General features: G+C 76.3%; 50 protein-coding genes, 2 tRNA genes and 1 other RNA gene (1 of these 53 running past the window's edge). 34 read left to right on the plus strand and 19 right to left on the minus strand.

Annotated features, from left to right (window positions below):
• Positions 1-640: 640 nt before the first annotated feature.
• Both ACI780_RS07565 and ACI780_RS07570 read left to right on the plus strand, forming a co-directional pair.
• Entirely contained in the window at positions 641-1,966 is a 1,326-nt protein-coding gene (locus ACI780_RS07565; RefSeq protein WP_457001939.1) for an MFS transporter, read from the plus strand.
• Positions 1,967-2,070: 104 nt separating this feature from the next.
• Positions 2,071-2,469 carry a DUF6958 family protein gene (locus tag ACI780_RS07570; protein ID WP_457001941.1) on the plus strand — a complete coding sequence of 133 codons (399 nt, stop codon included), beginning with the start codon at positions 2,071-2,073 and terminating at the stop codon, positions 2,467-2,469.
• A gap of 4 nt (positions 2,470-2,473) precedes the next feature.
• On the opposite strand, the gene ACI780_RS07575 is transcribed toward ACI780_RS07570, so the two are convergent.
• On the minus strand, positions 2,474-3,982 hold the full coding sequence (locus ACI780_RS07575; RefSeq protein WP_457001943.1) for an aldehyde dehydrogenase family protein: 1,509 nt from the start codon (positions 3,980-3,982) through the stop codon (positions 2,474-2,476).
• Between the two features lie 75 nt (positions 3,983-4,057).
• Here ACI780_RS07575 and ACI780_RS07580 point away from each other — a divergent pair, with 75 nt between their 5' ends.
• Complete coding sequence (locus ACI780_RS07580; RefSeq protein WP_457001945.1) at positions 4,058-7,102, plus strand: sacsin N-terminal ATP-binding-like domain-containing protein; 3,045 nt, start codon at positions 4,058-4,060, stop codon at positions 7,100-7,102.
• Positions 7,103-7,174: 72 nt separating this feature from the next.
• Here ACI780_RS07580 and ACI780_RS07585 read toward each other — a convergent pair whose 3' ends face one another.
• Both ACI780_RS07585 and ACI780_RS07590 read right to left on the minus strand, forming a co-directional pair.
• Complete coding sequence (locus ACI780_RS07585; RefSeq protein WP_457001947.1) at positions 7,175-7,549, minus strand: hypothetical protein; 375 nt, start codon at positions 7,547-7,549, stop codon at positions 7,175-7,177.
• A 208-nt stretch (positions 7,550-7,757) separates the two neighbouring features.
• The gene (locus tag ACI780_RS07590; RefSeq protein ID WP_457001949.1) at positions 7,758-8,048 is read right to left on the minus strand and encodes a hypothetical protein; all 291 of its coding nucleotides are present in this window, start codon (positions 8,046-8,048) and stop codon (positions 7,758-7,760) included.
• Positions 8,049-8,296: 248 nt separating this feature from the next.
• Here ACI780_RS07590 and ACI780_RS07595 point away from each other — a divergent pair, with 248 nt between their 5' ends.
• From ACI780_RS07595 to ACI780_RS07605, 3 genes are all read left to right on the plus strand, one after another.
• Entirely contained in the window at positions 8,297-8,662 is a 366-nt protein-coding gene (locus ACI780_RS07595; protein WP_456871702.1) for an STAS domain-containing protein, read from the plus strand.
• Positions 8,663-8,814: 152 nt separating this feature from the next.
• Positions 8,815-10,029 (plus strand): acetyl-CoA C-acetyltransferase, encoded by a 1,215-nt coding sequence (locus ACI780_RS07600; protein WP_457001951.1) that lies wholly within the window; start codon positions 8,815-8,817, stop codon positions 10,027-10,029.
• Between the two features lie 128 nt (positions 10,030-10,157).
• Positions 10,158-10,919: an SDR family oxidoreductase gene (locus tag ACI780_RS07605; RefSeq protein ID WP_457001953.1), complete on the plus strand. Its 762-nt coding sequence runs from the start codon at positions 10,158-10,160 to the stop codon at positions 10,917-10,919.
• A gap of 71 nt (positions 10,920-10,990) precedes the next feature.
• On the opposite strand, the gene ACI780_RS07610 is transcribed toward ACI780_RS07605, so the two are convergent.
• Positions 10,991-11,857, minus strand: coding sequence for a DUF1206 domain-containing protein (locus tag ACI780_RS07610; RefSeq protein WP_457001955.1), 867 nt, complete (start codon positions 11,855-11,857; stop codon positions 10,991-10,993).
• A gap of 2 nt (positions 11,858-11,859) precedes the next feature.
• Positions 11,860-12,702 (minus strand): DUF1206 domain-containing protein, encoded by an 843-nt coding sequence (locus ACI780_RS07615; RefSeq protein WP_457001957.1) that lies wholly within the window; start codon positions 12,700-12,702, stop codon positions 11,860-11,862.
• A gap of 135 nt (positions 12,703-12,837) precedes the next feature.
• On the opposite strand from ACI780_RS07615, the gene ACI780_RS07620 reads away from it, so the two are divergent.
• Positions 12,838-13,506: a hypothetical protein gene (locus tag ACI780_RS07620; RefSeq protein WP_457001959.1), complete on the plus strand. Its 669-nt coding sequence runs from the start codon at positions 12,838-12,840 to the stop codon at positions 13,504-13,506.
• 20 nt (positions 13,507-13,526) lie between these two features.
• Here ACI780_RS07620 and ACI780_RS07625 read toward each other — a convergent pair whose 3' ends face one another.
• Positions 13,527-14,777, minus strand: coding sequence for a hypothetical protein (locus tag ACI780_RS07625; protein WP_457001961.1), 1,251 nt, complete (start codon positions 14,775-14,777; stop codon positions 13,527-13,529).
• 97 nt (positions 14,778-14,874) lie between these two features.
• On the opposite strand from ACI780_RS07625, the gene ACI780_RS07630 reads away from it, so the two are divergent.
• The 4 genes from ACI780_RS07630 (at position 14,875) to ACI780_RS07645 (ending at position 18,478) form a co-directional block, all read left to right on the plus strand.
• Complete coding sequence (locus tag ACI780_RS07630) at positions 14,875-16,494, plus strand: SIR2 family NAD-dependent protein deacylase (protein WP_457001963.1); 1,620 nt, start codon at positions 14,875-14,877, stop codon at positions 16,492-16,494.
• Between the two features lie 38 nt (positions 16,495-16,532).
• A complete protein-coding gene (locus ACI780_RS07635; RefSeq protein WP_457001965.1) occupies positions 16,533-17,765 on the plus strand; it encodes a cytochrome P450 in 1,233 nt (410 codons plus the stop codon).
• A gap of 144 nt (positions 17,766-17,909) precedes the next feature.
• The gene (locus ACI780_RS07640) at positions 17,910-18,380 is read left to right on the plus strand and encodes a nucleoside deaminase (protein ID WP_457001967.1); all 471 of its coding nucleotides are present in this window, start codon (positions 17,910-17,912) and stop codon (positions 18,378-18,380) included.
• A 10-nt stretch (positions 18,381-18,390) separates the two neighbouring features.
• Positions 18,391-18,478 (plus strand) — tRNA-Ser (locus tag ACI780_RS07645).
• A gap of 72 nt (positions 18,479-18,550) precedes the next feature.
• Here ACI780_RS07645 and ACI780_RS07650 read toward each other — a convergent pair.
• Together ACI780_RS07650 and ACI780_RS07655 are read right to left on the minus strand one after the other, a co-directional pair.
• Positions 18,551-20,251 (minus strand): protein kinase domain-containing protein, encoded by a 1,701-nt coding sequence (locus tag ACI780_RS07650; RefSeq protein ID WP_457001969.1) that lies wholly within the window; start codon positions 20,249-20,251, stop codon positions 18,551-18,553.
• 42 nt (positions 20,252-20,293) lie between these two features.
• Positions 20,294-20,641: a hypothetical protein gene (locus ACI780_RS07655; RefSeq protein ID WP_089406046.1), complete on the minus strand. Its 348-nt coding sequence runs from the start codon at positions 20,639-20,641 to the stop codon at positions 20,294-20,296.
• 143 nt (positions 20,642-20,784) lie between these two features.
• Between ACI780_RS07655 and ACI780_RS07660 the strand changes: the two genes are divergently transcribed.
• Positions 20,785-20,869 (plus strand) — tRNA-Ser (locus ACI780_RS07660).
• A gap of 45 nt (positions 20,870-20,914) precedes the next feature.
• Here ACI780_RS07660 and ACI780_RS07665 read toward each other — a convergent pair.
• A complete protein-coding gene (locus tag ACI780_RS07665; RefSeq protein WP_456869050.1) occupies positions 20,915-21,871 on the minus strand; it encodes a DMT family transporter in 957 nt (318 codons plus the stop codon).
• A 187-nt stretch (positions 21,872-22,058) separates the two neighbouring features.
• On the opposite strand from ACI780_RS07665, the gene ffs reads away from it, so the two are divergent.
• The 10 genes from ffs (at position 22,059) to ACI780_RS07715 (ending at position 32,531) form a co-directional block, all read left to right on the plus strand.
• Positions 22,059-22,154, plus strand: an RNA gene (ffs, locus tag ACI780_RS07670) — signal recognition particle sRNA small type.
• Positions 22,155-22,224: 70 nt separating this feature from the next.
• Positions 22,225-22,902 (plus strand): YceI family protein, encoded by a 678-nt coding sequence (locus tag ACI780_RS07675; RefSeq protein ID WP_457001972.1) that lies wholly within the window; start codon positions 22,225-22,227, stop codon positions 22,900-22,902.
• Between the two features lie 80 nt (positions 22,903-22,982).
• On the plus strand, positions 22,983-25,268 hold the full coding sequence (locus tag ACI780_RS07680; protein WP_457001974.1) for a DNA polymerase III subunit gamma and tau: 2,286 nt from the start codon (positions 22,983-22,985) through the stop codon (positions 25,266-25,268).
• Between the two features lie 80 nt (positions 25,269-25,348).
• Positions 25,349-25,690, plus strand: a complete 342-nt coding sequence (locus tag ACI780_RS07685) for a YbaB/EbfC family nucleoid-associated protein (protein ID WP_456869047.1) — start codon at positions 25,349-25,351, stop codon at positions 25,688-25,690.
• A 34-nt stretch (positions 25,691-25,724) separates the two neighbouring features.
• Entirely contained in the window at positions 25,725-26,324 is a 600-nt protein-coding gene (gene recR, locus ACI780_RS07690) for a recombination mediator RecR (RefSeq protein ID WP_456869046.1), read from the plus strand.
• A gap of 228 nt (positions 26,325-26,552) precedes the next feature.
• A complete protein-coding gene (locus tag ACI780_RS07695) occupies positions 26,553-28,265 on the plus strand; it encodes an ABC transporter substrate-binding protein (RefSeq protein ID WP_456869045.1) in 1,713 nt (570 codons plus the stop codon).
• A gap of 97 nt (positions 28,266-28,362) precedes the next feature.
• Positions 28,363-29,367 (plus strand): ABC transporter permease, encoded by a 1,005-nt coding sequence (locus ACI780_RS07700; protein ID WP_456869044.1) that lies wholly within the window; start codon positions 28,363-28,365, stop codon positions 29,365-29,367.
• On the plus strand, positions 29,364-30,305 hold the full coding sequence (locus ACI780_RS07705) for an ABC transporter permease (protein ID WP_457001978.1): 942 nt from the start codon (positions 29,364-29,366) through the stop codon (positions 30,303-30,305). Before ACI780_RS07700 ends, ACI780_RS07705 begins: the two co-directional genes overlap by 4 nt.
• 4 nt (positions 30,306-30,309) lie before the next feature.
• Complete coding sequence (locus ACI780_RS07710) at positions 30,310-31,380, plus strand: ABC transporter ATP-binding protein (RefSeq protein WP_457001980.1); 1,071 nt, start codon at positions 30,310-30,312, stop codon at positions 31,378-31,380.
• Positions 31,377-32,531 (plus strand): ABC transporter ATP-binding protein, encoded by a 1,155-nt coding sequence (locus tag ACI780_RS07715; RefSeq protein WP_456869041.1) that lies wholly within the window; start codon positions 31,377-31,379, stop codon positions 32,529-32,531. Before ACI780_RS07710 ends, ACI780_RS07715 begins: the two co-directional genes overlap by 4 nt.
• 60 nt (positions 32,532-32,591) lie before the next feature.
• On the opposite strand, the gene ACI780_RS07720 is transcribed toward ACI780_RS07715, so the two are convergent.
• A complete protein-coding gene (locus ACI780_RS07720) occupies positions 32,592-32,948 on the minus strand; it encodes a Rieske (2Fe-2S) protein (RefSeq protein WP_457001982.1) in 357 nt (118 codons plus the stop codon).
• Between the two features lie 123 nt (positions 32,949-33,071).
• Here ACI780_RS07720 and ACI780_RS07725 point away from each other — a divergent pair, with 123 nt between their 5' ends.
• Both ACI780_RS07725 and ACI780_RS07730 read left to right on the plus strand, forming a co-directional pair.
• Positions 33,072-35,159 (plus strand): TPM domain-containing protein, encoded by a 2,088-nt coding sequence (locus ACI780_RS07725; RefSeq protein WP_457002158.1) that lies wholly within the window; start codon positions 33,072-33,074, stop codon positions 35,157-35,159.
• Positions 35,160-35,260: 101 nt separating this feature from the next.
• The gene (locus ACI780_RS07730; protein ID WP_457001984.1) at positions 35,261-36,019 is read left to right on the plus strand and encodes a VOC family protein; all 759 of its coding nucleotides are present in this window, start codon (positions 35,261-35,263) and stop codon (positions 36,017-36,019) included.
• Positions 36,020-36,058: 39 nt separating this feature from the next.
• On the opposite strand, the gene ACI780_RS07735 is transcribed toward ACI780_RS07730, so the two are convergent.
• From ACI780_RS07735 to ACI780_RS07755, 5 genes are all read right to left on the minus strand, one after another.
• A complete protein-coding gene (locus ACI780_RS07735) occupies positions 36,059-36,487 on the minus strand; it encodes a PPOX class F420-dependent oxidoreductase (RefSeq protein WP_457001986.1) in 429 nt (142 codons plus the stop codon).
• The gene (locus ACI780_RS07740; protein ID WP_457001988.1) at positions 36,484-37,455 is read right to left on the minus strand and encodes a pirin family protein; all 972 of its coding nucleotides are present in this window, start codon (positions 37,453-37,455) and stop codon (positions 36,484-36,486) included. Before ACI780_RS07740 ends, ACI780_RS07735 begins: the two co-directional genes overlap by 4 nt.
• A gap of 10 nt (positions 37,456-37,465) precedes the next feature.
• Complete coding sequence (locus tag ACI780_RS07745; RefSeq protein ID WP_457001990.1) at positions 37,466-38,470, minus strand: pirin family protein; 1,005 nt, start codon at positions 38,468-38,470, stop codon at positions 37,466-37,468.
• A 77-nt stretch (positions 38,471-38,547) separates the two neighbouring features.
• A complete protein-coding gene (locus ACI780_RS07750) occupies positions 38,548-40,080 on the minus strand; it encodes a Mur ligase family protein (RefSeq protein ID WP_457001993.1) in 1,533 nt (510 codons plus the stop codon).
• A 59-nt stretch (positions 40,081-40,139) separates the two neighbouring features.
• Positions 40,140-40,901 (minus strand): hypothetical protein, encoded by a 762-nt coding sequence (locus tag ACI780_RS07755; RefSeq protein WP_457001995.1) that lies wholly within the window; start codon positions 40,899-40,901, stop codon positions 40,140-40,142.
• Positions 40,902-41,055: 154 nt separating this feature from the next.
• On the opposite strand from ACI780_RS07755, the gene ACI780_RS07760 reads away from it, so the two are divergent.
• Positions 41,056-42,864: an ABC-F family ATP-binding cassette domain-containing protein gene (locus ACI780_RS07760; protein ID WP_457001997.1), complete on the plus strand. Its 1,809-nt coding sequence runs from the start codon at positions 41,056-41,058 to the stop codon at positions 42,862-42,864.
• Positions 42,865-42,971: 107 nt separating this feature from the next.
• On the opposite strand, the gene ACI780_RS07765 is transcribed toward ACI780_RS07760, so the two are convergent.
• Complete coding sequence (locus tag ACI780_RS07765) at positions 42,972-43,682, minus strand: hypothetical protein (protein ID WP_456869032.1); 711 nt, start codon at positions 43,680-43,682, stop codon at positions 42,972-42,974.
• A 185-nt stretch (positions 43,683-43,867) separates the two neighbouring features.
• Here ACI780_RS07765 and ACI780_RS07770 point away from each other — a divergent pair, with 185 nt between their 5' ends.
• The 8 genes from ACI780_RS07770 to mnhG all read left to right on the plus strand — a co-directional run bounded on the left by ACI780_RS07770 (position 43,868) and on the right by mnhG (position 52,167).
• A complete protein-coding gene (locus ACI780_RS07770) occupies positions 43,868-45,043 on the plus strand; it encodes a sensor histidine kinase (RefSeq protein WP_457001999.1) in 1,176 nt (391 codons plus the stop codon).
• On the plus strand, positions 45,040-45,699 hold the full coding sequence (locus tag ACI780_RS07775) for a response regulator (protein WP_457002001.1): 660 nt from the start codon (positions 45,040-45,042) through the stop codon (positions 45,697-45,699). Before ACI780_RS07770 ends, ACI780_RS07775 begins: the two co-directional genes overlap by 4 nt.
• Before the next feature lie 74 nt (positions 45,700-45,773).
• Positions 45,774-48,647: a Na+/H+ antiporter subunit A gene (locus tag ACI780_RS07780; RefSeq protein WP_457002003.1), complete on the plus strand. Its 2,874-nt coding sequence runs from the start codon at positions 45,774-45,776 to the stop codon at positions 48,645-48,647.
• Positions 48,644-49,135 (plus strand): Na(+)/H(+) antiporter subunit C, encoded by a 492-nt coding sequence (locus ACI780_RS07785; protein ID WP_456869028.1) that lies wholly within the window; start codon positions 48,644-48,646, stop codon positions 49,133-49,135. Before ACI780_RS07780 ends, ACI780_RS07785 begins: the two co-directional genes overlap by 4 nt.
• On the plus strand, positions 49,132-50,874 hold the full coding sequence (locus ACI780_RS07790; RefSeq protein WP_457002006.1) for a Na+/H+ antiporter subunit D: 1,743 nt from the start codon (positions 49,132-49,134) through the stop codon (positions 50,872-50,874). The genes ACI780_RS07785 and ACI780_RS07790 overlap by 4 nt, the downstream gene beginning before the upstream one ends.
• Positions 50,871-51,434 carry a Na+/H+ antiporter subunit E gene (locus ACI780_RS07795; protein ID WP_457002008.1) on the plus strand — a complete coding sequence of 188 codons (564 nt, stop codon included), beginning with the start codon at positions 50,871-50,873 and terminating at the stop codon, positions 51,432-51,434. The genes ACI780_RS07790 and ACI780_RS07795 overlap by 4 nt, the downstream gene beginning before the upstream one ends.
• On the plus strand, positions 51,431-51,757 hold the full coding sequence (locus ACI780_RS07800) for a monovalent cation/H+ antiporter complex subunit F (protein WP_456869025.1): 327 nt from the start codon (positions 51,431-51,433) through the stop codon (positions 51,755-51,757). Before ACI780_RS07795 ends, ACI780_RS07800 begins: the two co-directional genes overlap by 4 nt.
• Positions 51,754-52,167, plus strand: a complete 414-nt coding sequence (mnhG, locus tag ACI780_RS07805; RefSeq protein WP_456869024.1) for a monovalent cation/H(+) antiporter subunit G — start codon at positions 51,754-51,756, stop codon at positions 52,165-52,167. Before ACI780_RS07800 ends, mnhG begins: the two co-directional genes overlap by 4 nt.
• Positions 52,168-52,192: 25 nt before the next feature.
• Here mnhG and leuA read toward each other — a convergent pair whose 3' ends face one another.
• The 3 genes from leuA to ACI780_RS07820 all read right to left on the minus strand — a co-directional run bounded on the left by leuA (position 52,193) and on the right by ACI780_RS07820 (position 56,587).
• Positions 52,193-53,929, minus strand: coding sequence for a 2-isopropylmalate synthase (gene leuA, locus ACI780_RS07810; protein WP_457002011.1), 1,737 nt, complete (start codon positions 53,927-53,929; stop codon positions 52,193-52,195).
• Positions 53,930-54,108: 179 nt separating this feature from the next.
• On the minus strand, positions 54,109-54,759 hold the full coding sequence (locus ACI780_RS07815; protein ID WP_457002013.1) for a helix-turn-helix domain-containing protein: 651 nt from the start codon (positions 54,757-54,759) through the stop codon (positions 54,109-54,111).
• Between the two features lie 235 nt (positions 54,760-54,994).
• Positions 54,995-56,587, minus strand: coding sequence for a phospholipase D family protein (locus ACI780_RS07820; RefSeq protein WP_456869021.1), 1,593 nt, complete (start codon positions 56,585-56,587; stop codon positions 54,995-54,997).
• A gap of 92 nt (positions 56,588-56,679) precedes the next feature.
• Here ACI780_RS07820 and ACI780_RS07825 point away from each other — a divergent pair, with 92 nt between their 5' ends.
• A protein-coding gene (locus ACI780_RS07825; RefSeq protein WP_456869020.1) for an aspartate kinase crosses the window boundary here: on the plus strand, positions 56,680-57,671 show its 5' portion. It continues 277 nt past the right edge of the window; the window shows 992 of its 1,269 coding nt (coding positions 1-992); its start codon is at positions 56,680-56,682; its stop codon lies off the right edge, out of view.

Below are 57,671 nucleotides of genomic sequence, written 5' to 3' on the forward strand. Positions count from 1 at the left end.
GTCGTCGCCCCAGATGGTGCGCAGCATCGACGGCCACGGCGCGGTCAGCACCAGCAGCCCCGTGGAGGGGGGGCCGCGCGGGGGTGCCGCCCGGGGGGGGGGCGGCGGGGGGGGGGGGGGGGGGGGGGGGGGGGGGGGGGGGGCGGGGGGGGCGCGGGCGCCCCCACCCCCCCCCCCCCCCCCCCCCCCCCGCGCCCCCCCCCCCCCCCCCCCCCCCCCCCCCCCCCCACGCGCGCCCCCCCCCGCGCCGGCCCCCCCCCCCCCCCCCCCCGCCGCGGCGAGATCCTCGGGGACCCGTCCCTCCCGGACGACGGGGCCGCCCATGATCCCGGGCACCACGACCGTGCCGGCCTCGGCCAGCACCGACCCGTCGTGCTCGGGCAGCACCGAGAACCCGTCGGCGGTGCGCACCGGGCGCCCGTGGAGGGTGGCCACGCGCACGCGGTAGAGCGGCCGGCCGGCGTCGTCCTCGGCCAGACCGAGCAGCCGGTAGGGCAGGCCGAGCTCGAAGCCGACGACGCGGTCGACCGCGAGCACGACCACCTCGTGCGGGACGGGAGCGGGCATGGCCGGATCCTTGCACCTGTTGTCCTGCGGGCCACTGGTCAGGGGTCGGGAGAGGCGGTCATGCTCTGCGGTCGTGACCACCGCCGCACCCGTCCGGACCGCCTCCCGCGTGCACCCCGCCTTGTGGGTGGCGGCGGTGACCTTCCTCGCGCTGGTCGGCGCCGCGGCGTTCCGGGCAGTGCCCGGCGTGCTCATCGACCCGCTGCGCGCGGAGTTCGGCTGGTCGGTGTCGACGATCTCGGCCGCGGTCGCGGTGAACATGGCGCTGTACGGGCTGACGGCGCCCTTCGCCGCCGCGCTGATGGAGCGCTTCGGCATCCGGCGGGTGGTCCTCGGCGCGCTGCTGCTCACCGCGCTCGGCAGCGGCCTGACCGTGTTCATGACGGCGAGCTGGCAGCTGGTGCTGCTGTGGGGGTTCGCCGTCGGGCTGGGCACCGGGTCGATGGCGCTGTCGCTGGTGGCCACGGTCACCGGCCGCTGGTTCGTCGCCCGCCGCGGGCTGGTCAGCGGCATCCTCACCGCCGGCGGCGCGACCGGGCAGCTGGTGTTCCTGCCCGTCGTCGCCGCGGTCGCCGAGACCTCCGGCGGCTGGCGCGCCGCGTCGCTGGGCACGACGGCGGCCGCGCTCGCCGTCGTCCCGCTGGTGGCCTGGCTGCTGCGCGACCGCCCGCGCGACGTCGGCGCCGTCCCCTACGGCGGGACGGCCGCCGACGACGTCGACCCGGTACGCACCGGCGCCGCCCGCAGCGCCGTCCGCGGGCTGGTGGAGGCGGCGCGGTCGCGGCCGTTCTGGCTGCTGGCCGCGGGCTTCTTCATCTGCGGGGCGTCGACCAACGGCCTGGTGCAGCCGCACTTCATCCCCGCCGCCCACGACCACGGCATGCCGGTGACGACGGCGGCCACGCTGCTCGCCGTCGTCGGCGTCTTCGACATCGCCGGCACCGTGTTCTCGGGCTGGCTGACCGACCGCGTCGACCCGCGGGTGCTGCTGCTGGCCTACTACGCGCTGCGCGGGCTCTCGCTGTTCCTGCTGCCGCCGCTGTTCGGACCCGACCTGCAGGTCAGCATGATCGCGTTCATCGTCTTCTACGGCCTGGACTGGGTGGCCACGGTGCCCCCGACGCTGGCGCTGTGCCGCGAGCACTTCGGCGCGCGGGCGCCGGTCGTGTTCGGGTGGGTGTTCGCCGCGCACCAGGTCGGCTCGGCGGTGGCCGCGTTCGGCGGCGGCGTCGTCCGCGACGTCACCGGCTCCTACGACCTGGCCTGGTTCGGCGCCGGCGCGCTGTGCCTGGTCGCCGCGGTGCTGTCGATCTCGATCCGCCGTCGACCCGTACCGGCCGCCCCACCCGCGGTGCCCAGCGAGCCGACCACCGCCTCGGCCGCGACCACCCACGGCTGAGCGGTGGCGCACTGCCGGCGTTGCTCGTCCGTTGCCGGTCCTGCAGGGCCCGCAGCGCGCGAGGAACGCCCGCAGTGGGTCCGGCCCGGCACCCCGGGGGTCCGGTGAGCACCGATCCGCACAGCGCGCCGGTGCCCCGGTCGGCCTGGGACGCCGACGCCGAGGCGCGGGCCCGCGGCCGGGTGCAGGTGTTCAACGCGACCCGCCCCGGCGGGCTGGACGGCTGGACGATGGACCTCGCCCAGTACGAGCTCATGCGGGCGCACGTCCTCGACACCCTCGACGACCTCGCCGGCCCGGACGGCTGGGTGCTGCTGCGCGACGTCGTCGCCACCGCCCAGGAGCGCTACGCCACGCACCCGCTCTTCCCGAAGGGACGGGTCCGCAACTACTGCACCTACACGAAGGTCGACCTCGAGGCGCGCGGGGAGATCGAGCGGGCGCCCGGCGCGAGCCCCCAGCGCATCCGCCGGCGATCCCCCGAGGCGCCTCCGCCGCGATGAGGGCTCAGCGGTGGCGGCCGTGCACCAGCCTCATCACGCGGGCCAGGGCGTCGGCGGCGGCCGGCGGGCGGTTGAAGGACATGAGGTCGACCGGCAGCGGGAAGCGCTGGCGGGTGATCGCCTTGGCGCGGGTGAACTCCTTGAGCCCGTCCTCGCCGTGGATGCGGCCGAAGCCGCTCTCGCCCACGCCGCCGAAGGGCAGCGACGGCACCCCGGCGAAGGTGAGCACCGAGTTGACGCTGGTCATGCCGCTGCGCATCCGGCGGGCGAGGTCCATCGCGCGCGCCCTCGACCGGGAGAACACCGCCCCGGCCAGGCCGTAGGAGGTGGCGTTGGTGCGCTCGAGGGCCTCCTCGGCGTCGGCCACCCGGGTGATGGTGAGCGTCGGCCCGAAGGTCTCCTCCCGCACCGCGGCCGACTCCTCGGGGACGTCGAGCAGCACGGTCGGCGGGACGAAGACGCCCTCCACGGTGCCGCCGGCCAGCGTTCGCGCGCCGGCCGCGGTGGCGTCGTCGAGGTGGCGCCGGACGACGTCGGCCTGCGAGGGCATCGTCATCGGGCCGTAGGCGGCGCCGTCGTCGGAGCCGGGGCGCAGGTCGCGCACCCGCTCGCCGACCTCGGCGACGAACCGGTCGTAGACGGGCGCGGTCACGTACACCCGCTCGATGCCGATGCAGGTCTGGCCGGCGTTGCTCATCGCGCCCCAGACGGCGGCGTCGGCGGCGGCGGCCACGTCGGCGTCGTCGTCGACGATCATCGCGTCCTTGCCGCCGAGCTCCATGAGCACCGGGGTGAGCGTCTCGGCGCAGGCGGCCATGACCCTGCGGCCGGTCGGCGCCGAGCCGGTGAAGGCCAGCTTGCCCACGCCGGCCCGGCACAGCGCCGCGCCGGTCTCGCCGAACCCGGTGACCACCTGGAGGACGTCGGCGGCGTCGGGGACGGCGGTCCGCCACGCGGCGGCCAGCCACGCGCCGACGGCGGGCGTGTACTCCGAGGGCTTGAAGACGACGGCGTTGCCGGCGGCCAGCGCGTAGGCGATCGAGCCCATCGGCGTGAACACCGGGTAGTTCCACGGGCCGATGACCCCGACGACGCCCAGCGGCTGGTACTCCAGGTAGGCGGCGTGGTTGGCCGCCAGCATCCCCGCGCGCACGCGGCGCGGGCCCAGCACCTTCCGGGCGTGCGCGCCGGCCCAGGCCAGGTGGTCGATCGCCAGGGTGGTCTCGAGGACGGCGTCGGCATGCGGCTTGCCGTTCTCCCGGTGCACCAGGTCGGCGAGCGCGTGCAGCTCGCGGGCGAGGTGGCCGCGGAAGGCGGCCAGCCGCTGCCGGCGGCCGTCGAAGCCGAGGGCGGCCCACCGCTGCGCGGCCGGGCGGGCCCGCTCGACGGCCTCCCGCACGGCGGCCGCGTCGTGCACCGGGAAGACGCCGACGACCGCGCCGGTGGCCGGGTCGGTCGACTCGAGGGTCTCGGTGGCGTCGGCGGTGGTGTCCATCTGCTCGGCGAGCGACATGTGGCGCAGGTTACCCGTGCGTAGCCCCCGCTCCGGCGCCGACCGCGGGTCCGGCACGCTGCCATGCTGGCCGCCGTGGCCGACCCCTTCGACACCGCGGAGCTGCGCCGCCGGGTCCTGGCGGCCTGGAGCGACTCCCCGGCGCGGTTCCGGGAGGACGCCAACGCCGAGGAGGACCTGGTCCGCGGCGGCTACCGCGACCGGCTGCTCGTCGAGCTCGCGCAGAACGCCGCCGACGCCGCCGTCCGGGCCGGGGTCCCGGGCCGGCTGCGGCTGGAGCTCACCGAGGTGGGCGGCGGGGGAGAGGTGCTGCACGCCGCCAACACCGGGGCGCCGCTGGACGCCGCCGGCGTCGCCGGGCTGGCCAGCCTGCGGGCCTCGGCCAAGCGGGACCAGGTCGAGACGGTCGGCAGGTCCGTGGTCCCGGGCGGGCCCCCGATCGCGACGGTGGGCCGGTTCGGGGTGGGCTTCGCCGCCGTCCTGGCCGTCAGTGACGAGCCGGCGGTGCACTCGCGGCACGGCGGGGTGCGCTTCAGCGCCGCCCGCACCCGCGCCGAGGTGGCCGGGGTCGACGCGCTGGCCGGCGAGGTCGCCCGCCGCGAGGGCGTCGTCCCGGTGCTCCGGCTGCCGTGGCCGGCCGACGGCCCGCCGCCGGCCGGGTACGCCACCGAGGTCGTGCTGCCCCTGCGCGCGGGGTCGCGGGCCGCCGTCCGGGCGGCCCTGACGGCGCTCGACGCCGGGCTGCTGCTCGCCCTCCCCGGCCTGGCGGAGGTCGAGGTGGTCGTCGACGGCGCCTCGCGCACCCTCGCCTGCACGCGCACCCCGCCGCTGGCGCGCCTGCGCGACGGCGACACGACCACCACCTGGCGGCTGGCCGAGCGCAGCGGCGAGCTGGACGGGGAGCTGCTCGCCGACCGCCCGGTCGAGGAGCGCGCCCGCCGCGGCTGGACGCTCACCTGGGCGGTGCCCCTCGACGACGACGGCCGCCCCCGCCCGCTGCCGGACCGGCAGGTGCTGCACGCGCCCACGCCCAGCGACGAGCCGCTGTCGCTGCCGGTGCGGCTGATCGCGCCGTTCCCGCTCGGCCCCGACCGCCGGCACGTCGCCCCCGGCCCGGTCACCGACGCGCTCACCGCCGTCGCCGCGGAGGTCTACGCCGACCTGCTCGCCGCGCTGTCCCCGGACCCCGCGGTCCTCGCCCTGGTGCCCCGCGTCGGCCTGGCCGCCGCCGCGCTCGACGCCGCCCTCGGCTCGGCCGTCCTCGACCGGCTGCGTGCGACGGCGTGGCTGCCCGCCGCCGACCCGGAGGAGGGGGAGCGCCTGACGCCCGCCCGCGCCGGCGTCCTCGACGCGGGCACCGACGAGCTGGTCGGCGTCCTCACCGGCGTGCTGCCGGGACTGTTGCCGGCGCAGTGGTCGCGGCGCGAGGGCGCCCCGGCGCTGGCCGCGCTCGGCGTCCGGCGGGTGGGCACCGCGCAGGTGGTCGAGGCGGTCACCGGCATCGCCCGGCCGGCGTCGTGGTGGGCGCGGCTCTACCCCGCGCTGGAGCACGCCGACCGCGAGGAGCTCGGTGCGCTGCCGGTACCGCTGGCCGACGGCCGCACCGCGCCGGGCCCGGGCGGGGTGCTGCTGCCCGACGAGGGCCTGCCGGTCGACCGGCTGGGCCCGCTCGCGCTGCGCATCGCCGCCCCCGAGGCGGTGGCGCCGCTGCCGGCCCGGCGGCTGCTGGAGCGGCTCGGCGCGCGCCCGGCCACCGCCGCCGCGGTGCTGGCCGACCCGGCCGTGCGGGCCGTCGTCGAGCGGTCCGTCGACGCGGTCGACGACGGGTGGGACGACGCCGACCCCGCCGATCTCGCCACCGCGGTGCTCGCCCTGGTCGCCGCCGCCGGGCCCGCACCCGGGGACCTGCCCTGGCTGGCCGAGCTCGCCCTGCCCGACGCCGAGGGCGCGTGGGCACCTGCGGGGGAGCTGCTGCTGCCCGGGGCGCCGCTGGCCGCGGTGCTGGAGGACGGCGCGCTCGGCGTGCTCGACCCGGTCCTCGCGGCCGCCCACGACCCCGCGGCGCTGCGGGCGGTCGGCGTCCTCACGACCTTCGCGACGGTGCGCGCCGAGGACCCCGACGACCTCGACGTCGACGGTGCCGACGCCTGGGCCGACGCCGTCCTGGACCGGCTGCCGCCCGGGGCACCGCCGCCGGCGTGGCCGCCGCTGACCGCCGTCCGCGACCTGGACCTCGTCGCCGACTGGGCCGGCGCGCTGCCGCTGCTCGCCGCGTTGCCCGACGAGGCCTGGGCCGACGTCGTCCTCGACGGCGTGCCGGTGCCCGGCCACCTGCGCTGGTGGCTGTCGACCCACCCGGTGCTCGACGGGCGGCGTCCGGACCGGCTGCGGGCACCGGACGGCGCCGAGCTCGCGGGGCTCTACGAGCCGGCGCAGGCGCCGCCGGAGGTGCTGGCGCGGCTGCGGCCGGCCGCCACGGTCGAGGACGTGCTCGCCGACCCCGACGCCGCGCTGGACCTGCTCGACCGGCTCGGCGACCCCGCGTGCACGGTGCTGCCGGCCGTGCTGCGCGACGTGTACGCGCGGCTGGCCGTCGCCCTCGACGGTCTCGACGTCGACCCGCCGGCGCGGGTGCGCGTGGCGCCGGACCGGGTCGCCGACCCGGCCCGCGAACCGGTCGCCGTGCTCGACGCGCCGTGGCTGCAGCCACTGGCCGACGGCCCGCTGGTGCCCGCCGGCGGCACCCCCGGGCCGGTCGCCGACCTGCTCGACCTGCCGCTGCTCAGCGAGCGGGTGAGGGCCACGGTCACCAGCACCCCGGCGCGCCGCGGACCGTGGGCCGCGGTGCCCGGCGCGGACCTCGCCGCGGCCCGCCTCGGCCTGCCGGCCCTCCCGGCGGAGGTCGCCGTGCACGAGCGGCTGCTGGTGGGGGACCGGCCGGTGGCCTGGTGGCCCGACGGCGCGGTCGACCACGTGGACGGGACCCCGGCCGCGCTCGGCCGGGCGCTGGCCTGGCGGGCCGGCGCCTGGCCGCTGCGGCAGGCGCTGGCCGAGGCGTTCGCCGAACCCGGCCGGGCCGCCGACCTCGCCGCGGAGGACGCGGTCGGCCCCGCCTGGTGAGGGACGGGAACGGCCTCCCCGCAGGGTCCCGGCCCGAGCGTGCGAGGGCCGGGGGGCCGGGAGGTCCTTCCGTCAGTTCCAGCGGGGAGCGGCCAGCGCGCCGGGCGCGTGGCCGTGCGCCGACGGGCGGCCGGCCCGCTGCGGTGCACCGCCGCGGGCGCGGGCGGAACGGGCACCGGCCGTCTCCGCCGACCAGCAGCGGTACAGCGACAGCCACTGCTCGGCGGTGAGCGCGCCGGCCCGGGCGGTGGGCGGCAGCCCGGCGGTGCGCAGCCACCGCACGCCGGACACGCCCGGCAGGCAGGCGCGCAGGACGGCGCCCAGGGCCCCCGACGGCGAGGCGAGCACCCCCGCGGTCAGCCGGTCGAACGCGGCGGCGTCGTCGGCGGACAGGGTGGCGCGGGCCTCGGCGGCCGCGGGGGACGGGGAACGGACGGGACGTGACACGAGGGCCTCCGGAGGGAGGTCGGACCGGCCGCGGACAGCCGGCAGCCAGGAGGGGCGCCCGGATGCCGGGCGGGAGGGGAGCGGGGAGCCGGGGGCTCGACCCGCGGGCGTCGGCGGAGGACGCAGGCGTCGGGACGAGGAGGACTCAGAGGCGCACGTCGACGACGGTAGGGCGGCGCGCCCGCGGCGTCGACGGGTTTTCCGCCGGCTAGCTGTCCCGGCCGGCCCTGCGCGCCTGGTGGGCCTCCCAGCGGGCGCGGTCCTTGGCCCGCGCGCCGGCGTTGCGCTCCCACTTCTCCCGGCGGCGGCGCGCCCGCGCCATCTCCCGCTCCTCGAAGTTGGGGTGGTCGTCCCAGTCCCTCGCCATCGCCAGGACGACGAGCAGGACCAGCCCGAACACGGCCAGGCCGAGCGCGAGCAGCGCGTTGCCGCCGGCCACGAAGGCCAGGACCGACGCCGCCGCCCAGATCACGCCCGCCAGCACCAGCCGCCCGTTCACGCGCCCGAGTATCCCCGCTCCGGGGACCCCTGCGCCGGGTCGTGACGCAGCGCACCTGCCGGGGCCGGGACCGGCCCGCTCACGTGCGCGGACACACCGTCGGGGCCTTGCGCCCCCCCTGCCCCGCGCCTACCGTCCGGGGTGCGGTTCAAACCACCAGCCGTGCACGTCCTGCCGGACTCCGCGCTTGGTACGGCTCACCACCTGCTGTCCTACGCACGGGTTCGCCCTCAGCCGAGAGGCGCACCGTGACCACTGTCTCCCCTCGTCCCACCAGCGAGCTGCTGACCGTCGAGACCGTTCCCACGGACGGCGCCGTGCGCATCGTCTGCGCCGGCGAGGTGGACTGCTCCACCGCTCCGGCCCTGCGCGGGGCACTCGACGACGCCTTCGCGGGCGCGCCGCGGGCGGTCGTGGTGGACCTGGAGGCCGTCACCTTCCTCGACTCCGCGGGCCTGTCGGTGCTCGCGGTGGCGCACCGCACCGCCGAGCAGGCCGGCTCGCCGATGCGCGTCCTCGTCGGCACCCGCGCGGTCAGCCGCGCCCTGCAGGTCACCGGCCTGTGGGACCTGCTCGGCGTCGAGCTCGTCGTACCGGGCGCCGGCGCCGCATAACGGAGGACCCTCCTGCAGGGCCGTCGTCCCAGCACGTCGGGTTCTGGGCACGTCGGCCCCTGGGCACGTCGGGTGCTGCCCACGGCGGAGGAGCAGACTGCCTCCCGAGCCGCCCGGACGCGGGCCGGCACCCACGAGCCGAGGAGGACGCCGTGCGTGACGCGGTCATCTGTGAGCCGCTGCGGACCCCGGTGGGGGGCTTCGGGGGGTCCCTGCGGGACGTGCCCGTGCAGGACCTCGCCTCGACCGTCCTGCGCGCCCTCCTGGAGCGCACCGGGCTGCCCCCGGAGTCGGTCGACGACGTCGTCCTCGGCCACTGCTACCCGACGATGGAGGCACCGGCCCTCGGCCGGGTCGCCGCCCTCGACGCGGGCCTGCCGGTGACCGCGGCCGGCATCCAGGTCGACCGCCGCTGCGGCTCGGGCCTGCAGGCGGTCCTCTACGCCGCGATGCAGGTGCAGAGCGGCTCGGCCGAGGTGGTGCTGGCCGGGGGCGCCGAGTCGATGAGCAACGCGCCGTTCTACTCGACCGCGATGCGGTGGGGCGTCAAGGCCGGCCCCGGCGTCCTGCTGCAGGACGGCCTGGCCCGCGGCCGCGTCACCGCCGGCGGGAAGCACCACCCGGTGCCCGGCGGCATGCTCGAGACCGCCGAGAACCTGCGCCGCGAGTACTCGATCGGCCGCGAGGAGCAGGACGAGTACTCCGTCCGCAGCCACCGCCGCGCCGCCGCGGCCACCGAGGCGGGCCGCTTCGCCGACGAGGTCGTCCCGGTGACGATCACCGGCCGCAAGGGCGACACCGTCGTCGACCGCGACGAGCACATCCGCCCCGACTCGACCGTCGAGACGCTCGCGAAGCTGCGGCCGATCATGGGGAAGGACGACCCGGAGGCCACCGTCACCGCCGGCAACGCCAGCGGCCAGAACGACGGCGCCGCGGCGTGCGTGGTCACCTCGCCGGAGAAGGCCGCCGAGCTGGGGCTGCGCCCGCTGGCCCGCGTCGTCTCCTGGGCGGTGGCCGGCGTCCCGCCGAGGACCATGGGCATCGGCCCGGTGCCGGCGACGGCGAAGGCGCTGGACCTCGCCGGCCTCAAGCTCTCCGACATCGACCTCATCGAGCTCAACGAGGCCTTCGCCAGCCAGGTGCTGGCGGTGACCCGCGAGTGGGGCTTCACCGAGGCCGACTTCGAGCGCACCAACGTCAACGGGTCGGGCATCTCGCTGGGCCACCCGGTCGGCGCGACCGGCGCGCGGATCCTCGCCACGCTGACCCGCGAGATGGACCGCCGCGGCGCCCGCTACGGCCTGGAGACGATGTGCATCGGCGGCGGGCAGGGCCTGGCCGCCGTGCTCGAGCGGGTCGCCTGACGCCGACCGCCCCGCCGGGCGGACGAAGGACCACCCTTCCCCCCACGCCTCGCGCGCTCGGCGCGGGACCCTGAAGGATGGCCGTTCCAGCACGTCACCAGGCAGCCCCTGACCCGAGGAGAACGGCCATGAGCGCGTCCCCCGCCCGCGTCGCCGTCGTCACCGGAGCCGCCCGCGGCATCGGCGCGGCCACCGCCGTGCGGCTGGCCGCTGACGGCTTCGCCGTCGCGGTGCTCGACCTCGACGAGGCCTCGACGGCCGGCACCGTGCAGGCGGTCGAGGCCGCCGGCGGGCACGCGATCGGGGTGGGCGCCGACGTCGGCGACGCCGGGCAGGTGCAGGCCGCCGTCGACCGGATCGCCGCCGAGCTCGGTCCGCCCGTGGTGCTGGTGAACAACGCCGGGGTCACCCGCGACAACCTGCTGTTCAAGATGACCGACGCCGACTGGGACCTGGTCATGACCGTGCACCTGCGCGGCTCGTTCCTCATGACCCGCGCCTGCCAGAAGCACATGGTCGACGCCGGGTGGGGCCGGATCGTGAACCTGTCGTCGACCTCGGCGCTGGGGAACCGCGGCCAGGCCAACTACGCCACCGCCAAGGCCGGGCTGCAGGGGTTCACCAAGACCCTCGCCATCGAGCTGGGCCGCTTCGGGGTCACCGCCAACGCCATCGCCCCGGGCTTCATCCAGACCGAGATGACGAAGGCGACCGCCGAGCGCATCGGCCGGGACTGGGAGGAGTACGTGGCCGAGCGCGCGGCGGCGATCCCGGTGGCCCGCGCCGGTGTGCCCGAGGACATCGCGCACACCGTCTCGTTCTTCGTCAGCGAGGGCGCCGGCTTCGTCTCCGGCCAGGTCGTCTACGTCGCCGGCGGCCCCCGCACCTGAGGAAGGACCCCCGTGCCCCCCACGCCTCGCGAGCTCGGCGCGGGACCCTGCACGAGGGCCGTTCCAGCACGTCACTGCGACGGGTCGCGGTCGGGGTAGCGGGCGCGGGCCAGCGCGTAGACGCCGAACGCCGCGAACCCCACCGCGACCACGGTGAGCAGCGCCGGCCCCGCACCGGAGCGGCCGATCGTCGTCACCGCACCGTCGAGGCCGGTGGCGGTCGAGACGTCGGCAGTCGTCGCGGCGCGGAACAGCAGCACGCCGACGACGCCGAACGCCACGCCCTTGGCCGCGTACCCCACCCGCCCGACGGCCTCGATCACCGGCTCCCACCGGTCGGGCGCGGCGGGCAGGTCGACGTCGCGCATGAAGCCGCCGGTGGCCCCGCGCCACAGCGAGTAGGCGCCGACCGCGACGACGCCCACCGCGGCCGCGCCCACCGCCACCGCGCCGCCGGGCACCTCGAGCGTCTCCCCGGTGAGCTCGCGCAGCCGCTCGTCGGCCTCGTACTCCGCACCCACGGCGAACAGCAGCGCGGTGACCCCGAGGACGGCGTAGACGGCGGCCTTGGCCAGGCACTTGGCGCAGACCACCGCGGTGCGGGTCCGGTGCGCGGGGTCGAGCAGGCCGTGCCACCACAGCAGCACCTCCCCGCCCTGCCACAGCGCCAGCGCCAGCAGGCCGAGCCCGATCGCCCACAGCAGCAGCGCACCGCCGGGGCCGGCGGCCACCGTCTGCAGCGCCCCGGTCTGGTCGGCGTCGGTGGCCTCCGACCCGCGGGACACCCGCCAGGTCAGCCAGCCGATGAGCAGGTGCACCACGCCGTAGGCGACCAGTCCGACGCGGGCGAGGGCGCGCAGCACCAGGTGGTCGGTGACGCCCCGCGCGGCCCGGACCGCCCGCTGCACCCGGCCGAGGACGCCGCGCGGGCGCGGCACGCTCAGGTGCGCTCGGGGTAGCGCGCCCGCACGAAGCAGTAGGCGCCGAACGCCGCGATGCCGACGGCCACCAGGGTGAGCAGGAACTTCCCGAACGGCGCGTCGAGGATGGTGCGCAGCGCGCCGTCGAGACCGGAGGCCTTGGCGGGGTCGAAGGTGACCGCCGCGTACACCAGCAGCGCGCCGACGACGCCCAGCGCGACGCCCTTGGCGGGGTACCCGACCTGACCCAGCCGGGTCACCAGGTGCCGGGCGCTCGGCGGCGCGGAGGCGAGGTCGACCTGCTCGAGGAACTTCTTCGTCACGCCCTTGACCACGTGGTAGACCCCCACGCCGACCACCACCAGGCCCACCAGCCCGACCAGCCAGCGCCCGGCCGGCCAGCCGAAGACGCCGGCGGCGGTCTGCTGCTGCTGACCGGAGCTGGACTGCCCGCCGCCGGTGGCGAACCGGAACGCCAGCACCGCCAGGGCCAGGTAGACGACCGCCTTGGCCACCGCCTTGGCCGACCTGCCCAGCGCCTTCTTCCGCGCGTCCCCGCTCGCCGACCAGCCCGACCGCCAGCGCAGCACCTCGGCGGCCTGCCAGAGCGCCAGTGCGACCAGGCCGACAGCGAGGACCCACAGCAGGGGCGTGCCGACGGGGGACTCCGACAGCGTGGCCAGCGCGCCGGACTGGTCGGCGGACTGGCCGCTGCCGCCGCCCCAGGCCAGCTGCAGGGCGATCCAGGCGATGAGCAGGTGCACCAGGCCGTAGGCGATCAGGCCGATGCGGGCGAGGTGCTCCAGCGCGTCGCTGTTCCCCGCCCGCCCGGCCGCACCCGTGACCGACCCGGTTCCGCTCATCGTCGCCGCCCTCCCGTGCGCACCCCCGTGTGGTGATCAGCGTGGCACGGTTGCGATCACCGCGCGGGTCGAACGGGGTCCGCCGTCGGCCGGGCGTGCCCGCGGCGCCGGCCGCGGGTGCGGGACACTGGGCCCGTGGCGACACCAACGACAGCACGCAGCACGGCAGGCACCACGGCAGGCACCACGGCGGGGACACCGGCACGGACGGCGGCGGGCGCGCCCACCGAGCAGGAGACCGCCCGCCGGGCCTGGCCGGTGCGGGCGGCGCTCGGGGTCGTCCTGGTCGTGCTCGCGGTGGCCGCCGTCGTCACCGGCGACCTCGGTGCCCGCCTGCTGCTCGGCGGCCTCGGGCTGCTCGCCGCCGGCCGGGGCGCTGTCCTGCTGCGGGCCGGGTCGGTGCCCGCCGGTGCCGCGGCCGTGGCCGGCGGGATCGCGGCGGCGGTGGTGGCGGCGGTGTCGGCCGCCGCCACCGGCTGGGTCCTCCTGCTCGGCGTGCCGCTCGTCCTGCTCGCCGGTGCCGGGATCGCCCTCGCGCGGGGTGGTGCCGCCCGCCGCGCCGGCACCGCGCTGCTGGTGTGGGCGGTGCTCGTCGGCGGCCTGGTGGCCGCCACCGCCGCCTCCCAGGGGACCGGCCGCGCCGCCGACGTCGCCGCCGTGGTCGCCGCGCTGGTGACCGGGCTGGCGGCCGTGCCGCTGCTGGTGGCCGCCGCCGGACTGGGCGAGGTGGCCCGCCGCCCGGTGCCGGCCCGCCCGCTCGGGTGCGCCGGCTGCGCCTGCTCGGGAGGCGGCTGCGGCGCCTGACCCGCGCCGGACCGCTCCGCTCAGCCGACCAGCCACACCCCCGGCCGGCCTGCGCCGTCGGCTCCGCTGACCCACACCGTCGCGCCGTCGGAGGCCGTCGCGACGTCGGCCGCCTGCCCGGCCGCGGCCAGCCGGAGCGCCTCGGTGGTGCCGGTGGCCAGGTCGACGACGAACAGGTGCGGCACGCCCGCGACCGAGCCCGGCAGGTAGGCGGTCGCGCCGGCCGGGTCGACGGCGAGGTCGCCGCCGGGCACCGCGCCGGCGGGCAGGTCGATCTCCTGCAGCACGTCGCCGGACACGCCGACCAGGCGCCACGTGACGTCGGCGGGGTCGGCCGGGTCCCAGCCCGCCACGGTCACCCAGGCGGTCCCGTCGCCGCCCACGGCCACCTCCCCGACCCCGCTGGCCCCCTCGCCGGAGCCGAGGTCCACCGGCCCGCCCGGCGCCTCGGCCGACGCGGCGTCCACGGTGGTGAGGACCGCGCGCGGCTGCACGCCCTCGACGTCGACGTCGGCGTCGAGGGCCACCACCAGGTCCCCGTCGGGTGCGACGGCCACGTCCTGCGGGAGCGCGGTCGTGGCGCCCGGGACGGCCAGGCCGGTGGTGGCCAGCACCCCGCCGTCGGCGGCGTCGACGGCCACCAGGTTCGGCGCCTGCGCCCCGGCGCCGAGCGCGAGCACCAGCGTGTCCCCGCCCTCGGTGAGGACCGTGGCGCGGGTCCGGCTGCCGGCCAGCTCGGGGGAGTCGACGGCGACGGTGTCGGTCCGCCCGCTCGGGTCCACCCGCAGCAGCCCCCAGCCGGCGGTCCCGTCGGGCCGTGTCAGCTCGCCGACCACCAGCACGCCGTCGGCGGTGGCCTGCAGGTCGACCAGCTCCGACGCCGCGGGCACCGCGACGGACGAGACCGGCTCGGGGGTCACCGGGGACCCCTCCCCGCCGCCGTCGGCGGTGACCGGGCCGACGTCGACGAGGACCGCGCCCGCGGCCGGGTCGGAGGGGTCGCGGTCGAGCCACACGAGGACGCCGTTGCCGCCGTCGGCGGCCAGCGCCACCGCGGCGCCCCTTGGTCCGGCGTCGGTGCCCAGGTCGGCGAAGCCGAGCACCTCGGTCAGGCGCGCCGTCGGCCGGTCCCCGGGCCGGCCGGGGACGTCGGACACCGCGAGCGTCCCCGGGCCGGCCAGGGTCGTGGTGCCGGTTCCGGCGGCGGCGCAGGCCGGGAGCAGCAGCGCGGCGGCCAGGCAGCCGGGCAGCACGAGGCGGCGGGGGATCACGGTCGCGACCCTCGCCGGGCGGGCTTGCACCGGTCCTGCGGACGACTTGCGGGCGCGGCCGTTCCGGAGGGCGGGTCCCGGGGGTAGGTCCCCGGGCGTGAGTGGACACGTCTTCGTGGTCGGCGCCGACCTCACCCGCCTGTCCTGCGACGACGTGCTGGTGCCCACCGGGCGCACCCTCCGCGTGGCCGCGAGCTGGCGGGACCTGCTGCCGGCCGACCTGGTGCGCGACGAGGACGAGCAGGGGGTCTGCGTCGACCTCGCGTGGTGCGGCGACGAGCGGGTGCTGCCGGTGCCGGGCGGCGGGCCGCGGCAGGCGTGGCTGCTCGACACCGTCGACGACGACGGCCGCGGCCTGGACTGGCTCCTCGACGGCGCCCGCGAGGCGCTGGCCGCCGTCGCCGGCCGCGAGGTGGCGCAGCCGGTGCACGGCCGGGCCCGGCGGCTGGTCGGCCTGCCGGCGCTGGGCACCGGCTGGGGCGGCGCGGCCGGGCGCCGCGGTGACCTCATCCGGCAGCTGCTGCCGGTGCTGCGCGAGGCCGCCGACGAGCACGGGTTCGACGTCGCGCTGGTGCTGCGCGGGTCCAGCGACCTGGCCGCCGCGCAGCGGATCCGCCGCGGGGAGGGCACCGGCTGGGACCTGCCCCAGCCGCTGTGCGTGCTGGCCGAGCAGCTGGGGGAGCGGGCGCGGCGCGGCCAGCTGGCGCTGTTCATCGGCGCCGGCGTGAGCGCCGCCGCGGGCCTGCCCACGTGGGAGCAGCTGCTCGGCGAGCTGGCCGGGCACTCGGGCCTGGGCGAGGACCTGCGCGAGGGCCTGTCCCGGCTGCCGCCGCAGGACGCCGCGGCGCTGCTGGCCCGCGAGCTGGGCCGCGAGCGGCTGGAGGAGTTCGTGCAGGATCGCTTCGGGCCCGGCCCCTACGCGCTGGCGCACGCGCTCATCGCCGACCTGCCGGTGCAGGAGTTCGTGACGACGAACTACGACCCGCTGGTGGAGCTCGCCGCCACCGACATCGGCCGCGACCTGTCGGTGCTGCCCTACGACGAGGCGCGGCCCGGCCGGCCCTGGCTGCTCAAGCTGCACGGCGACGCCGCACACCCCGACAGCGTCGTCCTCACCCGCGAGGAGTACCTGCAGCTGGGCGACTCGCGGGCCGCGCTGGCCGGCGTCCTGCACTCGCTGCTGCTCACCCGGCACGTGCTGTTCGTGGGCACCTCGATGCTCGACGACGACCTGATCCGCATCGCCCACCAGGTGCGCAGCGCCGTGCAGGGCTCCCGGGAGTCGCGTCCGTCGGGCACCGTGCTGGCGCTGCAGGAGGACGTCGCCCGCAGCCGGCTGTGGGAGCAGGACGTCGAGACGGTCGCCATGGCCAGCGGGGACACCTCCCCCACGGAGGCGGCACGGCGGCTGGAGGTGCTGCTCGACCTCATCGGCTGCCTGTCCACCCCGCCGACGGGCTACCTGCTCGACCCCGCCTACCGCGGCATGCTCGACGCCGACGAGCGCGGCCTGGCCGAGGCGCTGCAGGAGGTCGCCACCCGGCTGCCGGAGGGCACGGCGACGACGTCGGCCGCCGGCGAGGTCGCCGCGCTGCTGCGCCGGCTGGGCCACGGCCGCTCGGCGGGCCGGCGCGACGACCGCCTGGACGGGGCGGCGCCGCCCGACACGGCGACCGAGCCGCGCGACGACCGGCTGCAGTCCCAGCGCCCCGGCTGAGCGGTTGCCGCCCCCCGGTCCGGGGCACGGGCCGACCCATGCGTCTGGAGAACTCCCTCGCCCTGCTGGCCAAGGGCTACGCCTGGCTGCCCGACCTGCGCCGCGCGCACGGCGGGCAGGCGGTCGGCACCCGGCTCGCCGGCCTGCCCGCGGTGGGGATCGAGGGCCCGGAGGCCACCCGCTTCCTCTACGACGAGGACCACGTGCGCCGCTCGCACGCCATCCCCGAGCCGGTGCAGGGGACGCTGTTCGGCAAGGGCGCGGTGCACACCCTCGACGGCGAGGCGCACCGCGTCCGCAAGGCGCTGTTCGTCCAGGTGCTCATGGACCCCGCCGGCATCGACGCCCTCGTGCAGCGCGCGACCGCGGCCTGGGACGACGCGGCGCGGGAGTGGGTCACCCGGCCGCAGGTGGTGCTCCTCGACGCGTCGTCGGAGGTGATCGCCGGCGCGGTGACCCGCTGGGCGGGCGTGCCGGTGTCCGACGCGGAGGTGCCGGCGCTGGCCGCCGACCTGCGCGCGATGGTCGACGGCTTCGCCACCGCCGGCCCGCGGCACTGGCGCGCCCGCCGGGCCCGGGGACGGCGCGAGCGGTGGCTGGCCGGGATCGTCGAGCGGGTCCGCTCCGGCGAGCTCGACGCACCGTCCGGGTCGGCGCTGCAGGTCACCGCCGCGCACCGCGACCTCGACGGCGGGCTGCTCGACCCGCGGCTGGCCGCCGTCGAGCTGCTCAACGTCATCCGGCCGACGACGGCGGTGTCCTGGTTCACGGCCTTCTCCGGGCACGCGCTGGCCCGCTGGCCGCAGTACCGGCAGCGGCTGGCCGGCGCCGACCCGGCGTTCGCCGAGGCGTGGGCGCACGAGGTCCGGCGGTTCTACCCGTTCGCGCCGTTCATCGGCGGCCGGGCACCGCGGCGCCTGGAGTTCGGCGGGCAGACCATCCCGCGCAACGCGATGGTGCTGCTCGACCTCTACGGGCAGAACCACGACCCGCGGCTGTGGGAGGACCCCTACGCCTTCCGCCCCGAGCGCTTCCTCGGCCGGGAGATCGGCGCCGACGAGCTGGTGCCCCAGGGCGGCGGCGACCCCCGCACCGGCCACCGCTGCCCGGGCGAGCAGATCACCGTGGCGCTGCTCGCGGCGCTGGCCCCCTGCCTGGCGCGGTTGCCCCTCGACATCCCCGCCGACCAGGACCTGACCATCTCGCTGCGGCGCATCCCGGCCCGCCCGGCCAGCGGCGTCGTCCTCCGCCCGGTCGCCGCCCGGGAGTAGTCCCGGCGGCGCTCGTGCTCTCCCCCGCGGTGGGGGGCAGAGCACGAGGACGTGCAGAGAACTCTTCGCAGGATCGTCGTGCTCTGCCCCCAGGTGGGGGCAGAGCACGACTGCCGGCGGGACACCTCCCCGGGGCGGCGTGCGGTGACGGGACCGGACGCCCTCGACACCGCGATGGCCCGCGCCCTGGAGCTCGCCGCCGCCGCGCAGGAGTGGGGGGACACGCCGATCGGCGCCGTCGTCCTCGGGCCCGGCGGGCAGGTGCTCGCCGAGGCGGCCAACGAGCGCGAGCGGCTCGGCGACCCCACCGCGCACGCCGAGGTGCTGGCGCTGCGCGCGGCCGCGCGGGTGCACGGGGACGGCTGGCGGCTGACCGGCGCCACGCTGGTGGTCACCCTCGAGCCGTGCACGATGTGCGCCGGCGCGAGCGTGCTCGCCCGGGTCGCGCACGTCGTCTACGGCGCCGACGACCCCAAGGCCGGTGCCGCCGGGTCGCTGTGGGACGTCGTCCGCGACCGCCGGCTCAACCACCGCCCGCAGGTCACCGGGGGAGTCCGGGCGGAGGAGAGCGCCGCGCTGCTACGCGCGTTCTTCCGCCGGCAACGGGGCCTGTAGTCTCTTCGGCGGTGGCGTGTCCGAGCGGCCGAAGGAGCACGCCTCGAAAGCGTGTGAGGTGCAAGCCTCCGTGGGTTCAAATCCCACCGCCACCGCCAGCGGTCCACGACGGCGGCGTCCCCCTCCAGGGACGCCGCCGTCGTCGTCTGCGGGGTCAGGCGGTGTCCGGGTCAGGCGACCACGTCGAGGTCGATCAGCAGCCGGCCGTCGTCGGCGCGGACGAACGTCACCGCGTGCGTCTCGACCAGCCGCTCGCCCGGGTTGAGGAACTCGACCTGTGTGGTGGCGGTGATGCGGTCGCCCCGGTCGGTGACGTCGCGCACGTCGAGCAGGTTGACCTCCGACCAGCGGCCGAAGAAGTCCTCGTAGTACCCGTAGCTGGCGCGGGACTGCAGGGTCGGCCCGGTGAGCTCGTAGGCGCCGGCCGTGTCCCCGGGCAGCAGCGCGTAGTACTGCTCGAGGGTCTCCCGTGCCTCGGTGTCCGGGTCGGCCGGCGCCTCCTCCGCGGGCGGTGACTCCGCGGAGGGGCTGTCCGTCGCCGGCGGTGGGCTCTCCGCCGACGGCTCGCCCGCGGACGACCCGTCGGCCGGCGCCCCGCCGTCGCCGGAGGGCTCCCCGGTCGCGTCGGCCGGGGCCGAGGAGGTGGCGCCGGCCGACGTCCCGCCGTCAGGGGCCGCGCTGCCGCCGCGGGTGGCCAGCCAGGTGCCCCCCAGGGCGACCAGCGCGACGGCGAGCACGACCAGCAGCGGACGGCGGCGCCGGCGCCTCGGGCCGACCAGCGGCCCCGACCGCGGCGGCGGGCCCGCGGGAGCCGGCTCGGGCGGGTCCGGGTCGCTGCGGTCCCCGGCCGGCGGGCCGGCGAGCGTGTCCGGCGGGACGGGGACCGGCGCGACGGGGGTCGGCGGGTCGACGGCCTCCGCGGGCGGGCCCACCGGCAGCGGGGGGTCCGGCTCGAGCTGGGCGGTGCGGCTGCGGCTGGGCGCCGCGCCGAGGGCGGTGCGCGCCAGCAGCACCGTCGTCGGGTCGCCGTCGCGGCCGGCGGCCAGCCGCGCCAGCTCGTCGCGGACCTCGCCCATCGACGGCCGCCGGGCCGGGTCGGCCTCCAGCATCCGCCGCAGCGGCCGCTCCAGCGAGCCCGCGCGCCGCGGGGGGCGCACCTGCCCGCCGGCCACCCGGTGCAGCAGGCGCAGCGCGTTGTCGTCCATGCCGAAGGGCGGCTCGCCCTCCAGGCAGGTGTAGAGCGTCGCGGCCAGCGAGAAGACGTCGCTGGCCGCCGTCATCTCGCTGCCCTGGGCGACCTCGGGCGCGAGGAAGGCCGGCGTCCCGGTGATCTGGCCGGTCTGGGTGAGCGTGACGTCACCGCTGGCGTGCGCGATGCCGAAGTCGGTGATCTTCACCAGGCCGTCAACCCGCCCACCCCGGCCGACCAGCACGTTGCCGGGCTTGACGTCGCGGTGGACGATCCCGGCCTCGTGCACGGCCACCAGCGCGTCGGCCAGCTGCGCCCCCACCTGCGCCACCTGGTCGGGGCGCAGCACGCCGTCCTGGTGCAGCACCTCGGCGAGGCTGCGGGAGGGCAGGTACTCCATCACCAGCCACGGGACGCCGTCCTCGAGGGCGACGTCGAAGACCGAGATCGCGTGCGGGTGGGTCAGCCGGGCGGCGATGCGGCCCTCGCGCAGCGCCCGCTGGCGCTGCTGGTCGGCGACCGCGGGGTCGGTGCCCGCCGGCAGCAGCACCTGCTTCACGGCGACCTCGCGGCCGAGCAGCTCGTCACGCCCGAGCCACACCGCGCCCATGCTGCCGCGGCCCACCCGCGACACCAGCCGGTAGCGGCCGGCCACCAGGCGGCCGGGGACGGTCGAGGTCACCGGCGCTCCCTACCCCGCCGGGGTGCGCCCGGCACGCCCGGCTCAGACGGTGCTGGGGACGCCGTACCGACGGGCGTACTCCTCCTGTGCGCCCGAGGGCAGCACGTCGTAGAGGCCGCCGAGCTCCTCGACGGCGCCGGGCGGGAGGTCGTCGAAGAGCCGCTCCCACGTCGGCGGCTCGTCGTAGCTGCGGGTCAGCAGCAGCTCCCACGCCTGGGCCTGGCGGTCGCGCTTGCTGCGCTCGGCGGCGAACTCCGAGAGGTAGCGGTCCTTGGCCGCGGCCTTCTCCTCCGCCGTGGCCGAGGGCGGCAGCCCCGCGGGGTCGGCGCCACGCAGGACGGCCACGATCTCGTCCACGACCTCCGGTCGGACCTGACCCGGCTCGCTCATCGTCCTGCTCCTCGACTCTCGTGCGCCCCCCGACCTCGACAGCCTGCCCCGTGCCGCCGCGGCCGACCACCCGGGGTGGCGCACCACACGCCGCGGACCGTCCGCTGACCGCCGCGGTGCCGCCCGCTACCATCGGGGGCACGGGAGGATTCGCCTAGTGGCCTATGGCGCTCGCTTGGAAAGCGGGTTGGGGGCAACCCCTCGGGAGTTCGAATCTCCCATCCTCCGCACCGCGACGACGGGCCCCGGCAGATCGCCGGGGCCCGTCGTCGTTCACGCGCCGGTCGCCCCGACCGGCGCCGCCCGGCGGCCCAGCTCGCGCACGTAGAGCCCGGCGACCGCGGCGAGCAGCAGCGCCCCGCCGGCGACGGCGGCCGGCTCGAGCCGCTCCCCGAGGAACGCCGTGGCCAGCACCGTCGCCGTCAGCGGCTCGAGCAGCGTGACGATCGAGGCCACCGCACCCGGCACCGTGCGCACGCCGGTGAAGAACAGCCGGTAGGCCAGCGCGCTGGGCACCAGCCCCAGGTAGAGCAGCACCGCCACCACGACGCCGTCGGACGGGACGGTCAGCCCCTCGGCGAGGACGACCGGGGTGAGCAGCAGCGCGCCGCCGGCGAACCCGGCCAGCGTCACCGGGACACCGGCCGGCACGCCGCCGCCGGCCAGCGTGACGACGGCGTAGCCGAGCGCCGAGCCGGCCGCCGTCAGCGCGCCGAGCAGCACGGTCGTCCCGGTGTCGGCGCCGGCGGAGACGCCCACGAGCAGGGTGAGCCCGACGAGGGCGACCGCCAGCGCGACGAGGGTGGCCCGGTTCGGCCGGCCGGCGCCGAGCAGGGTGCCGCCGACGGCGACGAGCAGCGGCGCGAGGCCGAGCGCGACGAGCGTGGCGATGCTCACGCCGGCCCGCTCGACGGCGCTGAAGTAGGCGAGCTGGTAGGCGGCCAGCCCGGCGCCGATGAGGACCAGGCGGCCGGCCACCGGCCGCGTCACCGGGACGGCCGGCCCGCGGCGCCGGGCGGTCAGCGCCCAGGCCGCGAACAGGGCGGCTGCGCCGATCGCCAGGCGGTACCAGGCGATGTCGAGCGCGGACAGGCCGCTGCGGTCGGCGACGACGCGGCCGGACAGGCCGGAGGTCCCCCAGCACAGGGCCGCGAGGACGACGAACGCGAAACCCCGCCGGGACGACGGGGAGTCGCGCCGGGAGGCGAGGGAGAGGGAGGGGGTGGACATGACGCTCCTGGGCGCTGGTTCCGGACGGGGCGGCGGTCCGGAGCACGGCGCAGTGGCGGCCGGCACGTGCCGGCCGCGCGGATCAGCCCGCGGTGCTCCGGGTCAGGAGCGGGGCGGGGGCAGCACGAGGGCGTGCCGGGGCGTCATGCCCCGGGAGCCTAGCGACCGCCGTCCTCTACAGTGGTGTGCAGACCCCTCGTGTGGCGTCACCCTGTGAACCTCCCCAGGGCCGGAAGGCAGCAAGGATAAGCGGGCTCTGGCGGGTGCACGGGGGGTCCCTTCTTCCCCCGGCTCACAGCCGGCTCACAGGTCGACCGGCCAGCATCCGCGGTCCGTCGAGGGAAGGAGACGCCATGGCCCGTCGTCGTCGCACCTGGTGGATCGTCGGAGGGGTCCTCGCGCTCCTCGCCCTCGGGATCGGCGTCGGCCCGCTGCTCTACGCCGCGACGCAGGAGGACGCCGCCGCGGCGCCGACCGTCCAGGCGCAGCCCTCCGACGTCGAGCTGGTGCCCGAGACCGACGGCACGTGGACCGTCGTCCCGGGCTCCTCGGCCGGCTACCGCGTCGACGAGGTCCTCAACGGCGCGAACGTCACCGTCGCCGGCACCACCGACCAGGTCACCGGGTCCGTCGTCATCCAGGGCGGGGACCTGGCGTCGGCGGAGGTCTCGGTCGACGTCGCGAGCATCCGCACCGACATCGGCCAGCGGGACTCCTACTTCCGCGGCAACGTCATGGACGTCGACACGTACCCGACGGGGACGTTCACCGTCCGCGGACCGGTCGACCTCCCCGAGCTCTCCGGCACGCCGGTGACCGTCCCGGTGACCGGCGACCTCACGCTGCGCGGGCAGACCCGGCAGGTGCAGACCGACCTCGCCGTCGTCCGCACCGCCGAGGGGGTGGAGGTCTCCGGTGCCGTGCCGGTGGTCTTCGCCGACTTCGGCATCACCGCACCCAACCTGGGCTTCGTGCGCGTCGAGGACCGCGGGCAGGTCGAGTTCCTGCTGCGGCTGGCGATGACGCCCTGACCCGGTGGCGCCCTGACCCGGTGACACGGGCGGCGTCCCGGTGTCCCCGGGACGTCGTCCCCGCCACGTAACCTCGCCGCGTGGCTCTGGCGCTCTACCGGAAGTACCGCCCGGCGACCTTCGCCGAGGTGGTCGGCCAGGAGCACGTCACGACGCCGCTGGTCAACGCCGTCGACGGCGGCCGGGTCAACCACGCCTACCTGTTCAGCGGACCGCGCGGCTGCGGCAAGACCTCGTCGGCGCGCATCCTCGCCCGGTCGCTGAACTGCGAGCAGGGCCCGACGTCGACGCCGTGCGGCGTGTGCGCCTCCTGCGTGGCGCTGGCGCCCGACGGTCCCGGTTCCCTCGACGTCATCGAGATCGACGCGGCCAGCCACGGCGGCGTCGACGACGCCCGCGACCTGCGCGAGCGTGCCTTCTTCGCCCCGGTGAGCAGCCGCTACAAGGTCTACATCGTCGACGAGGCGCACATGGTGACCACGCAGGGCTTCAACGCCCTGCTCAAGGTGGTCGAGGAACCGCCGGAGTTCCTGGTCTTCGTCTTCGCCACGACGGAGCCGGACAAGGTGCTGCCGACGATCCGCTCGCGCACGCACCACTACCCGTTCCGGCTCGTGCCGCCCACGACGCTGCGCGGGCTGCTGGAGAGGACCTGCGCCGCCGAGGGCGTGCAGGTCGAGCCCACGGTCTTCCCGCTGGTGGTGCGCGCCGGCGGCGGCTCGGTGCGCGACTCGCTGTCGATCCTCGACCAGCTGCTGGCCGGCGCCGGGCCCGAGGGCGTCACGTACGCCTCCGCGGTGGGCCTGCTCGGTGTCACCGACGACGCCCTGCTCGACGAGGCCATCGACGCGCTGGCCGCCTCCGACGCGCCGGGTGTCTTCCGCGCCGTCGACCGCGTCGTCGAGGCCGGGCACGACCCGCGCCGCTTCGCCACCGACCTGCTCGACCGGCTGCGCGACCTCATCGTGCTCGACGCCGTGCCCGAGGCGGGCGGCAACGGCCTGCTCGACTGCCCGCCGGACCGGCTGGACCTGATGACCTCGCAGGCGCGGGCGCTGGGGTCGGCGACGCTGTCGCGGCTGGCCGACACCGTGCACGCCGGGCTGTCCGAGATGCGCGGCACCACCGCGCCGCGGCTGCTGCTGGAGCTGGTCTCCGCCCGCATGCTGCTGCCGGCCACCGACGGCTCCGCGGCGGCCACCCTGCAGCGGCTCGAGCGGCTCGAGCGGCGGCTGTCGATCGCCGGCGACGGCGCGGCCGCCGACGTCCCGGTCCGCGACACCCCCGTGCGCGACACCCCCGTTCGCGACGTCCCCGTTCGCGAGGCGCCGCGCCCGGCGCCGGCCGGCGACGAGCCGACGCCCGCCGAGCGGGGCGGGGCGTCGCGGCGGGAGTACGTCCGGCCCTCCCAGCGCACCCAGGCCGCGGCTCCGCCGGACGCGGCCACCCCCGCCTCCGCACCGCCCGCCGCGTCCCGGCCGGCGCCCGCCGACGCGGCCCCCGCGGCCGGTGACGACTGGCCGGAGACCACCCCGCCCGGCTCGGGCTCCCGTCCGGCGGCGGCCCCGGCGCCCGCGTCGGCCCCGGCGGCCGACGACTGGCCGGAGACGACGCCACCGGGTTCCGGTGCCGCCCCGGCGCCGGCCCGGACCGGCCCGCGCGTGGCGCAGGGCGAGCCGGACATCCCGCTCCCGCCGGAGCCCACCGACGACGAGGACCACCCGCACCCGCCCCGCCCGGACGCCGTCCGCGCCGCCGCGGCCCGCGTGGCCGAGCCGCGCCCGCCGGCGGCCGCGCCGCGCGCCGCGGCCGAGTCCGCCCCCGCCCCGCGGGGCAGCGAGCCCACCCCCGTGGTGTCGGCGAACCCGCCCGGCGCCGGCACCGGTGGCGACGGCGAGCTGACCACCGGCGACGTCCGCCGGGTGTGGCCCGAGCTGCTCGCCGTGGTCAAGCGGCACAAGCGCACCACCGAGGCGCTGCTGAAGAACGCGCAGGTGCACGACCTCGCCGGCGGCGTCCTGACGCTGTCCACGACGTCCCCGGCGCTGGCCCGGCGCATCGGCGACGACCTCAACAAGGACGTGCTGCGCGAGGCGCTCAACGAGCTGCTCGGCGTGCGCTGGCGGGTCGAGGCGGTCGTCGAGGGCGCGGCCGGCCGGGCCCCGGCGGCGGGTGGGGGCCCCGAGGGAGCCCGCGAGGCGGCGCGCGCCGCCGAGGCCGCCGAGGCGCGCGAGCTGCTGGCCCAGCGGGCCGCGGAGCAGTCCGAGGACGGCGGCGAGCGCGAGCACGTCCCCGCGGTCGACCCCGAGCAGGCGGCCCTCGCCCTGCTGCGCGCGGAGCTGGGGGCCCGGCCGGTCGAGTCCTGAGCGGCGCGGGGCCGGTCGGCGCCGTTCCCGCCACCCGCCACGTCCCGCCGGATGTCGTCCCCTCGGCCTACCCTCGGGGCATGTTCCCCGGTGGTGGTGGCCAGCCCGACCTGCAGGCGCTCCTCGCGCAGGCCCAGCAGATGCAGCAGGCCCTGGCCGCCGCCCAGGAGCAGCTGGCGAACGAGCAGGTCACCGGCTCGGCCGGCGGTGGGCTGGTCACGGCCACGATGTCGGGCAGCGGTGAGCTCACCGCCGTCACCATCGCCCCCTCCGCCGTCGACCCCGACGACGTGGAGACCCTCCAGGACCTCGTCGTGGCCGCCGTCCGCGACGCCGCCCGCCAGGTCGACCAGCTGACCGCCGACCGCATGAGCCCGCTGGCCGGTGGCCTGCCCGGCATGCCGGGGCTGCCCGGCGCCTGACCGGGCCCGCGATCCCACTTCCCCGAGGAGCACCGTGTACGAGGGGGCCGTCCAGGACCTCATCGACGAGCTCGGCCGCCTGCCCGGCGTCGGGCCGAAGAGCGCCCAGCGCATCGCCTTCCACCTGCTGGCCGCCGAGTCCGCCGACGTCGGCCGGCTGGTCGCCGCGCTGCAGCGCGTGCAGGCCGAGGTCCGCTTCTGCGTGACCTGCTACAACGTCGCCGAGGGCGAGCAGTGCCGCATCTGCCGCGACCCGCGCCGCTCCGCCGACGTCATCTGCGTCGTCGAGGAGCCCAAGGACGTCGTCGCCATCGAGCGCACCCGGGAGTTCCGCGGCCGCTACCACGTCCTCGGCGGGGCGATCAGCCCGATCGAGGGCGTCGGCCCCGACGACCTGAGGGTCAAGGAGCTCATGACCCGGCTGATGGACGGCACCGTCACCGAGCTGATCATCGCCACCGACCCCAACCTCGAGGGCGAGGCCACCGCGGCCTACCTCGCGCGGCTGGTCGGCCCGCTGGGGCTCACCGTGTCCCGGCTGGCCAGCGGCCTGCCGGTGGGCGGCGACCTGGAGTACGCCGACGAGATCACGCTGGGCCGGGCGTTCGAGGGCCGCCGCCGCATCGACGCCTGAACGGTTCCTGCCCCGGGCGGGTCCCTGCGGGCGGGCGGTCCCCGTGGGGTGAGGGGTGCTGAGGGCCTGCTCAGGTTGCGAATCGGTGTCGAAACGCATCCCCCTGTCATCGAGGTCACAGGCCGGACCTAGGGTCCCTGTGCACGCCGTCCGGAGGTCATGCGCCGGCACGGCCGTCCACCACGGATCACCCGGCCCAGGACGGGCCGAGAAGGCAGGTCTTCTGCGATGCAGCGTCGACCACAGCGAGTGCTGGCCGCCTCCGCGGCCGCACTGACCGCCGTCACCCTGGCCGCCTGTGCCTCCAGCGACCGGGACTCCGACTCCGGCTCCGGCGGGGAGGGCGGCGAGGCCCAGTCCGGCGGCACCCTCGTCTTCGGTGCAGCCGGCGACCCGGCCATGTTCGACCCGGCGTTCGCCAGCGACGGCGAGACCTTCCGGATCGCGCGCCAGATCCACGAGGGGCTGTTCACCAACGAGCTCGGCGGTACGGAGCCCGTGCCGCAGCTCGCGGAGGACTACGAGGTCAGCGAGGACGGCCTGGAGTACACCTTCAGCCTCCGCGAGGGCGTGCAGTTCCACGACGGCACCGACTTCAACGCCGAGGCGGTCTGCTTCAACTTCGACCGCTGGTACAACTTCGAGGGGCTGGCCCAGAGCCCCAGCGCCTCGTACTACTACCAGGCGGTCTTCGGCGGCTTCGCCAGCACGCCGGACACCCCGAGCATCTACGAGAGCTGCGAGGCCACCGACGAGAGCACCGCGGTGATCCGGCTGACCCAGGTCACCTCGAAGTTCCCCGCCGCGCTGTCGCTGCCCGCCTTCTCCATCCAGAGCCCGACGGCGCTGCAGGAGGGTGACGCCGACAACCTGTCCGGGTCGGAGGACGCGCTCACCTACAGCCAGTACTCCCTCGAGAACCCGGTCGGTACCGGGCCGTTCCGGTTCGAGAGCTGGGACCGCGGCAACGGCGAGGTGACCATCGTCCGCAACGAGGACTACTGGGGCGAGCCGGCCCTCCTCGACGAGATCATCTTCCGGACCATCCCCGACGCGAACGCGCGCCGTCAGGAGCTGCAGGCCGGCTCGATCGACGGCTACGACTTCGTCGCGCCGGCGGACTACCAGACCCTCGAGGACGAGGGCCTGCAGATCCTGGTGCGCGACCCGTTCAACATCCTGTACCTCGGCTTCAACGGCGGGAACGTGCCCGGCACGCAGGCCAACCCGGCGCTGCAGGACCCGCGCGTGCGCCAGGCGATCGCGCACGCCATCGACCGCGAGACGATCGTCAACTCGCTCCTGCCCGAGGGCGCCGAGGCGGCCACGCAGTTCATGCCGCCGACCGTCGACGGGTGGGCCGAGGACGTCACCACCTACGACTACGACCCCGACCGGGCCCGCCAGCTGCTCGACGAGGCGAACCCGGCCAGCCGGACGCTGCGGTTCTACTACCCGACCGAGGTCAGCCGGCCCTACCTGCCGGACCCGGCCGCGATGTTCCAGGTGATCAACCAGAACCTGATCGACGCCGGCTTCACCATCGAGCCGGTGGCGCTGCCGTGGAACCCGGACTACCTCAACGCGGTCCAGGCCGGCCAGGCCGACATCCACCTGCTCGGGTGGACCGGTGACTACAACGACGCCTACAACTTCATCGGCACGTTCTTCGCCGAGGCGGGGAACGGCCAGGCGTCGGCGGAGTTCGGGTCGTTCAGCAACCCGGAGATCTTCGCGGCGCTCGCCGAGGCCGACGCCGAGCCCGACGCGGCGGCCCGCACCGAGCAGTACCAGGAGGCCAACCGGCTGATCATGGACTACCTGCCCGGTGTCCCGATCTCGCACTCCCCGCCGGCGCTCGTGGTGGCGGAGAACGTCCAGGGCCTGGAGCCCAGCCCGCTGACCGCCGAGACCTTCGCGACGGTGTCCCTCAGCGACTGAGCCCCACCGCCGGCCGCGCCGGGACAGGCTCGTCCTGTCCCGGCGCGGCCGGTCCCGTGTCCGGTCGTGCCCCGTCGTGGAGAGGTGACCCGAGCGCGTGCTCCGCTTCATCGTCCGGCGGCTCCTCCAGCTGATCCCGATCCTGCTGGGGCTGTCGCTCCTGCTCTTCGCCTGGCTGCGCGCCCTGCCGGGCGGGCCGGCCCAGGCCGCCCTCGGCGAGCGCGCCACACCCGAGGCGATCGCGCGCTACAACGAGCTGTTCGGGCTCGACCAGCCGCTCTACGTCCAGTACCTGCGCTTCCTGGGCCGCGCCGTCCAGCTCGACTTCGGCAACTCCTCCCGCACCGGGCGCCCGGTCACCGAGGAGTTCCTCGAGCGGATGCCCGGCACCATCGAGCTCACGGTCTTCGCGATGGTGTTCGCGATCGGCGTCGGCATCCCGCTGGGCTACCTGGCCGCCCGCAAGCACGGCAGCTGGCTGGACTCGGCGTCGGTCATCGGGTCACTCCTCGGCGTCGCGATCCCGGTCTTCTTCCTCGCCTACCTGCTGCGCCTGCTGTTCGCCGTCGAGCTGGGCTGGCTGCCCGGCTCCGGGCGCCAGGAGGTGCGCATCGACGCCACCCGCGTCACGAACTTCTACGTCCTCGACGGCCTGCTCACCCGGGAGTGGGACGCCGCCTGGGACGCCTTCACGCACCTGGTGCTGCCGGGCATCGCGCTGGGCACCATCCCACTGGCGATCATCGTGCGGATCACCCGGGCCTCGGTCCTCGACGTGGTGAACGAGGACTACGTGCGCACGGCCAACGCCAAGGGCCTGGCGACGGCGACCGTCCGCCGGCGGCACGTCCTGCGCAACGCGCTGCTGCCGGTGTCGACGACGATCGGCCTGCAGACCGGGCTACTGCTGTCCGGTGCGGTGCTCACCGAGACCGTGTTCGCGTTCGGCGGCGTCGGCTCGGCCATCTTCGACTCGATATTCGCCCGGGACTTCGCCGTCCTCCAGGGCTTCATCCTCATGCTGTCGGTGATGTATGTGCTGATCAACCTGCTGGTCGACATCTCGTACGGTCTGCTCGACCCGCGGGTGCGTGTCCGGTGACCGCGATCGGGGACGTCCGGCGGCGGCGCATCGACGAGCTCGCCGCCCGCGCCGGTCAGGTGCCCGAGGGCGAGGGCGGCCTCTCGCTGACCCGCAGCGCCTTCCGCCGGCTGCGGCGCAACCCGGTCGCCATCGCCGGCGCCATCATCGTCGTCGTCTTCCTGCTGGTCGCGGCCTTCGCCCCGCTCCTGGCCCCGCGCGACCCGTACGCGCAGTACCTGCTCAGCGAGATCCGGCCGGGCTCCATCCCCGGCAGCCAGGAGGGCTTCCCCCTCGGCGTGGACAACCTCGGCCGCGACCTGCTGAGCCGGCTGATCGTCGGGTCCCGGCAGTCGCTGCTCATCGGCGTGGTGTCCACGCTGCTCGGCGCCACGGTCGGCATGGCGCTGGGCGTGCTGGCGGGGGCGTTCGGCGGCTGGGTGGACACCGTCGTCATGCGGTTCGTCGACATCCTGCTGTCGCTGCCCAGCCTGCTGATGGCGATCAGCATCTCGGTGCTCCTGGGGCAGAACCAGTGGTCGCTGATGATCGCCATCGCGGTCACCCAGGTCCCCGTCTTCGCCCGGCTGCTGCGCGGGTCGATGCTGGCCCAGCGGGACAGTGACTACGCCCTCGCCGCGCGGGCCCTGGGCATCCGCCGCAGCCGGATCGTGTTCGGGCACGTGCTGCCCAACTCGCTGTCACCGGTCATCGTCCAGGCGACGCTGTCGCTGGCGACGGCGATCATCGAGGCGGCGGCGCTGTCCTTCCTGGGTCTCGGCGACCCCGACCTCGCCCGTCCGGAGTGGGGGGCCATGCTGTCCAACGCCCAGGCGTTCCTGTCCATCCGGCCGGAGCTGGCCATCTACCCGGCCCTGTGCATCATCGTGGTCGCGCTCGGCTTCACGCTGCTGGGCGAGTCGCTGCGCGAGGCGCTCGACCCGAAGTTCCGGAGGTGACCCGGTGACCATCGAGTCGCTGCCGGCCCGTGAGGCGGGCACCGTCGGTGCCTCCGTCCTCGACGTCGACGAGCTCACCGTCACGTTCACGCGCCGGGGCGAGCAGCCCACCCGCGCCGTCGACGGGGTCAGCTTCTCCGTCGGGCCGGGGGAGACGGTGGGACTGGTCGGGGAGTCCGGCTGCGGGAAGTCGGTGACCTCGCTGGCGGTCATGGGACTGCTGCCCGGCCGTGGCGTGGAGGTGGGCGGCTCGGTGCGGCTCGACGGCCGCGAACTCCTCGGGGCCGGCGACCGGGCGCTGCGCCGGCTGCGCGGCGCGGACATGGCCATGGTGTTCCAGGACCCGCTCTCGTCGCTGAACCCCACGGTGCCCATCGGCACCCAGGTCACCGAGGTGCTGCTCGAGCACCGGGAGATGTCGAAGAAGGAGGCGGTCGACGAGGCCACCCGCCTGCTCGACCGCGTGGGCATCCCCGACCCCTCGCGCCGGCTCAAGGAGTACCCGCACCAGCTCTCCGGCGGCATGCGCCAGCGGGCGCTCATCGCGATGGCGCTGGCCTGCGCCCCACGCCTGCTCATCGCCGACGAGCCCACCACCGCCCTCGACGTCACCATCCAGGCGCAGATCCTCGAGCTGCTGCGCGAGCTGGTGGTCGACTCCGGCACCGCGCTGGTGATGATCACCCACGACCTGGGCGTGGTGGCCGGGCTGTGCGACCGGGTGCACGTCATGTACTCCGGCCGGATCATCGAGTCCGCCGACCGCCACGAGCTGTTCGCGCGGCCCCGCCACCCCTACACCGGCGGGCTGCTCGCCTCGGTGCCGCGGCTCGACGCCGCCCGCGGCGCCCCGCTGCACCCCATCCGCGGCTCCGCCCGCGACGCCATCCCGTGGACCGAGGGGTGCGCGTTCGCCCCACGGTGCGACAACGCCCAGGACGACTGCCTCACCGAGGTCGCCGGCAGCACCGTGCCGCTCGAGTTCGACGGCCCCGGCCGCGAGCTGCGCTGCCGCCACCCCCTGCAGCACCCGAGGTCCCCGGCCGGGGCCACCGCGTCCGGAGCCGCCCGATGACCGCCGTCCCCGCCGTCGACAGCACCGCCGCCGACCCGCTGCTGCGGGTCGAGGGCCTGCAGGTGCACTTCCCGATCAAGCGGGGGGTGGTCGTCGACCGCACGGTGGGACACGTCCGGGCCGTCGACGGGGTGGACCTCAGCATCGCCCGCGGCAGCACCTACGGGCTGGTGGGGGAGTCCGGCTGCGGGAAGTCCACCCTCGGCCGCGCCGTCCTGCGGCTGGTCGAGCCCACCGCCGGCAAGGTCGTCTTCGACGGCACCGACGTCGCCTCGCTGCAGGGTGAGCCGCTGCGCACGATGCGCCGCCGGATGCAGATGGTCTTCCAGGACCCGCTGGGCAGCCTCGACCCCCGGCAGAACGTCGAGTCGCTCCTGTCCGAGCCGCTGCACGCGCACGGCCTGGGCGGTGGCAAGCGCGGCATCGCCGAGCGGATCCGCACGCTGCTCGACGCCGTCGGGCTCCCCTCGGCGGCGCTGCGCCGCTACCCGCACGAGTTCTCCGGCGGCCAGCGGCAGCGCATCGGCATCGCGCGCGCCATCGCGCTCGAGCCCGACCTGCTCATCGCCGACGAGCCGGTCTCCGCGCTCGACGTCAGCGTCCAGGCGCAGGTGGTCAACCTGCTCGAGGAGCTGCAGGAGCGGCTCGGCCTGACCTACCTGGTCATCGCGCACGACCTCGCCGTGGTCCGGCACATCAGCGACGTCATCGGCGTCATGTACCTGGGGTCGCTGGTCGAGCAGGCGCCCTCCGACGTCCTGTACGCCGAGCCGCTGCACCCCTACAGCCGAGCGCTGCTGAGCGCCGTCCCGGTGCCCGACCCGGTGGTCGAGGAGAGCCGCGAGCGCATCCTGCTCGCCGGTGACCTCCCCTCACCGGCCAACCCGCCGAGCGGCTGCCGGTTCCACACCCGGTGCCCGTGGCGGCAGGAGACCCGGTGCGACGACGAGGTCCCAGCGCTGCGCGAGCTCGGGACGGGGCACCTGGTGAGCTGCCACTGGGCCGAGGAGATCCGCGACGGCGTGCTGCAGCCCCGGTCGGCCGAGGAGGTGGCCGCCACCCAGGGCGTCAGCGTGCGCCCGACGGGGGTGGCCAGTCCGGAGTCCGACGCGCTCGTGCAGGGCGTCGACGAGCCGATCGAGTGGCGCTGACGGAGGACCCTCGCCCCCGCCACCCCCAGGCTCGCGGCGGGTCCCTCCGAGGGGCCGGCGTCACTCCACCACGACGTCGTCGCCGCGGCGCAGCGCCTTCCTGACCCGCAGCCGCAGCAGGTGCGCGTAGCCGCGGACGAACTGGGTGTAGCCCGGGGTGGGTCCGTGGTAGCCGAGGAAACCGCGCGGGCCCGCCACCATGTCGCCGGTGCGGACGTCGTAGCGCGCCTGGTGCCACGGGCAGACCAGGCAGCCGTCGGCGTCCAGGCTGCCCTCCGACAGGTCGGCGAGCTGGTGGCGGCAGCGGCGGGAGACGGCCGAGTACTCCCCGTCGCGGTTGACGACGGCCCACGACCCGGCCCGGCCCACCGTCCCCGGGGGCAGCTGGGCGGCGGGGATGCGGTCGGTCTCGCTCACGGGGGTCCTCCTGGGGCCGGGGCCGGGTCAGGAGCCCACTACCCGGTCGTGCCCGTCCTACCCGGCGCCGTCGTTCCGGCGGCGACTCCCCGGCGCCCGACCTAGGGTCGGGCCGTGCGCCGGATGGTGGGAGTCCTCGCGGTCGCGGCGGTCCTGGTGCTCGCCGGCGGCGGACCGGCGCTGGCCGAGCAGCCCCTCGAGGTGCCCGGCGAGGTCACCGACCTCGTCGGCGCGCTCGACGGCGGCGGTGTGTCGCGGGTGCAGCAGGCGGTCGACGAGCGGCAGGCCGACGACGGCACCCAGGCCTTCGTCGTCTACGTGTCCTCCTTCGACGGCCTGGACTCCGGCGAGTGGGCTGCGCGGACCGCCCAGTTCTCGGGTCTGGGCGGCAGCGACGTGCTGCTCGCCGTCGCGGTGGGCGACCGGCAGTACGGCTACTGGGTCGACGACGGCTTCCCGCAGAGCGACGCGCAGGTCGAGGACTTCCTCGCGCGCGACGTCGAGCCCGAGCTCGCGGCCGGGGACTGGGCCGCGGCGGGAGTGGCCTTCGCCGAGGGGATCGGCGCCGCCTCCGGCGCGGGCGGGTCGGGCGACACCGGCGGCGACGGGTCGGGGGCGACGACCCTGGCGGTGGTCGGGGGGATCGCCGTCCTCGGCGGTGGCGCCTACCTGGTGACCCGCTCCCGGCGGCGCCGGCGGGACGCGCAGCCGCCGCCCACCACCCGGCTGGAGCGGCCCGACCCGCACGCCGGCGTCCCCACCGCGGAGCTGCAGGGGCGGGCGAGCGCGGCGCTGCTCGACCTCGACGAGGCGGTGAAGACCTCCCAGCTCGACCTGGACTTCGCCCGGCTGCAGTACGGCGAGGCGGCCGTGGCCGGGTTCGCCGACGCCCTGGCGCAGTCGCGGCAGGAGCTCACCCGCGCCTTCACGCTGCGCCAGCAGCTCGACGACGAGGTGCCCGAGGACGAGCCCACCCAGCGGGCGATGCTGGCCGAGATCCTCTCGCTGACCTCGACCGCCGACGCGCGCCTCGACGAGCAGGCGGAGGCCTTCGAGCAGCTGCGCGACCTCGAGCGCACCGCTCCCCAGGTGCTCGAGGGTCTCGGCGGGCGGATCACCGCCCTGCACGGCCGGCTGCCGCAGGACGAGGAGCGGATGGCCCGGCTGCGACGGCGCTACGCCGACACCGCGCTGGCCCCGGTCGCGGACAACGTCGAGCAGGCCCGCGCCCGGCTGGCCGCCGCCGAGCACGAGGCGGCGGAGGCCCGGGAGGCGCTGCAGGCCGGGTGGTCGGGCGAGGCGGTGGGTGACCTGCGGGCCGCCGAGGACGCCGTCGCCCAGGTGGGCACCCTGCTCGACGCCGTCGGCCGGCTCGAGCGCGACCTCGAGGACGCCGCCGCGCGGCTGCCCGCCGTCCGCGCCGAGGTCGAGGAGGACCTCGCCGAGGCCCGCGCGGTGGTGGCCTCCGGCGACGCCGGCGGGCTGCGGCCCCAGGTGGCCCGCGCCGAGGCCGGGCTGGCCGCCGCCGACGAGGCGGTGCGTCCCGGCGGCGGCGGGCTGCCCGACCCGCTGGCCGCGCTGCGCCGGCTGGAGGAGGCCGGCCTGGCGCTGGAGCAGGCGCTGGCCGTGGCCCGCGACGCGCAGACCCGCGCCCGCCGGGCGGCGGCCGCGCTGGACCAGACCCTGCTGCGGGCCCGCTCCACCGTGGCCGCGGCCGCCGACTTCGTCGCCACCCGGCGCGGCGCGGTCGGTCCGGAGGCCCGCACCCGGCTGGCCGAGGCGCAGCGCCACCTCGACGCCGCCGTCGGCGTCGGCCGCAGCGACCCGGAGGGCGCGCTGCGGGAGGCCCAGCTGGCCGACCAGCTCGCCCGGCAGGCGCTGGAGCTCGCCCAGTCCGACGTGGCGACGTGGTCGTCCGGCTACGGCGGCGGGTTCGGCGGTGGCTACGGACCGGGGTACGGCGGTGGCTACGGCGGTGGCTACGGACCGGGGTACGCGCCCGGCTACGGCCGTCGCGGCGGCGTGGACCTCGGCAGCCTCGTGCTCGGCGGCATCCTCGCCGGGGGCATGCGCGGCGGCGGGTTCGGCGGCGGCTTCGGCGGTGGTCTGGGGGGCGGCCGGCCGCGGGGCGGCAGCTTCGGGGGCTCCGGCGGCCGGTCGGGTGGCGGCGGCTTCGGCGGCGGCGGACGCTCCGGCGGCGGCCGCTTCTGACGCCCGTTCGTGTGCACTTCCGCGGAAGTGCACACAGGGTCCTGCCGGAGTGTCGGTGCCCGGTGGGACGGTGCCCTCCCCGCACTCCCCGAGGAGGAGCCATGCCCACCCGGAACACCCCCTGGCCCGACGGCACGCCCTGCTGGGTCGACTACGGCGCCGCCGACGTCGCGGCCGCGAAGTCCTTCTACGGCTCGCTGCTGGGCTGGGAGTGGACGGCGGACTCACCCGAGTTCGGCGGCTACGTCAACGCGCTCAAGGACGGCCACCAGGCCGCCGGCCTCGGCCCGCTCATGGAGCCGGGCGCCTCGCCCTCCTGGACGACGTACTTCGCGGCCGGTGACGCCGCGGCCACCTGCGACCGCATCCGCGCGGCCGGCGGCACCGTCGTCGTCGAGCCCATGGAGGTCGGGCCGATGGGCACGATGGTCGTGGCGCGCGATCCGCAGGGCAACCAGTTCGGGCTCTGGCAGGCCGGCACGCACACCGGCGTCGAGGTCCACAACGAGCCCGGGTCGCTGGCGTGGAACGAGGCCGCCGTCGACGACCCGGCCGCCGCGCAGGCCTTCTACGCCGCGGTGTTCGGCTTCCGCTTCGACGAGCTCGAGGGCATGGGCGGCTACGCGACGTTCGCCACCGGCGAGCGCCCGCTGGGCGGTCTCGGCGGGGTGACGCCGGGGGCGCCGAAGGGCTGGTCCACCTGCTTCTCGGTCGCGTCCACCGACGAGACGGTGGCGGCGGTCGAGGCGGCCGGCGGGAAGGTCACCATGGCCGCGCAGGACACCGAGTTCGGCCGGTTCGCCGTCGTGCAGGACCCGTGGGGCGCCGGCTTCTCGGTGATGGAGGAGTCCGGGAGCTGAGTGCCGCGGCCGGCCGGTGCGCGCGCGGCACCGGCCGGCTCAGCCGCGGACCTGGCCGTAGGTGTGCTCGGGCCGGAAGCGGACCACCAGCCGCCGGTCGGCGACCATCGCCCGGCGGTAGTCGTCCCAGTCCTCGTGCTCGCCGGAGACCCCGCGGTAGTAGGCGACCAGCTCGTCGACGGTCGCGTCGTGCGGGTCGGCGGCCACCGGGGTGAGCTCCGCGGTGCCCTCGACGGCCACCCAGGACCAGAAGTCGTCGGAGGACACGTGCAGGGTCACCCGCGGGTCGGCCTGCAGGTTGCGGGTCTTCGCCCGGTCGGCGGTCACCGACACCCGGAACAGCCGCTCGGACGGGTCGTAGGCGTACCCGACGTTGGACAGCTGCGGCCGGCCGTCGCGCTTGACGGTGGCCAGCACGCCCCAGCGGCGCCCGGCGAGGAACTCGAGCATGCGGTCGTCGACGGTCACCGGACCCTCCCGCGGGCCTTGAGCGGCACCGGCGGCAGCGCCGGGGCGAGCTGGCGCTCGTCCCCGGCGAACCCCGGGACGGCGCCGAACCGCTCGTCCTCGGCGTTCCACCGCTCGGCGTACTCCACGATCTCCTCGCCGGACCGGCCGACGAAGTTCCACCACATGACCAGCCGCTCCGCGAACGGCTCACCGCCGAGCAGCAGCAGCCGGGCGGGCGCGTCGGTCCGGATGCGCACCGACCGACGGCCGGTGCCGAGGTAGACCATCGCCCCGTGTGACAGCGGCGCGCCCTCGACCTCGGCCCCGCCCGCGGCGCCGAGCAGCGCGTGCTCGAAGTCCGGCTCGAGCGGCACCTCGACGTCGGCCCCGGCGGCGAGGTCGAGGTCGACGCCGACGATCGGGGTGTGCGCCGTGCCCGGGGAGGTCGCCCCGCCGAAGCCGCCCAGGAGCACCGTGGCAGTCAGCCCGTCGGAGGTGAACCCGGGCAGGACGGCGTGGTGCTCGAACGCCGGTGCGGTGTCGCGGGCGGCGTCGGGCAGCGCCACCCACAACTGCGCGCCGTGCAGGAACCGCGGGTGCGGCACCGGCGACTGCTCGGCGTGCGCGATGCCGTGCCCGGCGGTCATGAGCGCCAGCTCGCGCGGGCCGAAGACCACGTCGCTGCCGAGGGAGTCGCGGTGGTGCACGCGGCCCTCGATCAGCCAGGACACCGTCTGCAGGCCGGTGTGCGGGTGCGGCGTGACCTGCATGCCGGCGCTGCCGGACACGTCGTCGGGACCGTAGTGGTCGACGAACGCCCAGGCGCCGACCATCCGCCGGCCCAGGGTGGGCAGCAGCCGCCGCACCGGGGTACCGGGGCCCAGCATCACCTCCCGCCCGGGGAGCAGGTCGAGGGCCGGCCCCGCGGAGGTCGCGTCGAGCCCGCCCACCTCCCGCGGGGTCGGGCGCGGTTCGGTGTCGCTCATGACCGGCTTCCTACTCCTGTCCGGCCTCGCCGTGGACCCCGGCGTGCGGGACGGCGGGGGAGGAGTGGACCGCCGGGACCGAGCCGAGCCGCCCGGCGCGGAAGTCGTCGAAGGCCTCGACCAGCTCCTGGCGGGTGTTCATCACGAACGGGCCGTACATCGCGATCGGCTCGCGGATCGGCCGGCCGCCCAGGACGACGACGTCGAGCGCCGGCGTCCGCGACTCCTGGTGCACCGCGCCGCGGACGGTCACGGTGTCGCCGGGGCCGAGGACGGCCAGTTGCCCGGTGCGCACCGGCGCCCCGTCGATGCCCACCGAGCCCGCGCCGGAGAGCACGTAGACCAGCGCGTTGAAGTCCGGCCGCCACGGCAGGTCGAGGACGGCGCCCGGCGCGACCGTCGCGTGCACCATCGCCATGGGCGTGTAGGTGGAGCCCGGGCCGGTGTGCCCGCCGACGTCGCCGGCGATGACCCGCACCAGGGCGCCGGCGTCGGGGCTGGCCAGCAGCACCGACTCCCGCGCGCGCAGGTCCTGGTAGCGCGGCTCGACCCACTTCTGCGCCCGCGGCAGGTTCACCCACAGCTGCAGGCCGTGGAACAGGCCGCCGCTGGCGACCAGCGCCTCCGGGGGCCGCTCGATGTGCAGCACACCACCGCCGGCGGTCATCCACTGGGTGTCGCCGTTGCTGATCGTCCCACCGCCGCCGTGGGAGTCGGCGTGCTCGAAGGTGCCGTCGATGATGTAGGTGACGGTCTCGAAGCCGCGGTGCGGGTGCCAGGAGGTGCCCTTGGGCTCACCGGGGGCGTACTCGACCTCACCCATCTGGTCCATGTGCAGGAACGGGTCGAGGTCGCGCAGGTCCACCCCGGCGAACGCGCGGCGCACGGGGAAGCCCTCGCCCTCGAGGCCCGACGGCGCCGTGGTCACCGTGCGCGTCCGGCGGCGGACGGTGCGCGGGGCGGGCAGCGGGACACGGGGGAGGGTGGTGGTGTCCTCGACGGTGACGGCGGGCATGGCCGGCCTCCTGGTTGAGTGTTCAACTGGTGGCGACCGTAGCACCGGACGGGCCCGCAGTGTTCCCGCGTCGCGGGTCAGGAGGCGAGCTCGTCCTCGTCCGCCGCGGCCGGCGGGCCGTGCTCGACGATGAGCGCGGTGTTGGCGACCTCGGCGTCGTCCAGGTGGACGGCGTCGCGCGGGTCGGTGGTGTCGAGCATCCGCGTCTCGTGCCCGCGGCCGACGACCAGGACGACGTCGGCCGGGCCGGCCGCGCGGACCGCCGCGTGGATCGCCGCCCGCCGGTCGGGCACCGTCCGGACGGCGGCGGTGCCCCCGAGCAGGCCGATCCGCAGCTCGCCGATGATCGCCGCGGGGTCCTCGCCGTGGCTGCCCTCGTTGGTCAGCCAGACCACGTCGGCGGCCCGGGCGGACTCGCCCAGCCCCTGCCGCTTGTAGCGGTCGCGGCGGCCCCGGGCGCCGAGCACCAGGTGCAGCCGCCCGCCGGGGCCGCACAGGTCCCGGGCGGTCGCGACGGCCGCGGCCAGGGCGCGCGGGGTGTGCGCGTAGTCCACGACGACGACCGGCCGCCCGGACCCGCCGAGCACCGTGTTGCGCCCGCGCGGCGGGGTGGTGGCGGCCAGGCCCGCGGCGACGGCGTCGGCCGGGACGCCCAGGGCCCGCCCGGTCGCCCACGCCGCGGCCAGGTTGGTCACGTGCACCCGGCCCACCAGCGGGCTGGACACCCGGTGCCCGCCGGTGTCGTCGCCGAGCAGGACCTCCGTGCCGGCCGCCCCGGTGCGCCAGCCGAGCACCCGGACGTCGGCGTCCTCCGCCGTCCCCACGCGTGTCACCTGCACCGGCGCCTGCTCGGCCAGCCGGCGTCCCCAGGGGTCGTCGACGACGACCACCCCGGCGGCCGACCGGTCCCGCTCGAACAGCCGGGCCTTGCTGGCCCAGTAGTGCTCGATGGTGCCGTGGTGGTCGAGGTGGTCCTCCTCGAAGCCGGTGAAGACGGCGACGGCGAAGCGCAGGCCGTCGATGCGGCCCATGTCCAGCGCGATGGAGGAGGCCTCCACCACCGCCCGCCGGGCGCCGGCGTCGATCATCCAGCGCAGCAGCTCGTGCAGCTCTGGGGCCTCGGGGGTGGTCAGGGGGGTGCGGCGCGTGCGGGCGCCCACCCGCGCGCCCAGCGTGCCGACGACGCCCGTGCAGGTGCCGCCGGCCTCGAGGACGCCGCCGACCAGCGTGCTGGTCGTGGTCTTGCCGTTGCTGCCGGTGACGCCGACCAGCCCCAGCGCGTCGGCGGGGTCACCGGCCAGCAGCGCGCCCAGCGGCCCGAGCCAGGCCCGCACCGAGGGGACCGACAGCGTGGGCAGGGCCACCTCGACCGGCCGGTCGGTCACCAGGGCCGCCGCGCCCGCCCGGGCGGCTGCCGCGGCCCACCGGTGCCCGTCGCTGGCCGCGCCCCGCACGCAGGCGAACAGGCAGCCGGGGACGACCCGCCGCGAGTCGGTGACCAGCCCGCGCAGCCTCAGGCCGTCGTCCCCGCCGGACCGGGTGACCGGCCCGCCGGGGACGGTGCGCGCCCGGCGCTCGACGGACGACCAGGTCACCGCGGGGAGGCGCACTCCCCGGACGATAGGCGGGGCACGACCTTCTTGCAGGTCGACCGATCGGGGCCCACGGGTCAGCGCAGCAGGCGCGCGACCCCGGTCAGCTCCTCCTCGGCGTCGGCGTCGGGCAGCACCTCGCTGCGCTCGGCCAGCCGGGGCCGCCAGGCGGGGGGAGCCTGCTCCAGCCAGTCGGCACCGGCGTCGGTCAGCCGGCCGTCGGAGCGCAGCGGCGCCCAGCCGCGCAGGAACCGCAGCCCCTCGGCGGCGGTGACCAGGGTCTGGGCCACGCCCCGGCGGCGGTACACCGGCTCGACGGTCACGTCGTCGACCAGGCCCGAGCGGGTCCACCAGCGGACCTCGGCGATGCGGTCGGTGGGGGCGACGCCGGCGGCGGCCACCTCGTGCAGGCCCACCAGCGCGCCGGGCCGGAAGGCGGTGCCGCGGAAGGCCAGCAGGGAGGTGCAGGGCACCGGGGAGGACGCGTGGTGGACCTCGGCGAACCACATCGGCGGGCAGCGGTCGGAGATCTCCTCGGCGACGTCGATGCGGACCACGCGGCCGTCGGCGGCGCGGTGCCGCACGTCGACCTGCCAGCCGGCGGGACGGCGGCCGCGGGCGTCGACGGCGGTCATGTCGACCGGCGTGCCGTCGGGGAAGCGGTCGGAGTTGACGGCGACCAGCGAGTACTCGACCGGACCGGGACCGCGGCGCAGCAGCCGCGCCCACCACAGCGCCGTCGTCTCGGGGGCGGGCTCGACCAGCGGCGGCACCGCCCGCAGACGGGGGGTCGCCGGGGCCGGGATCGCCGCGTGGGGAGCCGCTGCCGTCATGCTCATGTCGTCCTCCGCTCGTCCGCCCCGGGTGCCCCGGGGTGTGCTGGGACCGACTCTCCGGACGCGACTTGCGACGGCCTTGGGGTCCACTAGCGGCCACGCGCCGGGCGGTCCCCCGGCCCGGGGATACTGGCTCCCTGATGACCTGGACCCGCCGGTGAGCGCCCCGCTGAACCTGCTCGCGCTCGAGCGGGTCTCCAAGGCCCACGGCACCACCGTGCTGCTCGACGACGTCTCCCTCGGTGTCGCGGCCGGGGAGCGCATCGGCGTCGTCGGGCGCAACGGCAGCGGCAAGTCCACGCTGCTCGGCGTCCTCACCGGCCGCGAGGAGCCCGACGGCGGGCGGGTCACCCGGCGCGGCGACCTCGCCGTCGGCGTCCTCGACCAGTCCGGGTCGCTGCCGCCCGGGGAGACCGTCCGCGACGTCGTGCTGCCGGCCAGCCTGTTCGCCGCCGAGCACGAGTGGGCCGCCGACCCCGCTGTCCGCAGCGTCCTGACCGGCCTGGAGCTCGACCGGCTCGGCCTCGACTCACCCGTCGCGCCCATGTCCGGCGGCGAGCGGCGGCGGGTCGCGCTGGCCGCGCAGCTCATCCGGCCGCTGGACCTGCTGGTGCTCGACGAGCCGACCAACCACCTCGACGTCGAGGGCGTCGCGTGGCTGGCCGACTTCGTGAAGCGGCGCGTCGGGGCGCTGGTCGTCGTCACCCACGACCGGTGGTTCCTCGACGAGGTCTGCACGCAGACCTGGGAGGTCGCCGACGGCGCGGTGCACTCCTACGAGGGCGGCTACGCGGCCTACACGCTGGCCCGCGCGGAGCGGGCGCGGGTCGCGGCGGCCACCGAGGAGAAGCGGCTCAACCTGGTGCGCAAGGAGCTGGCCTGGCTGCGCCGCGGGCCGCCGGCGCGCACCAGCAAGCCGCGGTTCCGCATCGAGGCCGCCGAGGCGCTGATCGGCGACGAGCCGCCGCCGCGGGAGACCATGGCGCTCAAGGGCTTCGCCGCCCGCCGGCTCGGGCGGACGGTCTACGACGTCGAGGACGTCGACTACGCGGTGCCCACCGACACCGGCCCCCGGGTCCTGTTCGACGACCTCACCTGGCACGTCGGGCCCGGCGACCGGATCGGCGTCGTCGGGGTGAACGGCGCGGGGAAGACGTCGCTGCTGCGTCTGCTGGTCGGGGAGGTCGAGCCCGACCGCGGCCGGGTGGTGCGCGGGCAGACGGTGGCACCGGCCTACCTGTCCCAGCACGTGACCGAGCTGCCCGGGCGGCTGCGGGTGCTCGAGGCGGTGCAGGAGATCGCCCGGATCGCCCGCATCGGGCGGCAGGAGATCTCGGCGTCGTCGCTGGCCGAGCGGTTCGGGTTCCCGGCGTCGCGGCAGTGGACGCCGGTCGGCGACCTCTCCGGCGGCGAGCGGCGGCGGCTGCAGCTGCTGCGGCTGCTCATGGCCGAGCCCAACGTGCTGCTGCTCGACGAGCCGACCAACGATCTCGACATCGACACGCTCACCCAGCTCGAGGACCTGCTCGACTCCTTCCCCGGCACCGTGCTCGTGGTCAGTCACGACCGGTACTTCGTCGACCGGGTGTGCGACTCGGTGGTGGCCCTCATGGGCGACGGCTCGCTGGCGGCGCTCCCCGGCGGCGTGGAGGAGTACCTGGCCCGCCGGGCCGCCGGTGAGGCCGCGCTGCCCTCGTCGGCGGGCGGCCCGGCGCCGGCCGCGGCACCGGCGCCGGCGGGTCCCTCGGCGGCCGAGGTGCGGGCCGCCCGCAAGGAGGCCGCCCGGCTCGAGCGGCGGCTCGAGCGGCTGAGCAGCGACGAGGAGCGGCTGCACGCCGACCTCGCGGCCGCGGCCACCGACCACGCGCGGGTGATGGAGCTCGACGCCCGGCTGCGCGACCTGCTCGCGGAGAAGGAGCAGGTCGAGACCGACTGGCTGGCCGCCGCGGAGCTCGCCGAGGGCTGACCGCGCCCGCCCGTCCTCCCCAGCACGTCCTGGCTCACCGCAGTGCGTCCTGGCTCACCTCCCACGGTGAGCCAGGACGCTGCACGATCAGGTGACCTGATCGTGGATCAGGCGGCGACGGCGGCCTCGGCGCGGCGGCGCTGCAGCATCCGCAGCCCGACGACGACGGCCGGCACCGCACCGACCAGCGCGAAGCCGGCGTAGAGCAGCGGGGTGAAGGTCAGCACCGCGGAGGCGACCAGTGCCGCCACGGCCGGGAGCAGCACCCACCAGCCGATGACGCCGGCCCGGGCCAGGCCCGCGTAGCCGACCAGCGGGCCGAGCAGGCCGAACAGCGTCACGGTCCCGACGACGCCGACGGCCGCCTGGCCCTGCACGGACGAGAACAGCGCCAGCGCGGTGTCGGCGGGCAGCTCGCGGCCGATGCCGCCGGTCCAGAAGTCGTAGAGGACCAGGCCGGTCACCGTGACCAGGCCGATCGCCGACATCAGCGCGCCGACGATCGTCGGCACCCGGCCCCGGCGGCCGCGGACGAGCGCCGGGGCGGCCAGCCACGCCAGGCCGAGGGCCATGTTGCCGTAGTGCAGCAGCAGCGCCGACAGCGCCGTCTGACCCTCGTCGCGGGCCAGGGACGCGATGTAGTCGGCGTCGGCCATCGAGTCCGCCGGGGGCGAGGTGGCCAGGCCCGCCACGTAGAGCAGCGAGCCCGCGACCAGCGCGCCGCCGGCGAGGGTGAGCATCGTCGAGCCCGCGCTGCGGACCGGGTGCTCGGCCGGGCCGGTGACGGGGGAGCGGGTGGGGAGCGGGGAGGTGGTCATCGTTCCTCGTCGGTTCGGGCACCGCATCGGTCGGTGCGTCGGCGAGGACTCTGCTGGCGAGGGGACCCGCCGCACGTCCGTCCCGGCGGACCGACCGTCCTCCGTCGCACGGGGGAGGCGACGGCCCCGTCCATCGGCCGCGTGGGTGATCCCGGGCGACCCCGGCGGCACCTAGCGTGCTCGCCGTGCCCCGCTGGTCCTCCTCTCCCGCCACCCGCCGCCTCGTCTGGCCGGTCCTCGGGCTGCTGCTGGCGCTGCTGTCGGTCGTGGAGAACGCGATCGACGAGACCTACGACTTCCCGCTGGTCACCGTCGCGCCCGGCGTCGTCGTGGGCGGGCTGGTGGCCGTGTGTGCGCGCCGGCCCGTGGCCACGGCGGTGGCCGGCGCGCTGTGCGTGCTCGGCAACTACGCGCTGGGCACCCCCGGGCCCGGCGGCGCCCAGCTCATCGCGATGGCCGTGCTGATCGGCCACGCCGCCGCCGTGCTGCCGGCCGCGCGGGGGCTGCGCGTCGCGGTGGTCTCGTCGCTCGTCGTCGTCCTCGCGGGCGTGCTGCTGGGGCCCTCGACCTGGGAGAGCGTCTTCTACGTCCTCGTCACCGGCACCGCCTGGGGCGTGGGGGCGCTGGTGCGGCAGTCCCACGAGCGCGCCCGCGAGCTGCAGGTGCTCGCCGCCCGGCTGGCCGAGCAGCAGGAGGCGGTCGCCGCGGCGGCCACCACCGCCGAGCGCGCCCGCATCGCCCGCGAGGTGCACGACTCCGTCGCCCACGCGGTGAGCGTCATGGTGCTGCAGATGGGCGGCCTGCGCCGGCTGCTGCCCGACCACCCCGAGGCGCAGGACGTGCTGCTGGGGCTGGAGCGGCTGGGCCGGGAGTCGGTCGACGAGATGCGCCGCGTCGTCGGCATCCTGCGGGAGGGCTCCACCGGGGACCCCGCGCCGCAGCCCTCGCTGGCCCGCATCGACGCCGTCCTCGCCGAGCTGCGCGCCGGCGGGATGCCGGTCGAGCTGGTCGTCACCGGCGAGTCGGCCGAGCTGCCGCCGCTGGTCGACGTCTCGGCGGTGCGGGTGGTGCAGGAGGCGCTGTCCAACGTCGTCCGGCACGCCGGCGCCGCGGCCACCCGGGTGGAGGTGGCCTGGACGCCGGGGCGGGTGACGGTCACCGTGACCGACGACGGCCGGCCGCGGGTCGAGCCCACCCCGCACGCGCCCGGCGGGCACGGGCAGCTGCACATGCGCGAGCGGGTCGCCGTCGCCGGCGGCGACCTGCACGTGGGCCCGGTGCGCGGCGGGGGCTACCGGGTCCGGGCCGGCTTCCCGGTGCCCGCGCCGGTGACCGTGCCGCCCGCGGCGGTGGGCGCGTGACGATCCGGGTGGTGCTGGTCGACGACCAGTCGATGATCCGCACCGGGCTGCGCATGGTGCTCGCCGCCGAGCCCGACATCGAGGTGGTCGGTGAGGCCTCCGACGGCGCCGCCGGGGTCCGGGTGGTCACCGAGCTGGTGCCCGACGTGGTGCTGCTCGACGTCCGCATGCCCGGCACGGACGGGCTGGAGGCGGCGCGGCAGATCCTGGCCGCGGGCCTGCCCACGCGCGTCGTCGTCCTCACCACCTTCGACGAGGACGAGTACGTGACCGCCGCGCTGCGCGCCGGGGTCAGCGGCTTCCTGCTCAAGGTCGCCCCGCCGGAGGACCTGGTCGCCGCGGTGCGCACCGTCGCCTCCGGGCAGGGCCTGCTCGACCCGGCGGTGACGCTGCGGGTGATCGGCTCCTTCGCCGCGGCCCCGGCGCCGGACCCGGCCCGGGCGGCCGCGCTGGCGACGCTGACCGAGCGGGAGACCGACGTCCTCGCGCTCGTGGCCGCCGGGCTGTCCAACGCCGAGATCGCCGCCCGGCTCTACCTCGGCGAGGCGACGGTGAAGACCCACGTGAGCCGGGTACTGCTCAAGCTGGGCCTGCGCGACCGGGTGCAGGCCGTGGCCTTCGCCTACGAGTCGGGGCTGGTCAGACCCGGCAGGTAGCCTGGTGGCACCGCCGGCCGTCGTCCGACCGACGTACCTGGTGTCCCCGAGCCGCCATCGACTCCCGGAGACACGTGACCGCTCTGCTGCTCCTCCACCTGATCGCCGGCGTGCTGGCGCCCGTCCTGGTGCGGTGGTGGGGGCGGCAGGCCTTCCTCGCGCTGGCGCTGGTGCCCGCCGCGTCCTTCGTCTGGACGCTGCTGCAGCTGCGCACGGTCCTGGCCGGGGACGACGTCCGCGAGACGGTGCCGTGGATCCCCGCGCTCGACCTCGACCTCGCGCTGCGGCTGGACGCGCTGGCGCTCACCTTCGCCGCGCTGGTCACCGGCGTCGGGGCGCTGGTGCTGGTCTACTGCGCCCGCTACTTCGCCCCGGACGACGAGGGCACCGGCCGCTTCGCCGGCTCGCTGACCGCCTTCGCCGGCTCCATGCTCGGCCTGGTCCTCGCCGACGACGTGCTGCTCCTCTACGTCTTCTGGGAGCTGACGACCGTCTTCTCGTTCCTGCTGATCGGCGGGTCGGGACGGCGGCTGGCCGCCCGCCGGGCCGCGTCGCAGGCGCTCGTCCTGACCACCGCCGGCGGGCTGGCGATGCTGGTCGGGCTCATCGTCATCGGCCAGGCCAGCGGGTCGTTCCTGCTCTCGGAGATCCTCGCCGACCCCGGCAGCGGCCCGGCGATGGTCTGGGGCGCGGTGCTCGTGCTGGCCGGGGCGGTCACCAAGTCCGCGCTGGTGCCCTTCCACTTCTGGCTGCCCGCGGCCATGGAGGCGCCCACGCCGGTCAGCGCCTACCTGCACGCCGCGGCCATGGTGAAGGCCGGCGTCTACCTGGTCGCCCGCCTGGCCCCTGCCATGGCCGACGTCCCGGGCTGGCGGCCGCTGGCGCTGGGGATGGGCGTGGCCACCATGCTCGTCGGCGGGTACCGGGCGCTGCGGCAGAAGGACCTCAAGCTGCTGCTGGCCTTCGGCACGGTCAGCCAGCTGGGCTTCCTCGTCACGCTGGTCGGCGCGGGCAGCCGGGAGCTGGCCGCCGCCGGGCTGGTCATGACGATGGCCCACGCGCTGTTCAAGTCCACGCTGTTCCTCACCGTCGGTGTCGTCGACCACGCCACCGGCACCCGTGACCTGTCGCGGCTGTCGGGGCTGGGCCGGCGGCTGCCGCTGCTCGCCGTCGCCGGCACCCTCGCCGCGGCGTCGATGGCCGGCCTGCCGCCGCTGCTGGGCTTCGTCGGCAAGGAGGCGGCGTTCACCGCGCTGCTGGACGGCGGGCTGGCCGACCGCACCGCCGCCCTCGTCGTCCTGGTGGGCCTGGTGGCGGGCTCGGTGCTCACCGCCGCCTACACCGCCCGCTTCGTCTGGGGTGCCTTCGCCCGCAAGCCGGGGGTCGCCGACACCGAGGTCGGGCACGCCCCCGAGCCGCTGTTCCTGGCCGCCCCCGTGCTGCTGTCGCTCACCGGGCTGGTCCTCGGCCCGGCCAGCCCGCTGCTCGACGGGCTCGTCGCCGGCTACGCCGACACGCTGCCGCTGCTCGCCCCGAAGGTGGAGCACCTGGCGCTGTGGCACGGCTGGCAGCCGGCCCTCGCCCTCTCGGCGCTCACCGTCGCCGGTGGTGCCGCGCTGTTCGCCCTCCGCGGGCCGGTGGGGCGCCTGCAGCGGCGGATGGCCGTGGGCGCGTCGGCCGACGAGGGCTACTGGAACGTCCTGCAGGGCATCGACCGGCTCTCGGTGCTGGTCACGGGCACCACCCAGCGCGGGTCGCTGCCGGCCTACCTCGGCACCATCCTCGTCGCGGTGCTCGCCCTGCCCGGGGTCCTGCTGCTCACCCGGGCACCGTGGCCGGACCAGTGGCGGGCGTGGGACACCCCGGTGCAGGCCGTCGTCGGGGTCGTCGTGGTCACCGCCGGGGTGCTGGCGCTGCGCATCCGGCAGCGCCTGTCCGCGGTGCTGGTCGTCGGCGTCACCGGCTACGGCATCGCCGTCGTCTTCGCGCTGCAGGGCGCCCCCGACCTCGCGCTCACCCAGTTCCTGGTGGAGACGCTCACCCTCGTCGTCTTCGTGCTGGTGCTGCGCAAGCTGCCCAAGGACATCACCGAGCGGCACCGCCCGCGCGAGCGCGCCGTGCGCGGGGTGATCGCGGTGGCGGTCGGGGCCTTCACGGCCGCGGCCGGGGCCGTCGCGCTGTCGGCCCGCACGCAGGCGCCGGTGTCGGAGGGCTACCCCGAGCCGGCCTACGACTACGGCGGCGGCAAGAACATCGTCAACGTCACCCTGGTCGACATCCGCGCGTGGGACACCCTCGGCGAGGTCTCCCTGCTGGTCGTCGCCGCGACCGGCGTCGCGAGCCTGGTCTTCCTGCGCCGGCGCACCGGTGGGGTGGAGCGCGCGCCCCGTACACAGCTCGCGCGGCCGGAGCGGGGACGCCGCGCGCCGCGGGACCGCTGGCTGGCCGCCACCGCGACGCTGGACCCCGCCCGGCGCTCGGTCGTGCTCGAGGTGGTCACCCGGCTGCTGTTCCACACGATCATGGTGTTCTCGCTCTACCTGCTCTTCTCCGGGCACAACGAGCCCGGCGGCGGGTTCGCCGGCGGCCTCGTCGCGGGCCTGGCCCTCGTGCTGCGCTACCTGGCCGGCGGGCGCTACGAGCTGGGCGAGGCCGCGCCGGTCGCCCCGGGCCTGCTGCTGGGCGGCGGGCTGCTGCTCGCCGCCGGGACGGGCGTCGTCGGCCTGGCGCTGGGGGCCGGCGTCCTGCAGACGGCGATCCTGGAGACGACGCTGCCGGTGCTCGGCGACGTCAAGCTGGTGACCTCGCTGTTCTTCGACATCGGCGTCTACCTGATCGTCGTCGGCCTGGTGCTCGACGTGCTGCGCAGCCTCGGGGCGGAGCTCGACCGCCAGGAGGACCAGGACGACCCCGTCGAACTCGACCCCGGTGAGGTGGTGCTGCGATGACGCCCACGATCGTGTTCCCGCTCATGATCGGCGGTCTCTACGCGGCGGGTGTCTACCTGCTGCTCGACCGCAGCCTCACCCGCGTGCTGCTGGGCTTCGTGCTGCTGGGCAACGCGACCAACCTGCTGCTGCTGTCGGCCGGCGGCGTGGCGGGGCTGGCGCCGATCCTCGGCTACTCCGACGCCGGGGAGATCGCCGACCCGCTGCCGCAGGCGCTGATCCTCACCGCGATCGTCATCACCTTCGGCGTCTCGGCGTTCGTGCTGGCGATCATCCACCGGTCCTGGCGGCTGGTGCGCGAGGAGGTCGTGGGCACCGACGAGGAGGACCGCCGGGTCGCCGCCCGCCGGGGGACCGACGCCGACGAGCTCGACCCGGACGAGCTGGCTCCCGACGACCGCATCGCCGGGCACGCCGACAGCCTGCACGAGGACGTCGAGGGGATCGCCGACGACGTCGACCTGCCCGCGGGGAGCGGACGACGGTGATCGAGGTCCTCGCCCCGCTGCCGGTGCTGCTCCCGCTCCTCGGGGCCGCCGGTGCGCTGCTGGCCAGCGGGCACCCGACGTTCCAGCGCACGCTCAGCCTGGTGGTGCTGAGCGCGGTGCTCGCGGTGTCGGTGGTCCTGCTGCTCGTCGCCGACGCCGAGGGTGCCGGCGCGGTCTCGGTCGGGGGCTGGCCGGTCCCGCTCGGCATCGTGCTCGTGGTCGACCGGCTCTCGGCGCTGATGCTGGTGGTCGCCTCGACCGTGGCCCTCGGCGTGCTCGTCTTCGCCGTCGGCCAGGGCGCGGCCGACGGGTCGGAGGAGACGCCGCTGTCGATCTTCCACCCGACGTTCCTGGTGCTGGTCGCGGGCGTGAGCAACGCCTTCCTCGCCGGCGACCTGTTCAACCTCTACGTCGGCTTCGAGATCCTGCTGATGGCCTCCTACGTGCTGCTGACCCTCGGCGGCACCGCGTCGCGCATCCGCGGCGGCATCACCTACGTCGTCGTCAGCCTCACCAGCTCGCTGCTGTTCCTCGCCGCGATCGCACTGGTCTACGCCGCCACCGGCACGGTGAACATGGCGCAGCTGGCGGTGCGGCTGGGTGAGCTGCCCGAGGGGACACAGCTGCTGCTGCAGTCGATGCTGCTCATCGCGTTCGGCATCAAGGCCGCCGTCTTCCCGCTGTCGGCGTGGCTGCCCGACAGCTACCCGACCGCGCCGGCCCCGGTCACCGCCGTGTTCGCCGGGCTGCTCACCAAGGTCGGCGTCTACGCGATCATCCGCACGCAGACGCTGCTGTTCCCCGGCGGGGCGCTCGACGAGCTGCTCATGTGGGCGGCGCTGGCCACGATGCTGGTCGGCATCCTGGGAGCGGTCGCGCAGAGCGACCTGCGCCGGATGCTGTCGTTCACCCTGGTCAGCCACATCGGCTACATGGTGTTCGGCATCGCCCTCGGGACGGCGGCCGGGCTCGCCGGTGCGGTCTTCTACGTCGCCCACCACATCGCCATCCAGACGACGCTGTTCCTGGTCGCCGGGCTCGTCGAGCGGCAGGGCGGGTCGACGTCGGTGCACCGGCTCGGCGGCCTGGCGCGGCGGTCCCCGATGCTGGCGGTGCTGTTCTTCGTGCCGGCGATGAACCTGGCCGGCATCCCGCCGCTGTCGGGGTTCATCGGCAAGCTGGGACTGCTGCAGGCCGGCGTCGCCGAGGGCAGTGTGCTCGCGTTCACGCTGGTCGCCGGCGGGGTGGTGACCAGCCTGCTGACGCTGCTGGCCGTCGCCCGCGTCTGGACCCGCGCCTTCTGGCGGCCGGCGAGCCAGCCGCCCGCCGAGGAGACCGCGGCCGCCGCGGCCGCCGACGCCACCGCGCGCCGCCGGCCCGACGGCGAGACCGGCGACGAGGTCGGCGACGAGGGCGGCGACGAGGGCGACGGGGTCGGCGAGGAGGGCGACGGGTTCCCCGACGGCCGGCCGCGGACCGCCCTGCAGGACGCGTGGCGGCGGCACACGGCGGTCGCGCTCGCGGCCGAGCCGGGTCTGCCGCCCGCGGCGGGGGCGGTCCGGGCGCTGCGCCCGCTGCCGAGGACCATGGTGGGGGCGACGACGGCGCTGGTCGCGCTCACCGTGGCCCTGACCGGGCTGGCCGGGCCGCTCTACGGCCTCGCCGACCGGGCCTCGGTCGACCTGATCGACCGCACCCCGTACGTCACCGCGGTGTTCGGGACGGAGGAGGTGCCGTGACCGTCGAGCCGGCCGCCACCCGGTTGCGGCACCAGGTCCCGCTGATCGCCTGGCTGGTCCTGGTGTGGATGCTGCTGTGGGGCACCTGGTCGTGGGCCAACCTGCTCTCCGGCCTGGTCGTCGCCCTGGTCCTGCTGGTGCTGCTGCCGCTGCCGCACGTCGTCGGCGGCACGCGGGTGCGCCCGCTGGCACTGCTCGTCTTCCTGGGGCACTTCGTCGCCGATCTCGTCGTCTCCGGCGCCGAGGTGGCCTGGCAGGCGCTGCGGCCCGGCGGGGTGCGCAGCACGGCGATCGTGCAGGTGCAGCTGCGCGCCGACTCCGACCTGCTGCTGACGATGGTCGCCGAGGCGACCTCGCTGGTCCCCGGCTCGCTGGTGCTCGACCTCGACCGGGAGCGCCGGGTGATGACCCTTCACCTGCTGCCCGTGCGCGACCTCGACGACGTCGAGCGCAAGAAGGCCCACGTCCTGGTGGTGGAGACCCGGCTGGTGCGCGCGTTCGGCTCGGACGAGGACGTCGCGGCCCTCGAGCGGGAGGAGGGGCAGGTGCTCGCCTCGTGACCGTCGTCAGCGGCGCGCTGTACGCGATGATCGCCGGGGGAGCGGTGCTGGCGCTGTACCGGCTGGCCCGCGGTCCCTCGCTGCTGGACCGGGTGGTCGCCACCGACACCCTGCTGGTGATCATCGCGGCCGGCCTGGCGGTGCACGCCGCGCTGGTCCGCGACCCGACGCTGGTCCCGGTGCTGGTCGTGGTCTCCCTGCTGGCCTTCGTCGGCTCGGTGTCGGTGGCCCGCTACATCGGCGGGATGCTGCTGCGCTCGCGCACCGGCGACGGACGCGACGTCGGCCTGCCCGTGGCCGCCGAGGAACGGGAGGCACGGTGACCGCCCTCGCCGACGTCGTCGCCTTCGCCTGCCTGCTGAGCGGCGCGGCGCTGTGCCTCACCGCCGGGCTGGGCCTGGTGCGCTTCCCCGACGTGCTGTCGCGGATGCACGCCGGCACCAAGCCGCAGGTGCTCGGCGTCCTGCTGGTCATGGTCGGCGCGGCCATCCGGCTCGACGGCTGGGCCAACGCCTGGATGCTGCTGCTGGTGGCGGCCTTCCAGCTGCTCACCGCGCCGGTGAGCGCGCACCTGATCAGCCGGGTGGCCTACCGCCGCCGGCACGTGCGCCGCGACCTGCTGCTGGTCGACGAGTACGCCGCCGGCGGCCACCAGGACGAGCGGTACCGCGGGGACGAGCCCGGCGACGCGCCGCCCGAGGACCCGCGCGCCGCGGCCGGCCGGCCCGGCTGAGCGCCGGGCCGGCCGCACGCGGCGGCTACCGCAGGGCGCGGTTGACCGCCGAGACGACGGCGCGCAGCGACGCGCTGACGATGTTCGGGTCGACGCCCACGCCCCACAGCACCCGCTCGCCGACGGCGCACTCGACGTAGGCAGCGGCGCGGGCGTCGCCGCCGGCGCTCAGCGCGTGCTCGGCGTAGTCGAGGACGCGGACGTCGACGTCGAGGGTGCCCAGCGCGTCGACGAACGCCGCGATCGGGCCGTTGCCGCGCCCCTGGACGGTGACCGGCACGCCGCCGTCGACCAGCTCGACGACCATCTCGTCGAGCTGCTCGCCGTGCGCCTGGTGGCGGTGCCCGGCGAGCGCGAACCGGCCCCACGAGGCGTCGGGGTCGGGCAGGTACTCGCTGCTGAACGCCGCCCACATCTGCTGGGCGGTGACCTCGCCGCCCTCGTCGTCGGTGTGCCGCTGGATGACCCCGCTGAACTCGATCTGCAGCCGGCGGGGCAGGTCGAGCTGGTGCTCGGTCTTCATGATGTAGGCGACGCCGCCCTTGCCGGACTGGCTGTTGACCCGGATGACCGCCTCGTAGCTGCGGCCGACGTCCTTGGGGTCGATCGGCAGGTAGGGGACCGCCCACGGCATCCGGTCGACCGGCACGCCCGCGGCGGCGGCGTCGGCCTCCAGCGCCCGGAAGCCCTTGTTGATCGCGTCCTGGTGGGAGCCGGAGAAGGCGGTGTAGACCAGGTCGCCGCCGTAGGGGTGCCGCTCGTGCACGCCGAGCTGGTTGCAGTACTCGACGGTGCGGCGGATCTCGTCGATGTCGGAGAAGTCGATCTGCGGGTCGATGCCCTGGCTGAACAGGTTCAGGCCCAGGGTGACCAGGTCGACGTTGCCCGTGCGCTCGCCGTTGCCGAACAGGCAGCCCTCGATGCGGTCGGCGCCGGCGCGGTAGCCGAGCTCGGCGGCGGCGACGGCGGTGCCGCGGTCGTTGTGCGGGTGCAGGCTGAGCACGACCGCGTCGCGCCGGCCCAGGTTGCGGTGCATCCACTCGACCTGGTCGGCGTAGACGGTGGGCTCGGCCATCTCCACGGTGGCCGGCAGGTTGAGGATCGTCGGCCGGTCGGCCATGGGCTCCCACACGTCGGTGACCGCGTTGCAGATCTCGACGGCGAAGTCCAGCTCGGTGCCGGTGAAGGACTCGGGGCTGTACTCGAAGCGGACCTCGGTGTCGCGCAGCTGCTCGGCCAGCTTGCGCACCAGCTGGGCGCCGTGGACGGCGATGTCGACGATGCCGGCGCGGTCGCTGCCGAAGACGACGCGGCGCTGCAGCGTGCTCGTCGAGTTGTACAGGTGCACGATCGCCTGCCGCGCGCCGCGCAGTGAGTCGAACGTGCGCTCGATCAGCTCGTCGCGGGCCTGCGTGAGCACCTGGATGGTGACGTCGTCGGGTACCAGGTCGTCCTCGACCAGCTGGCGGACGAAGTCGAAGTCGGTCTGGCTGGCGGCCGGGAAGCCGACCTCGATCTCCTTGTACCCCATGCCCACCAGCAGGTCGAACATCCGCCGCTTGCGGTCCGGCGACATGGGGTCGATGAGCGCCTGGTTGCCGTCGCGCAGGTCGACGGCGCACCAGCGCGGGGCGACGGTGGTGACCCGGTCGGGCCAGGTGCGGTCGGGCAGGTCGACCGGCTGGAACGGGGCGTAGCGGTGCACCGGCATCTGCGAGGGACGCTGCGGGTTGCGGGCGTGCGGGTGCTGGGGGCTGCTCACGGTGGTCTGACTCCTCTGGCGCGGGCTGGACTGTCGCTCCTGTGGGGCGGTCAGCAGGCGCCGGGGGACGCGCTCACGTCACGGCGGGATCTCCGCGGCGAGGGGGCCGACCTAGGAGAGGGCCTCGCCGCGGCGGGTAAGCAGGAGGTCGCCGCGCACGGGCCCACGGTAGCAGCGGGTCAGCCGACGTCGCAGGAACACGCACAGTCGTCGGCGTGCGGCCCGGGTTGACCGGGGACCGGCGGGAGGTCCTCCAGGAGCAGGTTGTCGCAGGCCGGCGGGCACTCGCAGCGGAACTCCTCGAGCGGCGGCAGCAGCCCGGCGGCGCGCCGGCGCTCGAGGTCCTCCTCCCGGGCCCGTCGCGCGGCCGCCCGGCGGGCCCGCGCCCGGTCGAGGAGCGCGTCCCCCGGCTGCGGCAGCTGGTGGTCCTCCGGGGTGCCGCGGCGTCCGCGCAGCTCGTCGCGGTACCACCGGACGCGGGTGAACGTGTAGGTGACCGGGTCGCGGTCGAACCGGTGCGGGCCGTGCCACCAGCCCTCGTCGCCGTGCCGGGTGTCGAGGTGCGCGGGGAAGCGCCGCCCGCCGCCGTCCCGCACGGCCGCGCCGTCCATGGGCGCCACCTCCGCGCCGTCCGCGTCCACCAGCGCGAGCCGCAACCCGGCCACGGCCGCCAGGCGGGCCAGCGCCCGGGCGTCGAGCCCTCGCGTGCCGGCCTCGATCGCCGCGACCGTCGACTTGGACAGGCCCGCCGCGGCCGCCAGTTCCCGCTGTGAGAGGTCGGCGGTCCTGCGGATACGGCGCAGGGCGCCGGCCACGTCGAACTCGGTCACCCGTCGAGGGTGGAGCGACGGTGCTCTCGGACCGGGTCGCCATGTGTGCCTGTGGAAACTCGTGCTCTGCCCACAGGTGCGGGGCAGAGCACGAGTGACTGTGCGGTAGTGCCGGGACGCTCCTTCGCGCTCTGCCCACAGACGCGGGGCAGAGCACTACCGGGTGGCGGACACCACACGGCGGGGGACAGGTGCGCCCGGCGCCTGCTCCGCGGGGCCGGGGCGGGGACTGCGCTCAGAACTCGCCGCGGCGGCGGAGGCGGAGGGGGCGGCCGTCGGGGTCGTCGACCAGCCGGTACACCGGCGTGGCCCACAACCGGGTCGCGAGGGAGAGCTGCTCGGGAGCGTGGTGGCGCAGCCGGCCGCGCGGGCGCGGGCCTCGGCGGCCGCCCTCGTGCCAGGCGTCGAGCTCGGTGGCCTGGGCCTCGAGGGTGGCGACGAACGCCTCGGGGTCGATCAGGTCGGCGTCCTCGCTGCCGTCCCCGGCCCGGTCGGTGTGCTCCCGCGCGAGGACCAGCCGCAGGTCGCGGGCGAAGGTGCGCGCGCCGTCGCCGGTGCCGGCCGGGTCGCGCGGCTCCCGGGGGTCGAGCGTGGTGTCGAGCACGGCGCTGGAGAGCTCGCTGTCGTGCGTCCAGGACCGCCGGTTGAAGTTGTCGCTGCCGACGCTGGCCCACACGTCGTCGACCACGCACACCTTCGCGTGCACGTAGACGGGCGTGCCCTCGTGGTTCTCCACGTCGAAGACGTGCACCCGGTCGCGCCCGGCCCGGCGGCACATCTCCAGCGCCTGCCACCGGCCGACGAACTGCGGCCGCGACGCGAACGCCCCGTCCTGGTCGGGGACGCGCGGCACGACGACGACCAGGTGCAGGTCGGGGTGCTCGGCCAGCGCGTCGGCGAACAGCTGCGCGACCTCGCCGGACCACATGTACTGGTCCTCGAGGTAGATCAGCCGCCGCGCCCGCTTGATCGCCTTGGAGTAGCCGCGGGCGATCGAGCGCTCGCCGTCGGGGGCGAAGTCGTAGCGCGGGCGGACGGCGGGATAGGTCCGCAGGTTCTGCACCAGGTGCGGCCCGGCCGGCGGGGGCGGGGGCAGCTGCGGGGGCAGCCGGTCGGCGTACATCCGGCTCCGCCGCAGCCGGTCGATCACGTGCGCGATCGGGTTGCCCTCGTCGGGGTCGGTGGGGTCGTCCCAGCGCTCGCGGAACACCGTGTCCAGCGCCGCGACGGCCGGACCGCGGACCATGAGCTGCACGTCGTGCCACGGCGGCGTGGGCCCGTACGCGGCGGCCATCGGCACCGCCTGCGGGTCGCCGCGGTGCTCGGCGTCGTCGCGGCGGCTGTGGCACAGGTCGATGCCGCCGATGAAGGCGACGTCCTTCGTCGCGTCCTGGTCGTGCCGGCAGACGACGAGCTTCTGGTGGTGGCTGCCCATCCGGCGCACCCGCTGGTCGAGCACGACCAGGCCGCCGCCGTCCTCCACCTCGCGGTCCAGCGCCCGGTTCTCCCGGCTGCTGAACGACAGCCAGTCCACGTGCGAGCGCCACACCAGCCCGCGGACGGTCACCCCGCGGCGCACCGCCTCCGTGAACAGCTCGGCGACCGTGGGACCGCCCGGGCGCAGCTCCTCGTCGGGGTCGCCGCGCCAGTCGGTGAAGAACAGGTGGTCGTTCTCGTCGAGCACCTCGACGGCCGAGACCAGCGCGTCGAAGTAGGCGCTCCCGTGCACCAGCGGCACGGCGAGGTTGCCCTCGGTCCAGGCCGGCAGGTCGGTGGCCGTGTTGCCCCGCTCCTCGGGGCCGAGCAGCCACTCCGCGGGATCGGTCACCTCGTGATCACATCGCGCCGGGGAGGGGCACGCAAGGGACGGGCCTGCCTGGATCCCGGTGCCCGGCCGGCACATCGGTAGCCTGTGGACCCGTGGCCCTCGTCGTGCAGAAGTACGGTGGCTCCTCCGTGGCCTCCGCCGCCCACATCAAGCGCGTGGCCGAGCGCATCGTCGCGGAGAAGAAGGCCGGCAACGACGTCGTCGTGGTCGTCTCGGCGATGGGCGACACCACCGACGAGCTGCTCGACCAGGCCGCGCAGATCACCGACGACCCGCCCGGCCGCGAGCTGGACATGCTGCTCACCGCGGGCGAGCGCATCTCCATGGCGCTGCTGGCCATCGCCATCAACACCCACGGCTACGAGGCGCGGTCCTTCACCGGCTCCCAGGCGGGGGTGATCACCACCTCCAGCCACGGCAAGGCGCGCATCATCGACGTCACGCCCGGCCGGCTGCGCTCGGCGCTCGACGAGGGCTCGATCGTCATCGTGGCCGGGTTCCAGGGCGTCAGCCAGGACACCAAGGACGTCACCACGCTCGGTCGCGGCGGCTCCGACACCACCGCCGTCGCCGTCGCCGCGGCCCTGCGCGCCGACGTCTGCGAGATCTACACCGACGTCGACGGCGTCTTCACCGCCGACCCGCGGATCGTCCCCAACGCCCGCCGGCTGGACACCATCACCTACGAGGAGATGCTCGAGCTGGCCGCCTCCGGCGCGAAGGTGCTCATGCTCCGCTGCGTGGAGTACGCCCGCCGCTACGGCATCCCGGTGCACGTCCGCAGCTCCTACTCACAGCTCCCCGGCACCGTCGTGACCGGCTCGATGGAGGACCTCAGCGTGGAACAGGCGATCATCACCGGCGTCGCGCACGACCGCAGCGAGGGCAAGATCACCGTCTACGGCGTGCCCGACCGGCCGGGTGAGGCGGCGCAGATCTTCCGCGTCCTCGCCGACGCCGAGATCAACATCGACATGATCGTGCAGAACGTCTCGGCCGAGGCCAGCAAGCTCGCCGACATCTCCTTCACGCTGCCCAAGAGCGACGGGCCGACGGCGCTGGCCGCGCTGGAGAAGGTCAAGCA

Source organism: Geodermatophilus sp. SYSU D00814 (assembly GCF_054050055.1).

What these genes read in the sequence shown, in the direction of transcription:
- ACI780_RS07575 (WP_457001943.1), bottom strand. Translation starts at nt 3,982, where the DNA reads ATGTCGCTCGCCGAGCAGATGGACACCACCGCCGACGCCACCGAGACC.
- ACI780_RS07605 (WP_457001953.1), top strand. Translation starts at nt 10,158, where the DNA reads ATGAGCGCGTCCCCCGCCCGCGTCGCCGTCGTCACCGGAGCCGCCCGC.
- ACI780_RS07615 (WP_457001957.1), bottom strand. Translation starts at nt 12,702, where the DNA reads ATGAGCGGAACCGGGTCGGTCACGGGTGCGGCCGGGCGGGCGGGGAAC.
- ACI780_RS07635 (WP_457001965.1), top strand. Translation starts at nt 16,533, where the DNA reads ATGCGTCTGGAGAACTCCCTCGCCCTGCTGGCCAAGGGCTACGCCTGG.
- ACI780_RS07655 (WP_089406046.1), bottom strand. Translation starts at nt 20,641, where the DNA reads ATGAGCGAGCCGGGTCAGGTCCGACCGGAGGTCGTGGACGAGATCGTG.
- ACI780_RS07665 (WP_456869050.1), bottom strand. Translation starts at nt 21,871, where the DNA reads ATGTCCACCCCCTCCCTCTCCCTCGCCTCCCGGCGCGACTCCCCGTCG.
- ACI780_RS07675 (WP_457001972.1), top strand. Translation starts at nt 22,225, where the DNA reads ATGGCCCGTCGTCGTCGCACCTGGTGGATCGTCGGAGGGGTCCTCGCG.
- ACI780_RS07685 (WP_456869047.1), top strand. Translation starts at nt 25,349, where the DNA reads ATGTTCCCCGGTGGTGGTGGCCAGCCCGACCTGCAGGCGCTCCTCGCG.
- ACI780_RS07695 (WP_456869045.1), top strand. Translation starts at nt 26,553, where the DNA reads ATGCAGCGTCGACCACAGCGAGTGCTGGCCGCCTCCGCGGCCGCACTG.
- ACI780_RS07715 (WP_456869041.1), top strand. Translation starts at nt 31,377, where the DNA reads ATGACCGCCGTCCCCGCCGTCGACAGCACCGCCGCCGACCCGCTGCTG.
- ACI780_RS07725 (WP_457002158.1), top strand. Translation starts at nt 33,072, where the DNA reads ATGGTGGGAGTCCTCGCGGTCGCGGCGGTCCTGGTGCTCGCCGGCGGC.
- ACI780_RS07730 (WP_457001984.1), top strand. Translation starts at nt 35,261, where the DNA reads ATGCCCACCCGGAACACCCCCTGGCCCGACGGCACGCCCTGCTGGGTC.
- ACI780_RS07740 (WP_457001988.1), bottom strand. Translation starts at nt 37,455, where the DNA reads ATGAGCGACACCGAACCGCGCCCGACCCCGCGGGAGGTGGGCGGGCTC.
- ACI780_RS07745 (WP_457001990.1), bottom strand. Translation starts at nt 38,470, where the DNA reads ATGCCCGCCGTCACCGTCGAGGACACCACCACCCTCCCCCGTGTCCCG.
- ACI780_RS07755 (WP_457001995.1), bottom strand. Translation starts at nt 40,901, where the DNA reads ATGAGCATGACGGCAGCGGCTCCCCACGCGGCGATCCCGGCCCCGGCG.
- ACI780_RS07765 (WP_456869032.1), bottom strand. Translation starts at nt 43,682, where the DNA reads ATGACCACCTCCCCGCTCCCCACCCGCTCCCCCGTCACCGGCCCGGCC.
- ACI780_RS07785 (WP_456869028.1), top strand. Translation starts at nt 48,644, where the DNA reads ATGACGCCCACGATCGTGTTCCCGCTCATGATCGGCGGTCTCTACGCG.